The organism is Paraburkholderia guartelaensis (genome assembly GCF_004353905.1).
Lineage (GTDB): Bacteria > Pseudomonadota > Gammaproteobacteria > Burkholderiales > Burkholderiaceae > Paraburkholderia > Paraburkholderia guartelaensis.
This window is the reverse complement of the sequence record NZ_SMOD01000016.1, coordinates 112,744-169,995: the sequence shown is the minus strand read 5'-3', so window position 1 is coordinate 169,995 and position 57,252 is coordinate 112,744. Positions and strand designations below refer to the sequence as shown.

The following is a 57,252-nucleotide window of genomic DNA, read 5'->3' as shown; positions in this document are numbered from 1 at the left end:
TTGAATCCACAGCCGACTAGAGTCCGTCCGCAATTAGTCTGCCCAACGAAGAACCCAAAAAAAAAGCGCCCCCAAGGGGCGCTAAACGCAAACACACGGAAAAGCAGCGAATCACGACCGCTTGCCGCGCTTCTCCACCGGTGTGAAATCGAAGCTGGCGAAACTACCGCCCTGATACCGCTGCGCCGTCGCGTCGAGCGGGTTCTGCTGCGCCAGAATTTCAGCCGCCCAATCTTCCGAGTTCTGTTTCGGCTCATAGCCAAGGCGCTTCGCGTCGTCGTTCGCGCCTTCCTGAATCCAGTAGCTGCGCGTGTTGTTCGACACGCCCCACACCACGGCAAAGCCGATCTCATCCACATTGATCACACGATCGACGAGATGGAACAGGTCCTCGTGCCCGAACCACGTGCTCAATTGACGGAACTCGGTGGGCCTCGGCAGGCAGCTGCCGATGCGCACGTTCACGGTTTCGATGCCGTGCTTGTCCCAGTACAGGCGCGCGAGCGATTCGCCCCATGCCTTCGAAAGACCGTAGAAACCGTCCGGGCGAAACGCGCAGTCGAGCGTGAGCTTCTCTTCCACGGGGTACATGCCGATCGCGTGATTCGAGCTTGCGAACAGCATGCGCTTCGTGCCATGGCGGCGCATGCCTTCGTAGACTTCGACGAGACCGCGCAGATTGTTCTCGATGATCTCGGGCAGGGGACGCTCGACGCTCGTACCGGCCATGTGGATCAGTACGTCCACACCGTCGAGCAGGCGGTCGACCACGGCGGGGTCGCGCAGGTCGCCGTGCATCACGTCTTCGCCCGCGACGAGCGGTTCGAGCGGCTTCGAGCCGGCCGCGGAACGCAGGTTCACGCCGCGTTCGAGCAGGCCCTTGCGCAACACGGTGCCGAGCTGGCCGGCCGCGCCGGTCAATGCAACTTTCTTCACTGTGATTGTCCTCACGTAGAAATGCCGAAAGCCGGCGCCCTCGCGGGCGCCGGCCGGTGAATTTGTCGATCAGGCCTTCACTTTGTGCGAGGGCTGGAGCGCAGGGCTGCCAGCGTTGTCCTTCTGCTCGTTCGAGATCAGTCGCCATGCCACGCAGGCGCCGATGATGTCGAACAGCATGAGGCACACGAACAACGGGTTATAACCGATCGTGCTAGCCACTGCGCCGACGATGAGCGAGAACACCGTCGCGCCGAGGTAGCCGAACATGCCCGAGAGACCCGTGGCCGTTGCGACTTCGTGCTGGCCGAACACGTCCGAAGCCAGCGTGAACAGCGCACCCGAAATCGTCTGGTGTGCGAACGTGCCGACGCAGAAGAGGGCGATGGCGGCGTAGGGGCTCGCGACGAGGCCCACGCAGGCCGGACCGACCATCAGCAGCGCGCCGGTCGTGATGACGAGCTTGCGCGAGGTGATGAGCGAGCAGCCGAACCAGCGGATGAAGAGCGGCGCGAGGTAGCCGCCCACCAGGCAGCCGAGGTCGGCGGCGAGGAACGGCATCCACGCGAACAGCGCGATTTCCTTCAGGTTCATGTGACGCACGGTGACCATGTACAGCGGAATCCACGCGCCGAAGGTTTGCCATGCCGGTTCAGCGAGCATGCGCGGAATGCCGATGCCCCAGAAGCGGCGCGTCTTGAGCACTTCCTTGAACGAGGCGCGGCGGCCTTTGGTCGACTTCTGTGCTTCGGTCTGGCCTTCGCGGATGTAGTCGGCCTCATCCTGCGAGAGGCGCGGGTGTTCCGCGGGCATCTTGAAGAACACGAGCCACAGCGCCACCCAGATCAGCGCGCCGCCGCCGGTGACCACGAACGCGAACTGCCAGTTGAACTTGAGAATGCACCACACGACGAGCGGCGGAGCGAGCATCGCGCCAACCGAGGTGCCGGTGTTGAGCCAGCCGGTCGCGACCGAGCGCTCCTTGGCCGGGAACCATGCGCTGATGGCCTTCATGCCGGCCGGGAAGATCGCGGCTTCGGTCATGCCGAGCATGCCGCGGAACGCCGCGAGCGCGGGCCAGCTGCCGGCGAGGCCGTGCAGCATGTTGGCGATGGCCCAGCCGAACGCGAAGATCGCGAAGCCGATCTTGATGCCCACGGAGTCGAGCACGAAACCGGCGACCGGTTGCGCGAGGGCATAGCAGGCCTGGAAGGCCGTGACCACGTACGAGTACTGCTGCGTGGTCATGTGAAGCGTTTCAGTCAGCGTGGGTGCGGCCACCGCGAGCGAGCTGCGCGCGAGGTAGTTGAAGATGGTGCCGATCATGATGAGGCCGATGATCCACCACCGCACCCCCTTGATTGTCTTGCGTTGCACTGCTCGTCTCCTGCTGTTGGCGGGCTCTGGCACGAAGCTGTGCCGGAAGGTGGGCCCGAATGGCTGTGTTTCTATGCGTGGCGCCCCGTGCTGGCCTGGTTCGCTTCAGGCAGCCGCGTTGCTGGTCTCCCGCTGGCCGGGATGAAGGGCGGTGCCGGTGCGCATCGGGCCCTTCATGTAAGACATCATTCTATTTGCGGCAAAGTTGTAAAGCAAATATTGATGTGCTGGGGATTTCCCTGATGCGGGATCGGGGTCGGACACCCGGCGCGGCTTCTGGACGGGCCTTTGTTGACTTGGGGCATGATTTTACCTGTGGCGCTCGCTGAATCTTTCGATGTATTTCGCGCCAACCGGAAGGCTAGTCGTCATACATCCTGGGGCGGCCCGCAGCGCAATGGCGGGTTGACAATTTCCGTGTTGTATTACAACAATGCGACCCATCCGCTCGACAGTTTTTCGAGCCGCCGCCCGCGCCACGCGCACCACGAAACACGACAACGGACGAGACACGATGACTTCCCCCGCCATCCCCGTGAGCGATGCCGCGCTCGAACAACTGCGCCGCGTTTCCAACGCCACGCTCACCACACAACTTTTCAAGCGCGGCCTGCGCAACGTCTTCCTGCAAGGCGTGAAGCCGCTCGCCGCACCGGCGCCGGGCGCTCCCAACCTGGTCGGTCCGGCCTTCACGATGCGCAACATCCCGGCGCGCGAGGACCTCGACCAGTTGAGCGCGTTCCAGAACCCCGAGCATCCGCAGCGTAAGGGCGTCGAGACCGTGCCCGCGGGCGCGGTGCTCGTGCAGGACTGCCGCGGCGTGACCGACGCCGCCTCGATGGGCTCGATCCTCGCCACGCGCATGAAGGTGCGCGGCGTGGCGGGCATGGTCTCGGACGGCCCGGTGCGCGACAGCGCGACCATCGCGGCGCTCGGTATTCCGGTGTTCTGCGCGGGCGCTTCGGCGCCACTCAATCTCTGCAAGCACCATACGGTCGACCTGAACGTGCCGATCGGCTGCGGCGGCGTAGCCGTGTTTCCGGGCGACATCATCGTCGGCGATGCGGACGGCGTGGTCGTGATTCCGCATCATCTGGCCGAGGAAGTCGCGCGCGACGCCACCGAGCAGGAAACGCTCGAGCGCTTCATCACCGAACGCATCGAGGCGGGCGCGGCGCTGCCGGGCACCTATCCGCCGAACGAGGCGACGCTTGCCGCGTACGACGCATGGAAGAAGGAGCAGCGTTGAGCATGCAGCACGAAATGACGCTCGATGCTGTGTCGACGCCGCCGGTGAGGCCGCTCGAGGCTCATGATGCGCGGCGCTCGTCGGTCGGCGAGTGCCCCGTGTGGCGTGCTGAGGAAAGCGCGCTTTACTGGGTCGATATTCCCGCTCAGACGCTCGTTCGCTATGCGGTCGATACGGCGCGCCGCACCGAGTGGGCGCTGCCGGAGCGCATCGGCTGCTTCGCGTTCGCGCGCGATGGCGGCGTGCTCGCGGCGTTGGAGACGGGACTTTTCGCTGTGACGCTGCACGAACCGGCCGCTAACGTGCGGGCAGGCGAAGTGAGCGTGCGGCCGCTCGCGAGCGTGGCGCACGAGGCCGCGCGCATGCGTTTCAACGACGGCCGCTGCGATCGCCAGGGCCGTTTCTGGTCCGGCACGATGGTGCAGGACGCGGCGGCGCCCGACCCGGCGGGCAAGCTCTATCGCTATACCGCGCAAGACGGCTTGTCGGCGCCCGTGGTCGAGGGGTTGTGCACGCAGAACGGCCTAGCGTGGTCGCCGGACGGCCGCACGATGTATCTCTCCGATTCGCATGCGTCGAGCCGCCTGATCTGGGCCTTCGACTACGACATCGACGATGGCGTGCCCACGAATCGCCGCGTGTTCGCCGATCTGCACGACTACGCGGGGCGCCCCGACGGCGCGGCCATGGACGCCGACGGCTGCTACTGGATCTGCGCGAACGACGCGGGCCGGTTGCTGCGCTTCACGCCCGAAGGGCGGCTCGAGCGCAGCGTGGCGGTGCCGGTGGCGAAGCCTTCGATGTGTGCGTTCGGCGGTGCGAACCTCGACGTGCTTTACGTCACGACGATCTGCCCGCCGCAGACCGGCGAGCTGGACGGCCTCGTGTTCGCCATCGATGCCGGTGTGCGCGGCCTGCTCGAGCCCGCTTTCGCGGGTTCGCTGCGCGCGACCGACTGACCTTTGCCCTTAACGCAATGCCTATATGCCGCAGTTTCAAAACCAGGATGTCATCGAACTCGCGCTCGGCGCGTCACGACTGCTCGTCGCGCCGCAAGCCGGTGGGCGTCTGCTGTCGTGGACGCTCGGTGGCGCACCCATCATCCATTGGCCCGCCGCGCCGGACTGGAGCAAGCCGGGGCTGATCCGCGGCGGCAATCCGCTGCTGTTTCCGTTCATCGCGCGGCAGTGGGTGGATGGCCAGGTGGGGCGGTGGCGCGACGCAGAGGGCGTGGTGCGGGACATTCCGCTGCACGGCTTCGCGCGCGATCTGCCGTTCGCGGCGCAGATCGCGCCGCAAGGCGACGGCGTGCGCATGACGCTCACCGACAGCGCATCGACGCGCGAGTTGTACCCGTTCGGATTTCGCTTCGAAGCGGCCTACCGGCTTGCCGACGAAACGATGCTCGACGTGGAACTGACCACGACGAACACGGGCGACGCGCGCATGCCGTACTACGCGGGCCATCACTTCTATTTCGCGCTGCCGCACGCGCAGCGTGGCGAGGCGACGATCGCGCTGCCGCGCAACGTCCATCGCCGTCAGTTGCCGGACGGCACGACGGCCGGGGCCGCGCCGGGCGAGACGCACTACCGCTTCGACGACGCGCAGATCATCGACCGCTTTCATTGTCTCGACGGCGAGCCCGATGTGCCCGTGCGCATCGAGATGCCGTCGCAGCAGCGCGCGATCGAAATCGATCTGTGCCGGCCCGGTTCGGTGTCGTGGTACGCGGTCACGACCTGGTCGCTCGCGCCCGATTCGGACTTTTACTGCGTCGAGCCGTGGCTCGGGCTGCCCGACGCGATTCACACCGGCCTCGGCCTGCGCTGGCTGGAGCCGGGGGAGAGCGAGAAAGCGGCGTTGCGCATCCGCGTGAGTGCGCTGCCCTCAGGCTAGCCGGGGCAAAAGCGCAAGCAGCTGTAAATTGGCCGCAAATTGGTAAAGCGGTACGGAAAGAGCGGAAACTCCCGCAAAATGGGGCCTGGCCGGGGGCGGGTGGACGCTATCGGCCCGCCATATGACTTACAATTGACGACACTCCTGACAACCCAAAGTGCACCGTCCGATCATGTCTGAGCAGAAAGCGCCGAATATGCCGGCGCGGATTTACAGCGACATCCTCAATCGCATCATCGAGGGCGAATACAAGGAAGGGGAGCGCCTGCCGACCGAGCACATGCTCGCGGAGCGCTTCGCGACCTCGCGCCCCACGGTGCGCGAGGCGCTTGCCCAGCTGCGCGCAGACGGCATCATCGCCACGCGCCACGGCTCGGGCACGACGGTCATGCGGCGTCCCGACCCGGACGTGCGCCGTTTCGCGCCGCTCGAAACGCTGTCGGACATTCGCCGCTGCTACGAATACCGCGTGGTGGTCGAAGCCGGGGCGGCCTCGCTCGCCGCGCAAAAGGCGGAAGACGAAGACATCGCCGCCATCCAGCGCGAGTGGGACAACCTGCAGACCATCATCGAGACTTCGGGTATCGGCGCGAAAGACGATTTCGCGTTCCATATGGCCGTGGCGCGCGCCTCGAAGAACCAGTTCTTCATCACGGCGCTTTCGGGCATCCAGGAACAGATGGTGTTCAGCATGAACCTGTCGCGCAACCTCTCGCTCGTGAAGTCGATCGAGCGGCAGCGCCTCGTGCAGCAGGAGCACCTCGAAGTGCTCGAAGCGATCCAGGCGCGTGACGCCGAACGCGCTTCTACCGCGATGCGCGCGCATCTCGAGCGCGCGGTGAACCGCATGTTCGGCTCCTGAGCACGCCTTCGCGGCGAGTGCCTTCATGGGTTCGAACGTTCGGCGCCGGCTGGCGGTTGTGACTGCGGCGATCGCGCTGATCGTTGCGCCTGCACTCGCACAGGCGCGTCCCTTGCGTCCCGTCAGCGTGATCGCCGACGCGCGCATGTCCGTCGACACCCCGCAAGGCCACGCGCAGTTCCCGCTTTATGTGAGCGCGGACTGGACCGTGCCGCAGCCCGCCGTCCAGCGCGCGGTGGTCATCGTGCACGGACGGCTGCGTAACGCCGATACCTACTTTCGCACCGCGCAGCACGCGCGCGAATTGGCGGGTGTCGATCCTGCTGGCACGCTACTCGTCGCACCGCAGTTTCTCGCCACCGCCGACGTGAGCGCACACCACGCAGCGGGCGATCTTCTGAGCTGGCGCGGCAACGCGTGGATGGCGGGCGCGGATGCCGCGAGCGGCGTGCCGGTGAGTTCATACGCCGTGCTCGACGACATTGCTCGGCATCTCGCCGACCGGCGTCTGTTTCCCAATCTGAAAACGATCGTGTTCGCGGGACATTCGGGCGGCGCCCAGGTGCTGCAGCGCTACGCGATCGCTTCGCATACGGATGCGCTTGCCGCCGAGGGCATCGACGTGCGTTTCGTGGTGGCGAACCCGTCGTCGTACGCATATTTCGACGCGCAGCGGCCCGATGCGAACGGCACGCCAGCGGCATTCGATGCCTCGCGCTGCGCGGGCTTCGACCGCTGGAAATACGGGATGGAGAACCGCCCGGCGGCCATCGCCGACCGCTCGCCCGCGCAGCTCGAAGCGGACTACGTGAAGCGGCGCATCGTCTACCTCGCGGGCGGCAACGACGTCGACCCGGCCTCGGTATCGCTCGACAAGAGTTGTGCCGCGCGGGCGCAGGGCGCGCAACGCATGGCCCGCGCGCAAGGCTTCTACCGTTACCTGCAAACCCGTCACCCGGACGGCCTGAATCAGACGTTTCATGTCGTCCCCGGCGTGGGACACGACGGCGCGCGCATGCTCACGTCGAGTTGCGCGTTGGCGACGATGTTCGATACGGCAGGCTGTGCGCCTTGACGACTAACGCCGCATCGCGCCGGCCCCCCCAATAGCAAACGGGCGTGGAACTCGCATTGCACGAGGTCCACGCCCGTTTTCAGTCCGGCTGGCGGCAGGCGTTGCCCCCGCCAGCGGAAAGTGAAGCGTAACGCTTAGGCAGTCTGCTTGGCGGCGCGTGCCGACGCTTGCGCGACGGCCTTCGTTGCGGCCTTGCCGGCGGCGTCGAAGTTGCTTTCCGCGAATTCAACAGCTTGCTTCGCAGCCTTGTTCACCGACGAGTACGCGCTGTTGGCGGCGGTCAGCGCCGACTTGATCGCGGCGACAGCGGTTTCCGAGCCGGCCGGGGCGTTCTTCGCGGCGTTGTCCACGAACGTTTCGAGCGCGCGCTGCTGCGTTTCGTACTGCGACTGCGCGGCCGTGGCGAATTCGGCTTGCGTGGCCGAAACGATGCCGTAGACGCTGCGGCCATAGGCCATCGCCTTTTCAGCGGCGGGTTGGGCGAAGCCGGCTTGCACGGCGAAGAAGCCTTGCGGGTCCTTGGCCGAGAGCGCGCGCTGAGCTTGTTCCTGACCTTCAGCGAACGCCGCGCGGGCCGTTTCGATGTTGAGTTCGGCGAGCTTGATCGCGCCTTCGAATGCCTTGCTCGTCAGGCCGAAGAGGGCCTCGAGACCGGCTTTCTGGTTGGCGGCGAACTGTTCGGGGGTCGGCAGGTTCATGTCTCTTTCCTTTGGGGGGACGCTACGCGTCGGTTTCGGTTACGAAAACAAACTTTCGGTTCGATCACCGGTTCGCGCAGAGAAGGTTTTGTGCGATGCAGCAATCGAGTTCATAGTAACCGATCCATAAAACGTGTCAAGAACTTTTTGTGCGTCGCAGCAATTATGTAAACGCCTGATTTTTGGTGGAAATTTCCAACATGGCGGCAGGCGCCTAAGCTGGGCTGCGCGCCGCGTGAACCGCTTGAGCGCAGCGCTTTGCGTCTGCGCGCAAAATGGCCGCTCCCTCGGGCAAGCGCTGGTGCTGAAAGTTGGCGCCAGTGCGCAGTCCGGGTTGGTTCCCCAATCTAGCGGTGGCGGCCCCGACTGCGGCTCGAACATGCGGAAGCAGTCGAACGGGCGCGGTGCGCGCAGCCGCCATGCGCGAATCCATCAGGAGAGCGGTAATGGGTGCATCGAACGACAAGTCTCTCGGTCAATCCACGACGAGCACGGGCGCGCCGGCTGTCAGCGACCGTAACTCGCTCACGGTCGGTCCCGACGGCCCGATCGTGCTGCACGACGTGCATTTCCTCGAGCAGATGGCGCATTTCAACCGCGAGAAGGTGCCTGAGCGCCAACCGCACGCGAAGGGCGCCGGCGCGTTCGGCGAATTCAAGACCACCGAGGATGTGTCGCGGTACACGAAGGCCGCCCTGTTCCAGAAGGGCGCGGCCACGGAAATGCTGGCGCGCTTTTCGACCGTCGCGGGCGAAATGGGCAGCCCCGACACCTGGCGCGACGTGCGCGGCTTTTCGCTGAAGTTCTACACGACCGAGGGCAACTATGACCTCGTCGGCAACAACACGCCGATCTTCTTCGTGCGCGACCCGATGAAGTTCCCGCACTTCATCCGCAGCCAGAAGCGTCTGCCCGACTCGGGCCTGCGCGACGCCCAGATGCAATGGGACTTCTGGACCAATAATCCCGAATCGGCGCACCAGGTTTCGTACCTGATGGGCGAGCGCGGCCTGCCGAAAACGTGGCGCCACATGAACGGCTACGGCTCGCATACCTATATGTGGGTGAACGCGAAGGGCGAGAAGTTCTGGGTCAAGTACCACTTCCACACCAACCAGGGCATGCAGTTCTTCACCAACGCCGAAGCCGCGGCGATGGCGGGCGAGGACGCCGACTTCCACCGGCGCGATCTGTTCGATGCGATCAAGCGCGGCGAATTTCCGTCGTGGACGCTCTCCGTGCAGGTCATGCCATACGCGGAGGCGAAGAAGTACCGCTTCAATCCGTTCGATCTCACGAAGACGTGGTCGCACAAGGACTATCCGCTCATCAAGGTCGGCACGATGACGCTCAACCGCAACCCGGAGAACTTCTTCGCGCAGATCGAGCAGGCCGCGTTCTCGCCGGGCAACACGGTGCCGGGCATCGGCCTCTCGCCGGACAAGATGCTGCTGGGCCGCGCGTTCGCCTATAACGACGCGCAGCGCGCGCGTATCGGCACGAACTTCAACCAGCTGCCGGTGAATCGTCCGAAAGTGCCGGTTCAGACCTATATGTTCGACGGCAACATGACCTACGAACACAGCGGCAACGCACCGACTTACGTGCCGAACAGCTTCGGCCGTCCGTGGGCGGATACGACGGGCGCGGCGGACGACGGCTGGGAGGCCGACGGCGACATGGTGCGCAGTGCCTACTCGCTGCATGCGGAAGACGACGATTTCGGCCAGGCGCACGATCTCGTGCGCAACGTCTACAACGACAAGCAGCGCGAGGCGTTGATCCAGCAGGTCGTGGCGAGTCTGAGCGGCGTGGGCAGCCCCGTGCGCGAGCGTGTCTTCGATTACTGGAAGAAGATCGACGCCGAGGTGGGCGGGCAGATCGAAAAGCAGGCGGGCAACGCAAAATAAGCCGCCTAAGCCGCGAAAGAACTGGAACGGGTTGCACAGCCCGTTCCAGTTTTTCTTTTGTACGCGTCAGTTTGCGGGGCGTCGCATGACGGCCGGCCGCCGCCAAACTGGCAGAACCGCCATCTAGCGGATTCTGCAGCGTCAGGGACGAGGGGGCATAATGCGCGAGTCGCCGTGTGGGCAGCATCGCGCAATCCCGCCGGCGGACCGCGCGCGGCGGGAATAAATTTGCCGCGCCGGGCGTTATCCCTACAGATCCGCAACGGCCAAGCCCACGTGAAAACTCCCCTTTCCGCCGAATCCCCGTTTGCCGATGCCGCCGCCGGCGCGCAGAAGTACACGCGTGTTGCCGTGCTATTGCACTGGTTGATCGCGCTACTGATCCTCACGAACGTCGCGCTCGGTCTGACCGCCGCGCTGCTGCCCGACGGCGCGCTTTCGGACACCGCCATCCGCTTAGTGATCGATACGCACAAGTCGATCGGTATTACCGTGCTCGGGTTGGCGATCCTGCGCGTGCTGTGGCGTCTCACGCATCGTCCGCCGGAGTTGCCCGCCGAATTTCCGGGCTGGGAGCGCGCCTCGGCCCACGCCGCGCACGTCGCGCTCTACGTGCTGATCTTCGCGATGCCGCTTTCCGGCTGGCTGCACGACTCCGCCTGGGTCGCTGCAGCCTCGCATCCCATGTATCTCTTCGGCCTCGTGCAATGGCCGCGTATCGGCTTCATCATGAATCTCGATCCGGCCACGAAGGAGCAGTTGCACAACCAGTTCGGCGCACTGCACACGGCGTGCAGCTATGCGCTTTATGGCGTGCTCGCGCTGCATATTGCGGGCGCGCTCAAGCATCAATGGATCGACCGTCATTCGGTGCTGCGCCGGATGATGCCGTGAGCAACACGAGAAGGGTTCGACTTGAAAAACTCGCTTGAAGAGGCGCTCGCCCGCACATCGCCGCGCCTCGTGCCGCCTCCCACGCCGTTCGCGAGCATCGCGATACATCTGGGCGTCATGGCGCTCTGGTTCGTGCTGTTCGCGCGCGCGTTCTTCCTGCAAGGCGTAGTCGCGTGGTCCACGGGCATTGCCTATGTCGTCTACGACACGGTCTTGCTGCTCTTCGTCGCCTGGAAGGCGCGCGTGCTGCTTGCGCCTGCGGCAGCGCCCGAGGCCGCAGGCGCGGCGAAGCTGCCGACGCTCGGCGTTATCGTCGCCGCGCACAACGAAGCGGCCGTGCTGCCGATCACGCTCGACGCGCTGTTCGCGCAAACCCGCGCGCCGCAACAGATCGTGATCGCCGACGACGGCTCGACCGACGGCACGGCCGCCTTGCTCGCCGAACGTTATGGCCTGGCCGACCCGGGCGAAGGCCAGCTGAGCGCGCCTTCGCCGCAGTACCCGAATCTGCGCTGGCTGAAGCTCGCGCATGGCGGCAAGGCGCGCGCGCTCAACGCGGCGCTGCTTGCGATCGCAACGGAAACGGTCATGACCGTGGACGCCGACACGCTGCTCGAACCGGATGCTTGCGCCGCGATGGCGAGCGCGTTCGGCCGCGAGCCGGCGCTGGTCGCGGCGGCGGGCCTGCTCACGCCGGTTTGCGACCATACGTTGAGCGGCCGCTTTTTCCAGTGGTTCCAGACCTACGAGTACATCCGCAATTTCATCTCGCGCTTCGCATGGATGCGCGCCGACAGCCTGTTGCTCATCTCTGGCGCGTTTGCGGGCTTTCGCCGCGACGCCGTGATGGCCGTGGGCGGCTTCGACGCGGATTGCCTCGTCGAGGACTACGAACTGATTCACCGCTTGCGCCGTTATTCGGCGCGCAAGGGCCTGGGCTGGGACGTGCGTGTGCTCGGCACCGCCCGCGCGCGCACCGATGCGCCCGGTACACTGACGACCTTCCTGCGGCAGCGCCGCCGCTGGTTCGCGGGCTTCCTGCAGACGCAGTACTGGTATCGCGACATGACGGGCAACCGCAAGTACGGCAAGCTCGGCCTCATGATGCTGCCCGTGAAGGCATTCGACACCGTGCAGCCCATTTACGGACTGACGGCGTTTGCGCTGTTGATCGGCTTTTTATTCGACGGCCGCTTTACGATCGTGCTGCCGGTGCTGGGCGTGATCGTCGGCAAGATCGCGATCGACCTCGCATTTCATTTGTACTCCGTACATCTTTACCGGCGCTGGAGCGGCGACCGCACTCACTCGAGTTTCGGCATGGCGTTTCTTGCCGCCATTTTCGAGCCCTTCTCGTTCCAGTTGATGCGCCACAGCGGCGCGGCGCTCGGCTGGCTGCATTTCCTGCTCGGGCGGCGCAAGTGGGGCGTGCAAAATCGCACCGGCCTTGCGGCGGCGCGCAGCCGCGAGAGTGCGGCATCTCAATGATCTGATTTCCGTGGCATTCGACTTGCTCCCAGGTTAACAGGGCCGCGCCATGCGCGCGGTGCCGGCCTTTAAACCGGTCAGGGAGAGTCAAATGCATCGAATCAGCGTCCTCGCTTTACTATTGCCGCTCGCACTTTCAGGCTGCCTGTCGTTCAGCAGCAGCGATCCCAACCCGCCGCCGCCGCGGACCGTCGTCGTCCCGCAGCAGCCGCCCACCGAGGCGCCGCCACCACCACCACCGGGTGCGGCTTGTGTTGCGCCTTGCTGATCGATTCACTGACTTGCGGCAGCGCTGCGCGTCGCGCCGTCCGGCGCTTTCGTTTCCAGCGCGTGCCGCACTTCCCGCATCAGGCTGCTCGCGAACAGGACGTCGGGCACATCGTTGAGACCCGCCGAGCGCACCGCTCGCGCGGTCCATGTGTTGCAGGTATGGAGGGCGTCGTAAGTCCCTGACGCCGCGAAATAGACGCTGCCCGTATAGGGGCCATCGGCGAGTCGTTGAGGCGTGCCTGCCGCATTGGTTTCGAGCGAAGCGCGCAGATAGCGCTGGACGCTGGCGAGTCCGGCGTCGTCCACCGGCACCTCCAGGACGTTCTGCGGGCCGAAGGCCGCCTCCGGTGCCGCGCGCAACGCGGTCATCAGCACGGTGGCCTGGCTCGGCATGAGCGCGCCGATCATCGTCAGCGGGTCGTGACGGCGCTCCACCACGAACTGTCTTTCTCCAAAGCCGAAACACAGGACCGTTGCGTCGTCGAAGCCGAGCGCAAGTGCGTCGACCCAGACATCGACGTCGTGTACACGCAGGCAGATATCGGTGTGCCAGTCGCGCTGGACGACGGCGACGGACGTGCGCGTTGGGCCGTCGGCCACCGGTCCGATCGCGGCAGGCAAGGGGCCGTGCATGTTCGCGCATGCGCCCAATGCGGACGCGAGCACGAACGCGCAAAGCGCTTGCCACGCTGTGGTTTTCGTAGGACGCTCGTTCACGCAGGTCGTTTCGGTCATTGGAACTCAAGTCATGCAGTTGCGGGCTCTGCCTGCATATACCGTGCCGCGCGAGCGCATTGCACCAGCTTGAAGCGCAAATGCGTTGCCGCATTGGCGTGCCCTGTTTCGATACTGCCGATCCTGCCGGCGTTGCACCAATCGAGCGCATGAAACGAGGCTCAAGGCCGATGGCATACGCCTTGCTTTTTCGCTTGGACTGCAGCGCGCAACGCATCTCGCCTCATTCATGAGACGAAACGCGGCGGCGCCGCTGACGCAGTTGCACTCACGCGCGAGAACGAACCGATGCAAGTCCATGACGAAATGCGCGACGAGGGCGCGGTGCGCCCGCACTACGAACGCTTCCAGCGGTGGCTGGAGAGGCAGACCGGCGAGACGATGGCGCGCAAGCGCGCCGAGGCGGACCTGTTGTTCAGACGGGTCGGCATCACGTTCGCGGTGAACGGCGACCTTTCCGGCACCGAGCGGCTCATTCCCTTCGACCTCATTCCACGCATCATTCCCGCAGACGAATGGGCGCTGCTCGAGCGCGGACTACGCCAGCGCGTGCAGGCGCTAAATCTGTTCCTGCACGACGTCTATCACGAGCGCAACATCGTGCGCGCCGGCGTGATTCCGGCCGAGCAGGTCTACACCAATGCGCAGTACCGGCCGGAGATGCAGGGCATCGACCTGCCACTGGGCGTGTACGCGCATATCGCGGGTATCGACATCGTGCGCGACGGGCGCGACGGCGCGTTCTACGTGCTCGAAGACAATCTGCGCGTGCCCTCCGGCGTCTCGTACATGCTCGAAAACCGCAAGATGATGATGCGGCTTTTTCCCGAGTTGTTCGTTCAGCACAAGGTGGCGCCGGTCGCGCATTATCCCGATCTGCTGCTCGATACGCTGCGCTCGGTGGCGCCCGAAGGCGTGGACGATCCGACCGTCGTGCTGCTCACGCCCGGCATGTACAACTCCGCGTATTTCGAGCATACGTTCCTCGCGCAGCAAATGGGCGTCGAGCTGGTGGAGGGTAAAGATCTATTCGTAGAGGATAACTACGTATTCATGCGCACGACGCAGGGGCCGCGCCGCGTGGACGTGATCTACCGGCGTGTGGACGACGACTTCCTCGACCCCCTGGCGTTTCGCCCCGACTCCGCGCTCGGCGTGCCGGGGCTGCTCACGGCGTACCGCGCGGGCCGCGTCGTACTTGCGAACGCAATGGGCACGGGCGTGGCCGACGACAAGTCGATCTATCCGTACGTGCCCGACATGATCGAGTTCTATCTCGGCGAAAAGCCGATCCTGAAGAACGTGCCGACGTGGCAATGCCGTCGGCCTGACGATCTCGCCTGGACGCTCGAACATCTGCCGGACCTCGTCGTGAAAGAGGTGCACGGTGCGGGCGGCTACGGCATGCTGGTCGGCCCCGCATCCACTCGCGAGGAAATCGAGGCGTTTCGCACCCGGCTGCTCGCGCGGCCAGGCAATTACATCGCGCAGCCCACGCTGTCGCTCTCGGCTTGCCCAACCTTCGTCGATGCGGGCATCGCGCCGCGCCATATCGATTTGCGGCCCTTCGTGCTCTCCGGCAAGACGATCCAGATGGCGGCTGGCGGTCTCACGCGCGTCGCGCTCAAGGAGGGCTCGCTCGTCGTCAACTCGTCGCAGGGTGGCGGGACCAAGGACACATGGGTGCTCGAATGATTTCACTGGCCATACCACACGCACACGAAGAGGTTCGACCATGCTGAGCCGCACCGCCGATCATCTGTTCTGGATGGCCCGCTACATGGAGCGGGCGGAAAATACCGCGCGCATGCTGGACATCAATCTGAAGGCGCTCCTGCTGCCTGGCAGCGCGGACGCGGAGGCGCGCACGCATCGCGCGATGCTGCGCATCTCCGAACTAGAGCCCGCCTTCGATGCCCGCCACGAGGAAACGACCAGCAGCAACGTACTCAAATTTCTCGTTGCGGACCCGACGAACCCGTCGAGCATCTACTCGTGCCTGCAGGCGACCCGCGAAAATGCGCGCGCGGTGCGCGGCACGCTCACCACGGAATGGTGGGAAACGATCAACGACACGTGGCTGCAATTCGTCGAGCTGTTGCGCGGCAGCGAGCTGGAAGCGCGTCCCGATGCGCTGTTCGAGTGGGTGAAGTTCCGCTCGCATCTGTCGCGCGGCGTGCGTCTTGGCACGGCACTGCAGGACGACGCGCTCTTCTTCACGCAGCTCGGCACATTCCTCGAACGCGCGGACAACACGGCGCGCATTCTCGACGTGCGTTTCGTCGACGTGGAAAACGCCGACTCGCGCTCGGCCGCGCGCCAGCTCGAGGACTTCTATTACTGGACCTCGATTCTCAGCTCCGTTTCCGCGCTCGAAATCTATCGCAAGGTGTACCGCGACGTGGTGACGCCCGCGCGCGTGGTGGAGCTGCTCATTCTCAACCAGCAAATGCCGCGCTCGCTGCTGGCGTCGCTGGACGGCGTCTGCACGAATCTCGCGATGCTGCGCACCGATAGCTCGCGTGAAGTCGAGCGCACTGCGGGCAAGCTGCGCGCCGAGCTGCTTTATGCGGACCTGCGCCAGATCTTCTCGATGGGCGTGCATACGTTTCTCACGCAGTTTCTCGCGCGCGTGTACGAGCTGGGCAATCAGGTTGCGCGCACGTATCTGATGTTGCCGGTTGGTTAGCGCGATCCCGCGCTCATCGATATCCCAATCGTCTCGATGGAGGATTTGCCTCATGCAACTCGCAGTCCGGCACGACACGGTCTACCGCTACGAAGCGCCCGTGCATTATTCGATCCAGCAGTTGCGGCTTTCGCCGCTCACCACACCCACGCAGATCGTCAAGCAATGGCATGTCGAGGCGCCGGGCAAGCTCGACGCGTGCCGCGACGCCTACGGCAACGCGCTCATGACGCTGGTTCTCACGCGTCCGCATCGGGAAATTCGCTTGCGCGTGCGCGGTGAAGTCGAGACGGTCGCGCTGCCCGACGGCCGGTTGTCCGAAGGCGAGGGCATGGTGCCGATGCACCATTTCACTTCGCCAACGCGCCTCACCGAAGCCGACGAGGCGCTCACGGAATTCGCGTTCAGCTTGCCGCCGCTCGACGACACAGCCGCCATACTTCACGCGGCTTCACGCATCACGGAACGCGTGCGCTACGAATCCGGCGTCACGGATGTGACACACACCGCGGCGGACGCGCTGGCGCTAGGCCGTGGCGTGTGTCAGGACCATGCGCATGTGATGCTGGCGGTGTGCCGTGCGCGCGGCACACCGGCGCGTTACGTCAGCGGGTATATCGACCCCGGCGACGTGCCCGAAATGGCGAGCCACGCATGGGTCGACGTGTGGCTCGACAACGGCTGGGTGACGGTGGACGTCACCCACGCGTGTTTCGCGAGCGAAAAATATTGCAGGATCGCGGTGGGGCGCGACTACGACGCGGCCGCGCCAGTTCGCGGCCGCCGCGTGGGCGGGGCAGGAGAAACGCTCGACGTCAGCGTGCACGTGAGCGCGCAGCAGTCGCAGCAATAGGTTTACCGCTATAACAAAAGCAACGACGAAGACAGGGAAGGGTAAGGAGGCGCATGACGTACTGTGTGGCAATGGGCGTTGAAGAGGGGCTCGTGTTTCTTTCGGACACGCGCACGAATGCGGGTGTCGATCACATCAGCACGTCGCGCAAGATGGCCGTGTTCGAAGAGCCCGGCGAGCGCGTGCTCGTGCTGCTCGTCGCGGGCAATCTGGCTATCACGCAGGCCACGCTGCAAGTCCTGACCGAGCCGCAGGACGCGGGGCGCGCCACGCTCTGGAACGCGCCGACCATGGTCGAGGCCGCGCGCGTGGTGGGCGAAGCCGTGCGCGAGGTGCACCGGCGCGACGCGGAAGCGCTCAAGACCTTCAACGTCGACTTCAACTGCAGCTTCATTCTCGGCGGCCAGATCGGCGGCCATGCCATGCGGCTGTTCCAGATCTACGCGGCCGGCAATTTCATCGAGACGTCGAGCGTCAACCCGTATTTCCAGATCGGCGAGTCGAAGTACGGCAAGCCGATCATCGACCGCGTGCTGACGCCGCAGACGCCGCTCGACGAGGCCGCGAAGTGCGCGCTCATCTCCATGGACTCGACGCTGCGCTCGAACCTCTCGGTCGGCCTGCCGCTCGACCTGCTCGTGTACGAGCGCGACGCGCTGCGTGTCACGCGGTACGCGTCGCTCGACCAGTCGAATGCGTATTTCCAGATGATTCATTCGACGTGGGGCGCGCGGCTGCGTCAGGTCTTCGGTGAGATTCCCGATCCGCTCTGGACCGACGAAGGCGATGTGCCGCGCCACGAGCGCGCGACATTGCCCAGCGCCCCGCGCGCCGCGCACGAGGGTCACGCGAGCGAGCCGCGTCCCGCGCAAACTCTTGCGCAAGCCCAGCCACACGGCGCCGCAAGCGCGCCGCGCATGCCGCGCGACGGTTAAAAGGGCGGCTTGCGCACAGCGCGTGCGAGCTTCCTTTTTGCCTCGCCAACTGCGGAACCGGTATCCTGCTGCGTAATATTCGCGGTACGCCGCGCGCAATGCGCGTCCCCTCGACTCGCCCTGACGGGCATGGCACCGGAGGCAGGCTGATGAAGCAGAACGACGAACCAAAGAACGGGCGCCCAGACGAACCTTCCGTTCCCGGCGGTCCGGACGACCCTACGCGCCGCCGTGTGCTCGGCGGGCTGGCGGCGGTTGGCGTGGGCCTCGCGCTCGGCGGCTGCGAGACGCCGGCGCAGAGCGCGGCGAGCGCGCCGCGTAGCGCCGCCGATGCGCGCATCGATGCCGCGTTGCGCGACCAGGTGCGCCAGATCGTGGTGATCTACGCGGAGAATCGCAGCTTCGTCAATCTGTACGGCAACTATCCGGGTGTGCAAACGCCGCTCTCGAGCGTGAGCGCCGAGCGCTACGCGCAGCTCGATCGCGACGGCAAGACGCCGTTGCCGCAATTGCCGAAGATCTGGGGCGGCCTCGTGCCCCAGGCTCAGGAGCTCGACGGCAAGCGCTACATGATTGCGGAGCATCAGATCACGGGGCTTTCCAACCGCCCGTTCCGTATCGTGGATGCGCACGGCAATCCGCTGCCGAACGGCATCATCACGCGGGACTTGATCCATCGCTTCTATCAGAACCAGATGCAGATCAACGCGGGCCGCAACAACCAGTTCGCCGCGTGGGGCGACTCGGGCGGTCTCGTCATGGGCTTTTACGAGAACTCCGCGCAGACGCTGCGGCTCTGGAATATCGCGCAGCAGTACACGCTTTGCGACAACTTCTTCATGGCCGCGTTTGGCGGCTCGTGGCTCAACCACATCTTCCTGATCTCGGCGCAGGTGCCGCAATACGCCGATATCCAGACGAGCGCCGCCAAGCATCTCGCCTCCGTGGTGGAGGGCGACGATCCCACTGGCACGCGCCTGAAGGCCGCGCCGAACTCGCCGGCCTCGGCGCTCGACGGGCCGCCGAAGTTCGTGAACGACGGCCTCTTCACGCCCGACGGCTACGCCGTCAACACGATGGCGCCGCCGTATCAGCCGAGCAACGTGCGCCCGTCGGAAGACGGCAACCCGGCGCTCGCCGATCCGTCCAATCCGCGCGTGCTGCGCCCGCAGACCTACGCGACGATCGGCGACCGGCTCTCGGCGAAGGGTGTCGACTGGGCCTGGTACAGCGGGGCGTGGCAGTTTGCGCTAGACCATCAGGACACGGGCGCGGTGCCCGACTTCCAGTATCACCACCAGCCGTTCAACTACTTTGCTAACTTCGCGCCGGGCACGGCTGCGCGCGCGCGTCACCTGCGCGATGCGGGTCTCGGCGACGATCCGTCGACCAATCGTCTGCTCGCGGACATCGACGCAGGGCGCTTGCCGGCCGTCACGTTCTACAAGCCGCAGGGCAACCTGAACATGCACGCAGGCTACGCGGACGTCGATTCGGGCGACCGCCACATCACGGCCGTGATCGAGCACATCCAGCGCGGCCCGCAATGGGCGAACACGATGATCGTGGTGACGCACGACGAGAACGGCGGCTGGTGGGACCCGGTCGCGCCGCCCGTGGGCGACCGATGGGGTCCGGGCTCGCGCATCCCGGCGCTCGTGATCGCGCCGTTCGCGAAGAAGGGCTACGTCGATCACACGTTCTACGACACGGTTTCGATCCTGCGATTCATCAGCCGCGTGCATGGACTCGCGCCGCTCGACGGCGTGGCGGCACGCGATCAGACGTTCCTCTCGCGGGAGCAGACGCCGCCCGGCGATCTCACGGCAGCACTCGATCTGGCCTGAGCGCTGCGGGGTGCATCGAAGGGTAGAGGGCGGTGGCCGTCGCGAAACGTTTGCGGCTGCCGCCCGGGGTTGCCCATCCGAAACGCAAATTGATGCAAGCGCGACACAAGCGACGAACTCCCTATCCGATCAAGGAGTTGGCGCGCTCGCCAGGCGGTTATCAACAGGTTTGTCACCAAAAACTGTGGACAACTTCGCTGCGCAAAAAACATGCATTTTCTATGTCGTTTGCGAGCTTCCCGTTTTCATTCAAGGACTTGATGCGGATGTCCAGAAGTTGCTAACAGGGCTCTCAACAAAATCTGTGGAAAAGCTCCCGCGCCTTTCCCCGCAAAACGCCGCCGCTGCAACAATCGGCAACTTCGCGCGCAAACCGAATCGCATCAAGCACTTGGTGCTGTCGTCCCGGAGTTACGCACAAGGCTGTCCACCAAAGTTGTGGATAGCGCACCCAGATGTTGATCGCTGCCGGCTCAACCTTGCACAGTGTGGGAGTTCGGCCCGATAATCGGCGTCGATATGGCCGTCGCGTGACCGCGCGTGCACGGGCAACTTTCTTCTCGCCACTACCCGCCGCGCCGTGCTCAAAAACTCGCGCTTTGCCGGTCTTCTGCGTATTCCTGGTTTCCTGCCACTCGCCGGCGCCACCCTGATGCTCGGCGTGGCGATGTCCTTCACCGCGCCTTACCTCTCGCTGTTCGGCGTCGAGCGCGCCGGCATGACGCCGTTCCGGCTCGGCGTGTTCATGACCGCCATCGCCACGAGCGGCGTGATCGCGAGCACCGCGGCGGGCCGCTGGAGCGACGCCACCGGCAAGCACCGAACCCTGCTGCTCGTCTCGCTGTGCGCCGCCACGCTCGGCTATCTCTGCCTGTGCGTCGTCCGCGATTACCGGCTGCTGCTGCTCGTGGGCATTGCGTTCATCGGTGCGGGCGGCTGCGCGCTCTCACTCGTGTTCTCGTTCAGCCGCGCAGCGCTGCCCGCGCGCGACGACGCCGAGCGGACCTTTGCGAGCGCGACGCTGCGCACGATTCTCTCCGCCGCGTGGGTATTCGGGCCCGCGGTCGGCGCGCTCGTGCTGGCCGCCACGAACTTTTACGGGCTCTTCCTGTTCGCGGCGGCGAGCTTCGCGGCTTGCGGCACGATCGTCTGGCGCATGCGCGAGCCGCGCCATGACGAACACGCCACGCAACATCTGATGGCGCGCCCGACCTCTGATGAAGTCGCGCAGGAGATGAGCGCAGAGAACGAGGCACAGTACGAGGGCCAGCCGCTCACGCAAGCCGAAGTGCAGCCAGGCGCGCCACGCGACCCCGCAACGCTTCCCGCGGCGGCAACGGCAAAAGCGAAGAGCAGGGCAGCGCGCGTACCCGCGCCCGCCGCGGAGGGTTCGCAGAAAGACATCATGCGCGCGATCGTTGCGCTCACACTCATCGGTCTCGCCGCCAACGCGACGATGATCGTGTTGCCGCTCTACATCGTGCATGGCCTGCAGGGCACGCGCATCGACGTGTCGATCATGCTCGGCCTCGGCGCGCTCATGGAGATACCGATGATGCTCGCGCTCGGCGCGCGCGCCTCGGTGCTGAACAAGTCCTGGTGGCTGGCCGCCTGCGCCGTGGTGCATGCCGTCTACTTCGTCGCGATGTCGCTGGCGCCGGGCGTACACGCGTTGATCCCGATGCAGATTCTCAACGCCTTCGTGGTTGCCGTGACGTCGTGTCTTGGCATGACCTTCGTGCAGGATCTGATGCCGTCGTCGCCGGGGCGGGCAACGGCGCTGTTCTTCAACGCGTCGCGGCTCGGCTCGATACTGTCGGGCGTGCTTTCCGGCATGCTCGTGCAGGGGTTCGGTTATCGCGGCACGTTTCTTTTTTGCGGCGCGCTCGCGCTGTGTGCGCTCGTGCTGTTCGCCGTGCCCGGCGAGCAATATCCGAAGATGGCGCGTGCTGTGCGGCGTTATCTGCGTGAGCGTTCCGGCAAGCGGGATTGATTCCCGGCATAAGTTTGGATTGCCAGGCAATTTCATTCGAAGGAAAGGGCGGTGCTGCAAGCGCACCGCCCTTCATCGACGTTTTACTGCACCGTTTCGGCGTCCTGCCCGGCGAGCACTCGTGCGGGCGATACGGCGTCGAAGTCTTCCGCATCGACGTCATAGCCCGAAGGCTCCCAGCGAATCGAGAGCAGCGCCGTGAGCCCCACGAGCGGCGCGACCGCGATGATCCAGAACACGCGCGTGCCGAGCGCGGCGGCGAGCACCGGGAACAGGAACAGCGAGACCGTGGAACTGGCGCGCATGAGCGTCTGGTTGAAGCCGACGCCCACGCCGCGCAGCGAGGTCGGGTAGCCGAGCGAGGCGAACGTCATGCTGTGCGAACCGGGGCCGACGCCCTGGCCGAACAGGAATGCGGCGAGCAGGGCGACCGCGCTGACGACTTCGGGCGCCGTCGCCGGCTTGCCGACGATCGCGAGGCCGACGAGTGCCACGAACTGGATCGCATACCCCAACACGGTGAGCTTCCACGCGCCGAAGCGCGGCACGATACGCACGGCGATCAACCCGCCCACGAAGGCGAAGCCGAGATTGAGTATGAGCGAGGCGAGGATCGTCGTGAGCATGGACTGCGCGAGGAAGCTCGAGATGATCACGGGCAGGCCGAACGCGACCGCGTTGTACGCGAACGAAGACGCCACGCCGATGACCGTGGCGAGCACCGTGCGCCGCGTGTAGACGCCGCGCAGCAGCGCGCCGTAGTTCTTCCACGACGCCACGCGCGCCGGCTTGGCCGCGGCGCTCGCGGCGGCTTCGGGCGCGACCTGCGCATCGATGCCGTATGAGCGCTTGAGGATGCGCGCCGCGCCTGCGAGATCGCCCTGATTCGCGGCCCACACGGGCGACTCGCTGATATAGCGGCTGCGAATCGCGATGATGACGAGCGCCGGCACGGCGCCGAAGCCGAGCGTGAGGCGCCAGAGCAGATGCGAGTGCGAGGCGGGCAAGCCTGCGTAGAACGCCAGCACGAGCAGATACGACACGCTGATCGCCGCGTACCAGACGGGGCACCACATCGCCACGCGCGCGGCCTTGTAGCCGCGCCCCTTGAGCCGCGAGAACTCGGCGAGAAAGGCCATGGCCACGGGCAGGTCGATGCCGACGCCGAGCCCCATCACGAAGCGCGCGCCGCCGAGCACCCAGGCGTTGGGCGCGAGCGCGCACGCAAGCGTGGCTACGACGAAGAAGAACATGTCGGCCATGAACACGCGATAGCGCCCGATGCGATCGGTCAGGAAGCCGCCGAGAAACGCGCCGACGATGGCGCCGAACGTGATGGCCGAAGCGACGAAGCCGGTGCCTGCGGGCGAGAGCGAGAACTCGCGCGCCACATCCTTGAGGCCGAAGGCGAGGGCGCCGAGGTCGTAGGCATCGAGGAACACACCGCCCAGCGCGATCGCCACGACGATGCGCGCGTTGCTGCCGGTGGCGGCCCCCGCGTTGACGAGCTGCGAGACGTCGGCGGCGCTGCGGATCACCGGGCGGCCGGAAGGGCTGAACGAAGAGGGGGAAGCTGAGGCGGGCATGCGGGGCGACGCGAGCGGGCGCGCTATTGGCGACAAAGCGCGTGATGCTACCGCCCGCGCGGCGCGCGCCCAAATCGTTTTTGGTTATGAGCTCATGCCGTGCGGACCAGTCAGTGCCTGTGTCAGTGCATGTAGGTGACGCGGCGCGAGCGGTCGCTCAACCGTACTCCCGCGTCGAGCAGCGCGATGGCGAACCAGCGCGCGGTCTTGAGCATGCCGCTTACGCTCGGCATCGGCAGCCAATCGTTAAGGAGCTGCACGGCGGCCTCGCTGCGCGTGGACTGCAGGAGCGCGATCACCTGCAGCAGCGATCCTTCGTCCTTCGCGAGTTCGGAGGCGCAGCGGCAGCGCGTATCGAGCGGGCGGCACGAGGCGCGGCACAGGGTGCCCATCAGCAGATCGAAATAGCCGAAGCCTTCGGCGCCGAGCCCCGCGTCGGCGAGCACGCCGCGCCAGCTTTCGGCCTTGCCGTAGGCGTCGCAATGCGGTCGCAGCCAGGTGCGCACGGCGCGCAGGACGGTCTGTTCGGCGGTGTCGGGGTGATGGACGAAGGTGTCGTCGATCAGCGTGTCATTTCTCGCGAAAGGGGCGGTGTAGTTCATGGAGCCTCCGGTCCCGCACAAATCATTCGGGTGGCGCCGGGTCGTCCGGCATGGGCTCCATTCTGGGACAAATTCCGTCTAAATGCAAATGATTCTCATTTGTGAGGATGCGTTGATGGAAGGTCGATGGCCTCGCGCAACCGGGAAGGGACTGTTCCAGCCAGCGCCCTTAATGACGGGGACACAAGACGCTAAAGTGCCGGCCATGCGTGTTCCAGTGTTCTGGCGCAACGTGAGAGTTGGCCCCGGCCCCATGAAGGCCGGGGCTTTTTTTTTGCACCGCGCAAGGGCGCGCGGGGCGGGCCTGGCACGCGTTTTGGAGGCCGCCGGGGGCCATACCCCGATGCATAAGTCATTGAACCGAAAGAAACAAGTAAGGTATTATTTCGGCCGCGCAGCGTGACAGCCTGCCGCGCGTCATGGCGCCCTGGAGGTCGAAAGCGTTGTTTTGGCGATCAAAAATGAGCTGTAACAGCCTGTTTGTTGTTTTTTCTCTTAGTACGTTATTGAATAAAAACAATGACTTGCGTCAATCTTCGATCCGGCCCGTGTTGTTGCGCTGCAAAACTTCCGTATTCCGTTTACCCTCGTTAACCCTTGAACGTGTGTTGCATTTCGCCTCGTCGCTGACAAATACATTACAGCCAGCCTGGTTCGATTTTCACCCCGCGTCAATCTTTCAAGTTGCTTGCGCACCTGAACGTGCGCCGTGGAAGCTATTTGCTCCGCATTTTTGAGGTCCTGTTGAAATGCAATCCGTTCCATTCCTGAGTCTGGCGATCTGGATTCCCATCCTGTTCGGCGTGGCCGTGCTGCGCCTCGGGTCGGATCGTCATCCGCAGCGTGCCCGTTGGCTGTCGCTCGTTGGCGCCGTCGTCGGTCTGCTGCTGACCCTCCCGCTCATCTCCGGCTTCGACAACCACGCGGCCGGCATGCAGTTCGTCGAATTCCGCGAATGGCTGCCTGAGTTCGGCGTGGCGTGGCGACTCGGGATCGATGGTATTTCGATGTGGCTCGTGGTGCTCACCGCGTTCACGACGCTCGTGATCGTGATCGCCTCGTGGGAATCGATCACGGTGCGCGTCGCCCAGTACTTCGGCGCGTTCCTGATTCTCTCGGGCCTGATGGTCGGCACCTTCGCCGCGACCGACGGCATGCTGTTCTTCGTGTTCTTCGAAGCCACGCTGATCCCGCTGTACCTGCTGATCGGCACGTGGGGCAATGCCCGCCGCACCTACGCCGCGGTCAAGTTCTTCTTCTTCTCGCTCGCCGGCTCGCTGCTGATGCTGGTGTCGATGCTGTACCTCTACAGCCAGTCGCACACCTTCGACATGTCGGTGTGGCACAACCTCACACTCGGCTTCATCCCGCAGATCCTGGTGTTCATCGGCTTCTTCGCGGCCTTCGCGGTGAAGGTCCCGATGTGGCCGTTCCATACGTGGCTGCCCGACGTCCACCTCGAAGCGCCGACTGGCGCGACGGTGATGCTGGCCATGCTCAAGCTCGGCGGCTACGGCTTCCTGCGCTTCACGCTGCCGATCACGCCTGACGCTGCACACTTCTTCGCGCCGGCCATCATCACGCTCTCGCTCGTGGCCGTGGTCTACTCGAGCCTGCTCGCACTCGCGCAGACCGACATGACCAAGCTGCTCGCGTACTCGACGGTCGCTCACATGGGCCTCGTCACGCTGGGCCTGTTCCTCTTCAACCAGATCGGCACCGAAGGCGCGATCGTGCAGATGATCTCGTACGGTTTCGTTTCGGGCGCGATGCTGCTCTCGATCGGCGTGCTGTTCGACCGCACCAAGACGCGCTCGATCTCGGCTTACGGCGGCGTCGTCAACGTGATGCCGCGCTACGCCACCTTCATGATGCTGTTCTGCATGGCCAACCTCGGCCTGCCGGGCACGTCGGGCTTCGTGGGCGAGTTCATGGTCATCATGGGCGCGATCCGCGTGAACTTCTGGGTCGGCGCGATCGCCGCGACGACCGTCATTCTGAGCGCTGCGTACACCCTGTGGATGTACAAGCGCGTGATCTTCGGCGCTGTGGCGAACAAGGGCGTTGCGAAGCTGGCCGACATCGGCCGCCGCGAAACGCTGATCTTCGCTTCGCTCGCAGCGTTCGTGCTCGCAATCGGCCTCTACCCGAAGCCGATGACCGACGCGATCGAGCTCTCGGCGGCGAACCTCGTCACCCAGGCCGGTCGCAGCAAGCAACCCGTCGACGATGGAGCGCCTGCTGACGCGGTGCGCGCTGGCACGGACGTTCGTGCTCAGCACTCGCCGACGTGATCACTGAAGATTGACGGCGCAACCAACGCGCCGCATCGCCTACGGGCGCTGCGGCGCGTTGTTGCGTCCAAGGGTTTTCGAATTTTGAGATTCGAGAAGTAGCCGCGGCGGGCCGCTGTCAAGGGCAGAGCAGGGCGCGAAGTGCGTGTGTTTCCGAGGCGCGACAAACCTCGCGAACACATGCGACAAAGTGTCTCAATCTTCTTTTGACAAAGGTCATTTTCCACATTCATTGATTGCGAAATATCAAAGCGGCTGTATGATGCGGGCGCGCTTCCTTTGTCGGATGTCAGGGGACGCGTCCGGAACTATTCAATGAATGAATTTCAGGCAAACGTGATGAAAAGAACGACCTTTCAAAGGTTACTGCTTCCCATCAGCGCCGGATTGGCCTTGTGTCTTTCCGGATGCAACATGGAGCTCCTTGACCCCAAGGGAAGTGTGGGCGTGGCGGAAAAGCAGCTGATTGCGACCTCCACATGGGCCATGCTGATTGTTGTGATCCCCGTGATCGTCCTGACGCTGTGGTTTGCGTACCGCTACCGCGCGTCGAACCGTAGCGCCACGTACGACCCGAAGTGGTCGCACTCGACGGCGATTGAAGTCGTCGTCTGGACCATTCCGACGCTGATCATTCTCTTCCTCGCCGTGCTCACGTGGAAAACCACGCACGAGCTCGACCCCTACAAGCCGCTCGAATCGAACGTCAAGCCGATCAACGTCGAAGTTGTCGCGCTCGACTGGAAGTGGCTGTTCATCTACCCGGATCTCGGTATCGCGACGGTGAACCAGCTGGCCGTGCCCGTTGGCACGCCGGTGAACTTCAGCATCACGTCGGATTCGGTGATGAACTCGTTCTTCATCCCGCAGCTTGGCACCCAGGTATACGCGATGGCTGGCATGCAGACGCGTCTGCACCTGATCGCCGACCACGCTGGCGACTACGCCGGCCTCTCGGCCAACTTCAGCGGCAAGGGCTTCTCGGACATGAAGTTCCGCACCCTCGCCACGAGCCAGCAAGACTTCGACGCGTGGGTCCAGAAGGTGAAGGCGTCGCAGACGCAACTTTCGATGGATCAATACGCAACGGTCGCACAGCCGAGCGAGAAGGCTCCGGTTGAGTACTTCTCGACGGTCGACCCGAAGCTCTTCAACAACATCATCGCGAAGTACAACAACGGCCACGTCACGAATTTCAGTGACCCGTCGTGCGTGACCAAGGGGTAAACCAGGCATGTTCGGAAAACTTACACTGGACGCCATTCCGTACCACGAGCCGATTATTCTCGGCACGATGATCGGTATGGCAGTCATCGGCGCATTCGTGCTCGGTGGCATCACTTACCTCGGTAAGTGGAAATATCTGTGGACGGAGTGGCTGACGAGCGTCGACCACAAGCGTCTGGGCGTGATGTACATCGTGCTCGCCCTCATCATGCTGCTGCGCGGCTTCGCCGACGCGATCATGATGCGTACCCAGCTCGCGCTCGCGTACAACGCGCCGGGCTACCTCCCGCCGCACCACTACGACCAGATCTTCACGGCTCACGGCGTGATCATGATCTTCTTCATGGCCATGGCTTTCATGGTTGGCCTGATGAACATCATCGTTCCGCTGCAGATCGGCGCACGCGACGTCGCGTTCCCGTTCCTGAACTCGCTGTCGTTCTGGATGACCGCAGTCGGCGCCATCCTGCTGATGATCTCGCTCGTCGTGGGTGAGTTCGCGATGACGGGTTGGCTCGCGTATCCGCCGCTTTCGGAGCTTGCGTACAGTCCAGGGGTAGGGGTGGATTACTACCTGTGGGCGCTGCAGATCTCCGGTGTCGGCACGCTGCTGACCGGCGTGAACTTCTTCGTCACCATCATCAAGATGCGTGCCCCCGGCATGACGATGATGAAGATGCCGGTGTTCACGTGGACGGCACTGTGCACGAACGTGCTGATCATGGCCGCGTTCCCGATCCTGACCGTGACGCTCGCGCTGCTCGGCCTCGACCGCTACATCGGCACGCACTTCTTCACGAATGACGGCGGCGGCAACGCCATGCTGTACCTGAACCTGATCTGGGCCTGGGGTCACCCTGAGGTGTACATCCTGATCCTGCCGGCGTTCGGTATCTTCTCGGAAGTTGTCGCGACGTATGCCAAGAAGCCGCTGTTCGGCTACAAGGCAATGGTCTACGCGACCTGCGCGATCATGGTTCTGGCGTTCGTCGTGTGGCTGCACCACTTCTTCACGATGGGTTCGGGCGCCGATGTGAACGCGTTCTTCGGTATCGCCACGATGATCATTTCGATCCCGACGGGCGTGAAGATCTTCAACTGGCTGTTCACGATCTACCGCGGCCGCCTCGAGTTCAACTCGGCGGTGCTGTGGACGATCGGCTTCATGGTCACCTTCACCATCGGCGGCATGACCGGCGTGATGATGGCGATCCCGGGTGCGGACTTCGTGCTCCACAACTCGCTGTTCCTGATCGCGCACTTCCACAACGTGATCATCGGCGGTGTGGTGTTCGGCTATCTCGCCGGCATGAACTACTGGTTCCCGAAGGCGTTCGGCTTCAAGCTCAACGAAAAGCTCGGCAAGCGCGCGTTCTGGTTCTGGCTCTCGGGCTTCTATGTCGCCTTCACGCCGCTGTACGTGCTGGGCTTCATGGGCGCAACCCGCCGTCTGAACCACTACGACAATCCGGCATGGCATCCGTGGATGATCATCGCGTGGTTTGGCGCCGTGCTCGTGGCAATCGGTATCGCCCATCAACTGGCGCAGCTGTACGTCTCGATCCGCGACCGCAACCTGCCGGAAAACCGCGACCTGACGGGCGATCCGTGGGGTGGCCGTACGCTGGAGTGGGCGATCTCGTCGCCGCCGCCGTCGTATAACTTCGCGATCATTCCGCACGTGAGCGAACTCGACGAGTTCCAGCACCTGAAGGACACCGGCCGCGAAACCGTGGACGTCGCGAACACGAAGTACACCGACATCCACATGCCCTCGAACACGAGCGCGGGTCTGTTCATCGGTCTCTTCAGCCTGGTGCTCGGCTTCGCTGGCATCTGGCACATCTGGTGGCTCATGATCGCTGGCTTCGTCGGCATTCTCGCGACGGCCATCGGCTACAGCTTCCAGAAGAACGAAGGCTATTACATTCCGGCCGCCAAGGTCCGGGCAGACGAAGAAGCGCGCGAGCGCGCACTGGTCAAGGCGTTCGCCGACAAGCAACGCAATGGCAAGGTTGAAGCAGCACTGGAGGCCAACTGATGTCGACGCATACTAGTGCGGCCGCACACGCGGAGCACGATCACCACGATCACCCGCCGTCACACTCGGTGTTCGGCTTCTGGCTGTACCTGATGACGGACTGTATTCTGTTCGGCTCGCTGTTCGCAGTGTTCGCCGTCATGCAGAACCAGTTCGCAGGCGGCCCGACGGGCAAGGACCTGTTCGACATCAATGGCGTCGCGATGGAAACGGCAGTGCTGCTGCTGTCGTCCATCACGTACGGCTTCGCGATGATCGGCGCGCACAAGCAGCGCAAGGGTCAAGTGTTCTTCTGGCTGGCGATCACCTTCCTGCTCGGCGCGACGTTCCTGTATTTCGAACTGCACGAGTTCGCGAACATGATCGCCGAGGGCAACGGCCCGCAACGCAGCGCGTTCCTGTCGTCGTTCTTCACGCTGGTTGCTACCCACGGTATCCACGTGACGATGGGCATGATCTGGATGGTCGTCCTGATGGTTCAGGCCTTGAAGGCGCCGGTTCTGGGCGAGCGTGAAATTCGCCGCCTGACGTGCCTTAGCCTTTTCTGGCACTTTCTGGACATCGTCTGGATCTGCGTGTTCTCCTTTGTTTATCTTGCGAGCGTGATCTAAATGAGTGCTCATCCTATCCATGAAGAAGAAAGCCACGGCAGCGTAGGCAGCTACGTGGTTGGTTTCGTCCTGGCGGTGGTGCTCACGGCCGCTTCGTTCTGGCTCGTGCTGCATGGCGGCTTTCCGCGCGAAACCGCGCTGCTCGGCCTCGCCGTGCTGGCTGTGGTGCAGATCGTCGTCCACCTCGTGTTCTTCCTGCACATGAACACGTCGTCGGGCCAGCGCTGGAACGTGACGGCATTTGGCTTCACGGTGTTGACGGTCCTGATCGTGGTCGTCGGCACGCTGTGGGTCATGCACAACGTCAGCATGAACATGATGTCGCGTTAAGCGCGCATCGTTGCTGGATTTGCGCTTCGCTCGCTGCGGGTGAAGCGCAAAAGAAAAACGCCGCCAGGCCTTCGGGCCGGCGGCGTTTTTCTTTTTGCAGCCCGATGTGCGTTTATGCGCCGAAGCGCTGGCGCACGACTTCCGCGACGGCCTTGCCGAGCCGGTGGTGTTGCGAGGCTTCGTAGTGAATGCCATCGGTGGGGCTGACGGTGGCGAACTCGCCGGCGTCGAGAAACGCCGAGCCGTATTTCACGGCCACGCGCTCGTAGAGCGGCGCAAGCAGGCGCGATTTCGCGGCGCCGCCCGTGAAGATATCGCCGAGAAAGCCAATCTCTTCGATCGGCACCGGCGACATGAGCAGCACATGCGGCGTCGAGCCACCCGGACCCGCGCGGCACGCGACGAGCGTTTCGAGCAGCACATCGACCGAGTTCGCAATGTCGGTGGGCGTGACGGAAAAGCGTGTCTTGAGGTCGTTGGTGCCGAGCATCAGCGCGACCACATCGACGGGCAACTGGCTTTCGAGGCATGGGCGCAGATAGGCGAGGCCGTTCTTGTGCCGACCTTCGATGGGATCGTCGTGAACCGTGGTGCGCGCGGGCAGGCCTTCCTCGATGATCGTCCAGCCCGGCCCGAGCGCCTCGCGCAGTACGCCGGGCCAGCGGTCGGCGGGGCCGAATCGCTCGGACACGCCGGGCACGGTCAGCGGCTTCGTGCCGTGCGTATTGGAATCGCCGTAACAGAGCAGGGTGCGTAACGTCATGGGTTGCCTCTTCCTGGTTGCCTGGTTACCTGGTTGCGGGGTGCGATGCAATGCCATTACTGATCATGGGAGATTACTAGACGACTGGTCTAATCGCTCTGTACCATCTCACCTCATGAATGCAGCGGCAGCCGTTGAAGTGCGGCAACACATCCTCGATACCGCCATGCCCATTCTGCTGGGCAAGGGCTTTTCCGCAGTCGGTCTCAACGAGATCCTCGCGGCCGCCGGTGTGCCTAAAGGGTCGTTCTATCACTATTTCGGCTCGAAGGAAGCGTTCGGCGAAGCCTTGCTCACATCGTATTTCGACGAGTATGCGGAGCGTCTCGACGATCTGCTGGTGCGCGCGCCGGGCACGGCGGCCGACAAGCTGATGCGCTACTGGGACGACTGGCGCCTGATCCAGTGCGCCGACGATCCGGTGGGCAAGTGTCTCGCGGTGAAGCTGGGCGCCGAGGTGAGCGACCTTTCGGAGGCGATGCGCGAGGCGCTGCATCTTGGCACCGACGCGACGATCTCGCGCATTGCCGCGTGTCTCGAGGCAGGGCGCGCGGATGGCTCGCTCGCGGGCGTGAACGACGCCGCGACCATGGCGGTGACGCTGTACGAACTGTGGCTCGGCGCGACGCTGCTCGAGAAGATCCACCGCGACCGCAAGCCGCTCGACGCGGCCATGGCGACCACGCGCATCCTGTTGAACCTGCCTCCGGGCAACTAATCGAACGCGAAGCTGCGGCAGCGCGTGAAGTGCGCGCGATTGTCGCGTTTTGTGCGGAAGTACTAGACGACCGGTCTAATAGAGCATGAAGAGACCGGTTTCCGAAGGGCGTAAGAGCGCCCGAACCTCACCCAAAAAGGAACGCCGATGAAGGTACTGATCGTTTTGACTTCGCACGAGGACCTCGGCAACACTGGCAAGAAGACGGGCTTCTGGCTCGAAGAGTTTGCCGCGCCGTACTACGCGCTGCGCGACGCGGGCGCCGAGCTGACGCTCGCATCGCCCAAGGGCGGCCAGCCGCCGCTCGATCCGAAGAGCAGCGATCCCTCCGCGCAGACCGATGCGACACGGCGTTTCGCTTCCGATACCGCGGCGCAAATGGCGCTTGCCAATACGAAACGTCTCGCCGATATCGACGCGAGTGCGTTCGACGCGGTGTTCTATCCAGGCGGCCACGGCCCGCTTTGGGACCTGGCGGAAGATCCGGTTTCGATCGCGCTGATCGAACAGACGATCGCCGCGGGTAAGCCAGTCGCTGCCGTCTGCCATGCGCCGGGCGTGCTGCGTCGCGTAAAAGGCGCGGACGGCAAGCCGCTCGTGGCCGGCAAGTCGGTCACCGGTTTTTCGAATGACGAAGAAGCCGCCGTGCAGTTGACGGACGTCGTGCCGTTCCTCGTCGAGGACATGCTGAAGGCCAATGGCGGCCAATACTCGAAGGCCGCCGACTGGCAGCCGCACGTCGCAACCGATGGCCTGCTCATCACGGGCCAGAACCCGGCTTCGTCGGAGCCGGTTGCCGAAGCCCTGCTCGCGGCGCTGCGCCGCGCTTGATGTTGCGCGAACGCGCGCGTCTATAGCGAGCGCGTTCGCTTCCCTCGTTTTCCTTGCGGCAACGCTGCGAGGCGCGCTCGCAGCGCGTCTCCGGCTGCGCGTTGCCGCAAGGAAATCCCGTTTTTGCCAACCGGCGCAGGTGCCGCGCGACGCGCGACCTGTGCCAAGAAAGGAGCTGTAGATGTCCGCATTATTCGAACCGTTCAAGCTCAAGGGCGTGTCCCTGCGCAACCGCATCGCCGTGCCGCCGATGTGCCAGTACATGGCTGTCGATGGCGTGATCAACGACTGGCACCACGTCCACTATGCGCAGATCGCGCGCGGCGGCGCGGGCCTCGTGATCGTCGAGGCGACGGCGGTTTCGCCCGAAGGCCGCATCACGCCGGGTTGCACGGGCCTGTGGAACGACGCGCAGATGGAAGCGTTCAAGCCCACCGTCGCGGCGATCAAGGCGGTGGGCGCCGTGCCCGGCATCCAGATTGCACACGCGGGGCGCAAGGCGAGCGCGAACCGCCCGTGGGAAGGCGACGACCACATCGCCGAAGGCGACGCCCGCGGCTGGCAGACCATCGCGCCCTCGGCAACGGCGTTCGGCGCGCATCTGCCGAAGGTGCCGAAGGCGATGACGATCGACGACATTGCACGCGTGCGCGAGGACTTCGTGGCCGCGGCGAAGCGCGCGCTCGAAGCCGGCTTCGAATGGCTCGAACTGCACTTTGCGCACGGCTATCTCGGCCAGAGCTTTTTCTCGACGCATTCGAACCAGCGCGACGATATCTATGGCGGCAGCCTCGAAAACCGCAGCCGTTTCCTGCTGGAAACGCTGGCGGCGGTGCGCAAGGTCTGGCCGGAACATCTGCCGCTGACGGCGCGCTTTGGCGTGATCGAGTACGATGGCCGCGACGAGCAAACGCTGGCGGAATCGATCGAACTGGCCAAGGGCTTCAAGCGCGAGGGCCTCGACATGCTGGGCGTGAGCGTCGGTTTCTCGACGCCCGCCGCGCAAATTCCGTGGGCGCCCGCATTCCTCGCGCCGATCGCACAAAAGGTGCGTCGGGCAACCGGTCTGCCGGTGTCGTCGGCATGGGGTATCGGCACGCCGGAACTGGCCGAGGGCACGGTGGCGAAGGAGCAACTCGACATTGTGATGGTCGGGCGCGCGCATCTCGCGAATCCGCACTGGCCGTATTTCGCGGCTCAGGAACTGGGTGTCGAACGCGCCGCGTGGACCTTGCCTGCGCCGTACGCGCACTGGCTCGAGCGCTACAAGGTCGGCTGAAATTCGCCGACCGGTAAAACCGTTGACGATGAGGGAATTCCAATGACCGTCTATCTATTCGCGAGCATTACGCCCAAGCCCGAGCATGTCGCCGAAGTGGAGGCGCTCATGCGCGACATGGTTGCGCACACGCGCAAGGAGCCGGGCAATCTGCGCTACGACCTGCTGCGCCGTGCCGACGGCGCACCGGGCTTTTATCTTTACGAAACCTATGTCGACGAGGCCGCGGTGCAGGCGCATCGCGATAGCGCGCACTTCGTGGCGTATCGCGCGAAGATCGGTGCGTGGGTGACGGAGCCGCCTGAAGTGAAGCTGCTGAAGGGCGTGGACGTCGCGGACTGAGGCCGCGCTTCTTGCCGCCATCGTTGCGGTGATTCATTGACGCGCCGGGCATCGCTTTGCAGCGGTGTCCGGCGCGTTTTCATTGCGCGGGCTCGCGCCGCTTAGCCGGCCATATCGAGCACGACGCGGCCTTCGATCGCGCCGCGCTCCATGCGCGCGAACACGTCGTTGATGTTTTCCAGCTTGTCGGTGGAGACGGTTGCCTTGACCTTGCCTTCCTCCGCGAACATCAGCGACTCTTCGAGGTCGAGGCGCGTGCCGACAATCGAGCCGCGCACCGTCACGCCGCCCAGCACCATGTCGAAGATCGGCAGCGGGAAGTCGCCAGGCGGCAGGCCGTTCAGCGACACCGTGCCGCCCCGGCGCACCATGCCGAGTGCCTGCGAAAACGCAATCGGCGAGACCGCGGTAACGAGCACGCCGTGCGCGCCGCCGATTTCCTTCTTCAGATACGCCGCGGGATCGGTGGTTTTCGCGTTGACCGTCACGGTCGCGCCGAGGCGTTTCGCCAGTTCGAGTTTCGCATCGTCGACATCGACGGCTGCGACATTGAGCCCCATCGCGCGCGCGTATTGCACGGCCATGTGGCCGAGGCCGCCCACCCCGGAAATCACGACCCAGTTGCCAGGGCGCGTGTCGGTGACTTTCAGGCCCTTGTAGACCGTCACGCCCGCGCAGAGCACGGGTGCGATTTCGATGAAGTCGATATTTTTCGGCAGCAGGCCGACGTAATTCGCGTCGGCTTTCGCGTATTGCGCAAACCCGCCATTGACCGAATAGCCGGTGTTCTGCTGCTGGTCGCAAAGCGTTTCCCAACCGCCGAGGCAATGTTCGCAATGGCCGCATGCCGAGTAGAGCCACGGAATGCCTACGCGATCGCCTTCCTTGACGTGCGTGACGCCCGCACCCACACCCACGACATAGCCCACGCCCTCGTGACCGGGAATGAACGGCGGCTGCGGCTTCACGGGCCAGTCGCCGTGCGCGGCGTGCAGGTCCGTGTGGCATACGCCGCACGCCTCGATTTTCACTAGCAGTTCGCCGGGTCCCGGGGTTGGGACGGCGACTTCCTCCAGCACAAGGGGTTTGCCAAATGCACGGACTACCGCGGCTTGCATCGTCTTGCTCGTCGTTGGGCTCCTGTCGAAGCTGAGTGGCGGCGCGCGGCCGGATGCGTTGCGCATCGCGGTGTCGCCGAACGTCCGCCTGCCTTTCGAGTTTGAAGGAAAGGTTTTTCGCCTGCGATGAACTTGCTCAATAGTTGGTAATAAAACGGGTGAGAAGTTTTTGAAAGAAACTGCCGTTAATATTGAATAAGGTTTGGTAACGACTTCGTTGCACGAATTCAGTGAGCCCGATGCAGAACGACTCCCTTTACGAGCGCGCCAGCGAGAGCCATTTCGCCGGCGACCTGCCGCGTGCGCGTCAGTTGTACATGCAACTGCTCGAAGCCGATGCAACGCACGCGGGTGCGATGTTTCGCCTCGGCGTGATCGGTTTGCAGGAAGGCGCGCCGGGTGATGCGATCGGCTGGTTGCAGCTCGCGCTCGCCGTCGATCCTGGTCAGCGGCGCTATCGCGAAGCGCTGGGACAGGCCTATGCCATGGCCGCACGCCATGCCGAAGCGGCGGATGTCTATCGCGGTTTGCTGGCCGACGACGCGTCATCCGCCGATCTCTGGTGCGGGCTCGGCTCGGCATTGCAGGCGCAGGGTGCGCTGGCGGAAGCGGTGGAGGCGTGGCGCGCGGCGCTGGAGCGCGAGGCGAACCGGACGGACGCCTGGAATAACCTGGGTAATTGCCTGCGTTTGCTGGGCGATTCCGGTGAGGCCCAGGGCGCTTATCGCCGTGCGCTTGCCTTGCAGCCGGGCGATGCCAACGCATTGACGAACCTCGGCACGCTGCTGCAGGAAGCGGGTCGGGACGAGGAAGCGCTCGAAAGCTTGCGCGCCGCGCTCGCGGCCGCACCGGACACGGCAGTCGCGATGATCAACCTCGGTGTGCTGCTGACCCGTCTGGAGCGTCTGGACGAGGCATTGCCCCTGCTCGAACGCGCGGTCGCCATCGAACCTCATATCGCGCACGCGGCCTACAACTACGGCGTCGCGCTTCAGTCGCGCGGCCGTCTGCGCGATGCCGAAGCGCAATATCGCCGCGCGCTCGCGCTCGACCCGGCTCATGCGGAAGCGGCCAACAACCTGGGGAATGTCTGCCGCGATCTCGGCGATTACCCGGCTGCACGCGAAGCGTACGAAACGGCCATCCACGTCCGGCCGGATTTCGTCGACGCATTCAACAACGCCGCCAACCTGATGCGCACGCTCGGCAGCCTCGACGAAGCGCAAGCGCTTTTGCGCCAGGCCCTCGATCTCGATCCATCGCGCTCGGCCACGCTCAATAATCTCGGCAACGTGCTGAAGGACTGCGGGGACCTGGACGAAGGCATCGAGTGCTTTCGCCGGGCCGTGGCGAGCGAGCCCGGCAACCTCATCGCGCACAGCAACCTTCTGTACGCGTTGTCGTTTCAGGCTGAAGATCCGCAGGTGATTCTCGACGAGGCAAGACGCTGGTCTGTGCAGCACGAGGCGCCTTTGAGTACCGAACTGACGCGCGTTGAAGTCGAAGCCGCGACGGGAAGGCGCTTGCGCATCGGCTACGTATCGGGTGATTTTCGTGAGCATTGCCAGGCATTGTTCATGACGCCGCTCTTCGCCCACCACGACCGCACGCGCTTCGAGATTCACGCGTATTCGAGCGTGGTCAGGCCCGATGCGACGACCGCACGTCTCGCCGCACACGTCGACAAGTGGCACGACGTACGCATGTTGAGCGATGCGGCGCTGGCGGACCACATCCGCGCGGACGGCATCGATATCCTCGTCGATCTCACGATGCACATGTCCGATGGCCGGCCTCTGCTGTTCGCGCGCAAGCCGGCGCCAGTGCAGGTCGCGTGGCTCGCTTATCCCGGCACGACCGGCATCGGCGCGATGGACTGGCGGCTGACCGATCCCTGGCTCGATCCGCCTGCGCACGATCGCCACTACAGCGAAAAGTCGTGGCGTTTGCCGCACACGTTCTGGTGTTACGATCCGCTTGCTTCGGAACCCGAAGTGAATGCACTGCCGGCATCGAGCGCGGGACATGTCACGTTCGGCAGCCTGAACAACCCGTGCAAGCTCACCGATACGACGTTGAACCTGTGGCCCCGTGTGTTTGCCCGCTTGCCTGCGGCGCGCCTCGTGCTCATGGCCGCCGAGGGCGAAGCGAGACGCCGCCTCGCGCAGCGGCTCGCGCGGGCCGGCATCGACCCGGCGCGCGTGCGCTTCTTGCCGTTCCGCCCGCGCGCGGATTATCTGCGCAGCTATCACGAAGTCGATCTCGGGCTCGATACGTTGCCGTACAACGGCCATACGACCTCGCTCGACGCGCTGTGGATGGGGGTGCCCGTTGTCACACGCATCGGGCCGACCGTGGCGGGGCGCGCGGGCTTGAGCCAGCTCGCGAACCTCGGCCTCGCGGAGTTGGCCGCCGATTCCGACGACGCCTTCGTGGAGACGGCGGTGAGTCTCGCGAGCGACCTGCCTCGTCTCGCGAATCTGCGCGCGACGCTGCGCGAACGCCTGGCGCACTCGCCGCTCATGGACGGAGAGCGGTTTGCGCGCGGCGTCGAAGCGGCGTACGACGGCATGTGGCGCGCTGCAGCGCAATAGGGCCATCTGGCGCGTAAATACGGGGCAACCGGCGGGCGAGACTCAGCCGAACGGCCATCCAGCGTGCTGTATAAATATACAGTAGAATCCTAGCCTGACAGCCAGGGCCGCGCGCCGAGTTCCCGCGCGCGCCGCGCTGCAAGTTGCCGGGCCGCGCCGCGTATTTGCCCCATTTCGCGCGCCGTCCGGCCCCACGCGTGTGATCCAGCCGGAATGCCAGCGCAAGTGAGCGAAAACCGATCCATCCGAATCCGTGGTGCCCGCCAGCACAACCTCAAGAACCTCGACCTCGACCTGCACACCGGCGAAATGACGGTCGTAACCGGGCCTTCGGGCTCGGGCAAGTCGAGCCTCGTCTTCGACACGCTTTACGCCGAAGGCCAGCGCCGTTACGTCGAAACGTTCAGCGCCTACGCGCGCCAGTTCCTCGACCGCATGGACCGGCCGCAGGTCGATCGTGTGGACGGTGTGCCGCCCGCCATCGCCATCGACCAGACCAACCCCGTGCGCAGTTCGCGCTCCACGGTCGGCACGATGACGGAGCTGAACGACCATCTGAAGCTGCTCTACGCGCGCGCCGCGAATCTGTTCGACCGCGTCACGGCGCAGCCCGTGCGGCACGACACGCCTGAGACGATTTACGCCGAACTGATGGCGCGCACGGCCGCGGGCGACCCGCGTCTCGTGGTCACGTTTCCGGTCGAGTTGCCCGATACGACCACCGAGGAAGAAGTCGCGCAGTGGCTCTCCGCGAGCGGCTATACGCGCGTGCAGGCGCAGCGCGAGGTGAAGACCGCCGAAGGCACGCGCAAGCTGCTCGACGTAGTCGCCGACCGCTTCCGCATGCAGAACGTGGAGAAGAGCCGCGCGATCGAGGCGATCGAGGCCTCGCTCAAGCGCGGCAGCGGGCGCGTCAACATTTACGTGCTGGAGAGCGGCGACGCTGAAGCCGCCGCTGAGCCGCAGATCTGGCGCTTCTCGACGGGGCTGCATTGCCCGGACAGCGATCTGCGCTACGCCGATCCGCAGCCCGCGCTGTTCTCGTTCAACTCGGCCTATGGCGCGTGCGACGCGTGCCGCGGGTTTGGCCGCGTGATCGGCGTGGACTGGGGCCTCGTGATCCCCGACGAGCGCAAGACGCTGCGCGGCGGCGCGATCAAGCCGCTGCAAACGCCGGCATGGAAGGAGTGCCAGGACGACCTGGTGCGCTATGCCGCGAAGGCCGGCATTCCGCGCGATACGGCATGGTCCGAGCTGACGCAGGCGCAGCGCGACTGGGTCATCAACGGCGCACCGGACTGGAAGGGCAGCTGGCAAACGCAGTGGTACGGCGTGAAGCGCTTCTTCCAGTATCTGGAGTCGAAGGCCTACAAGATGCACATCCGCGTGCTGCTGTCGAAGTACCGCAGCTACACGCCGTGCGAAACCTGTGGCGGCGCGCGCCTGAAAACCGAGGCTTTGCAGTGGCGCCTCGGCACGCAGCAGAACGCGGACGACGTGCTCGCGCCTTCGGGGCGCTTCCTGCCGCACGGCGTGGACTGGACGCGCGCGCAGCTCGAAGCGCTGCCGGGCCTCACCGTGCACGACGTGATGCTGCTGCCGATCGAGCGCATTCGCCGCTTCTTTGACAATCTTTCGCTTTCCTCAGCATTGCTCGATGATGCGCTGAAGCTGCTGCTCGAAGAAGTGCGCACGCGCCTGAAGTATCTCTGCGACGTGGGCCTCGGCTATCTGACGCTCGACCGCCAGAGCCGCACGCTCTCGGGCGGCGAAGTGCAGCGTATCAACCTGACCACGGCGCTCGGCACGTCGCTCACGAAAACGCTGTTCGTGCTCGATGAACCGAGTATCGGCCTGCATCCGCGCGACCTCAACCGCATCGTCGAAGCGATGCAACGTCTGCGCGACGCGGGCAACACGCTCGTCGTGGTCGAGCACGATCCGTCCGTGATGCTCGCGGCCGACCGCCTCATCGACATGGGCCCCGGCCCCGGCGAGCGCGGCGGCTCGATCGTCTACGACGGCACGCCGAACGATATCCGCTCCTCGGGCACCCTGACGGGCGAGTACCTGGGCGGCCACCGCGCCGTTGCCGACGCTTCGCACTGGGAGCGACGCCCGGTTGAAGCGTCCACGCCGAACCTTCTGCTCGAAGGCGCGAGCGAGCACAACCTGCGCGACGTGACCGTGCAGATTCCGCTGCAGCGGCTCGTTTGCGTGACGGGCGTCTCGGGCTCGGGCAAATCGACGCTCGTGCAGGACGTGCTTTATCCCGCGCTCGCGCGGCATCTGGGCAAAGCGACGGAAGCGCCGGGCACGTTCCGCAAGCTGAGCGGCGCGGAGCAAATCAGCGACGCCGTGTTCGTCGACCAGTCGCCGATCGGCAAGACGGCGCGCTCGAATCCGGCCAGCTATGTCGGCGCGTTCGACGAGATCCGCAAGCTGTTCGCCAAGGCGACGCTTGCGAAGCAGCGCGGCTACACGGCAGGGATGTTCAGCTTCAACTCGGGCGAAGGACGTTGCCCGACTTGCGGCGGCTCGGGTTTCGAGCACATCGAAATGCAGTTCCTGAGCGATGTGTATCTGCGTTGCCCCGATTGCGACGGCAGCCGCTATCGTCCGGAAGTGCTCGAAGTGAAGATCGAGCGCGCCGGCCGCACGCTTTCGGTCGCGGACGTGCTCGACCTCACGGTGAGCGAAGCGGTGCAATGCTTCGCTGAGGACGCCGAAGTATTGCGCGTGCTTCAGCCGATCGTTGACGTGGGCCTCGAATACGTGAAGCTCGGCCAGCCCGTGCCGACGCTCTCGGGCGGCGAGGCGCAGCGCCTGAAGCTCGCGGGCTATCTCGCGGAAACCGCGCAGTCGCGCGGCAAGGAGGCGGGTGGCCGCCTCTTCATGTTCGACGAACCGACCACGGGCCTGCATTTCGACGACATCGCCAAGCTGATGCGCGCGTTCGGCAAGCTGCTCGCGGGCGGCCATTCGCTGCTCGTGATCGAACACAACCTCGACGTGATCCGCGCCGCCGACTGGCTGATCGACCTCGGCCCCGAAGGCGGCGACGCGGGCGGCGAAGTGGTGTGCGTCGGTACGCCCGAGGATGTGATCGCGTGTCCGCGTTCGCATACGGGTGCGGCGCTCGAGCGCTACGAAGCCGCGCTTGGCAGTAGCGCCGAGCTGCTCGCAGAGGAAGAGGGCGTGGCGCTGCAAACCGCATTGCGTGCCGCGCAGGCGCGCCGCGACGTGCAGGGTGAGGATGTGGTGCGCATCGTGAACGCGCGCGAGCACAACCTCAAGGCGCTCGACGTCGATATTCCGCACGGCCGCTTCAACGTCATCACTGGCGTGTCGGGTTCGGGCAAGTCCACGCTCGCGTTCGACATCCTCTTTCACGAAGGCCAGCGGCGTTACCTCGAATCGCTCAACGCGTATGCGCGCTCGATCGTGCAGCCTGCGGGCCGTCCCGAAGTCGATGCCGTGTACGGCATTCCGCCGACCGTCGCGATCGAGCAGCGCCTCTCGCGCGGCGGCCGCAAGAGTACGGTCGCCACGACCTCCGAGGTGTGGCACTTCCTGCGTCTGCTTTACGTGAAGCTCGGCGTGCAGCACTGCGTGCATGACGGCACGCCCGTTACATCGCAGAGCGTCGATGCGATCGTCGCGCAACTGCTGCGCGAACATCGCGGCCAGCATGTCGGTTTGCTCGCGCCGCTCGTCGTCAATCGCAAGGGCGTCTACACCGATCTCGCGAAGTGGGCGAAGGCGCGCGGCAACACGCATCTGCGCGTGGATGGCGAATTCGTGCCCGTCGCGCCGTGGCCCAAGCTCGACCGATTCCGCGAACATACGATCGAGTTGCCCGTGGGCGATCTCGTGATCGAGCCTGAAAATGAGGCGCAATTGCGGACGATGCTCGGTGCGACGCTCGAAGCGGGCAAGGGCATCGTGCACTTGCTCGCGCCGCTCGACGGTCTCGATCACGTGCTGGGCAACGGCGGTTCGACGGCGAGCATCGGTGAGGTGAAGGTGCTTTCGACGCGGCGCGCCTGCCCCGTGTGCGGCACGAGCTATCCGGAACTCGATCCGCGTATGTTCTCGTACAACAGCAAGCATGGCTGGTGCACGACCTGTGTGGGCACGGGCCTCGCGCTCACGCGCGAGCACCGCGCCGCCTACGACGACACGATCGTCGCCGAAGACGGCCGAGGTCGCGAGCAAACCTTGCCTTCGGAAGAGCAGGAGCCCGAAGGCATGGTCGACGAGCCGTGCCACGATTGCGGCGGCACGCGCCTGAATCCGGTGGCGCGCGCCGTGACGTTCGACGCGCATCCCATCGTCGATGTCGCGCAGTGGACCGTGGCGGATACGCGCCGCTGGATCGATACGCTGAAACTGGGCGGCCGCGATGCGCAGATCGCGCGCGACGTGGTGAGCGAAATCCGCAGCCGGCTGCAGTTCCTGGAAGAAGTGGGGCTCGGCTATCTGAGCCTCGATCGCGCCGCGCCGAGCCTTTCGGGCGGCGAGGCGCAGCGCATTCGTCTCGCCGCGCAACTGGGCAGCAATTTGCAGGGCGTGTGCTACGTGCTCGACGAACCGACCATCGGCCTGCATCCGCGCGACAACCAGATCCTGCTGGACGCGCTGCGCAGCCTCGGCGAGAAGGGCAACACGCTCGTCGTGGTCGAACACGACGAGGACACGATCCGGCGTGCCGATCACATCATCGACATCGGTCCGAGCGCGGGCAAGCGCGGCGGCCGAGTGGTCGCGCAGGGCAGCGTCGCCGATCTCGCGGCGCAGGCCGATTCGCTCACGGGCCGCTATCTTGCGCATCCGATCCAGCACCCGCTGCAGCCGCGCCGCGAAGTGCGTCCGGCGCGCGCGGGACGCGAGGCGGTGCCGGGTCAGTGGCTCACCGTGCACGGAGGCAAGCTGCACAACCTGCGCAACGTCACCGCGCAGATCCCGCTCGGACGTCTCGTGGCGATTACGGGCGTGAGCGGCTCCGGCAAGTCCACGCTCGCGCGCGATGTGCTGCTTTCCAATCTGCTCGACGCCGTGGGGCGTTCGGTCCTGTCTTCGCCTGCCGAGCGCCGCGCGCGCAAGGCGGTGAAGGAGAAAGCGCCGAGCGCGGCGGAACGCCGTTCGAGCGTGCTCGCGCGCACGAGCGCCAAGCCGAAGCTCGAGGTTGCGCATACGTGGCAGGGCTGTGATTCGATCAGCGGATGGGAAAGCATCGACCGCGTGCTCGAAGTCGACCAGACGCCGATCGGCAAAACGCCGCGCTCGTGCCCTGCGACCTATATCGGCGTGTGGGACGCGATCCGCCGCCTTTTCGCCGATACGCTCGAGGCGCGCGCCCGCGGCTATAGCGCGTCCCGTTTCTCGTTCAATACCGGCGACGGGCGCTGTCCCGCGTGCGAAGGCCAGGGCGTGCGCACCATCGGCATGAGCTTCCTGCCCGACGTGAAGGTGCCGTGCGACGTGTGCCACGGCCAGCGCTTCAATCCCGAAACACTGGCCGTGACGTGGCGCGGCCGGAACATCGGCGAAGTGCTGACGATGGAAATCGACGAGGCGGTGGAGTTCTTCGGGTCGATCACGAGTATTTCGCACCCGCTGCAGCTCATGAAGGACGTGGGTCTCGGCTACCTCACGCTCGGCCAGCCTTCGCCCACGCTCTCGGGCGGCGAGGCGCAGCGCATCAAGCTCGTGACCGAGCTCTCGAAGGTGCGCGACGACATCACGCGCCGCGGCCAGAAGGCGCCGCACACGCTCTACGTGCTCGACGAGCCCACCGTGGGCCTGCACATGGCCGACGTGGCGCGCCTCATCAGCGTGCTGCACCGGCTCGCGGACGCGGGGCACAGTGTCGTCGTGATCGAGCACGACCTGGACGTGATCGCCGAAGCCGACTGGATCATCGATCTCGGGCCCGAAGGCGGCGTGGGCGGTGGCACGATCGTCGCCGCGGCCGATCCCGAAGCACTCGCGAAGGTGCGGGCAAGCCATACCGGTGCAGCGCTCGCGCCCGTGCTGGCGCGTGGCCAGGGCAACGCGAGCGTTGCCGAAAGCAAACCGGCACCAGAACGGAGCGCAACGGGCTCGCGCTAAAAGAGCGGAGCGGGCTGCAAAGGCCCGCTCCGCCTTGAAACCGCTTGATCTGTGCCGCGCGCGCAAGGTATCATCGGTTCCGCTTGCAGCAAACGTTCGCTCACCTGTAGCGGCGTCACCTGAGAGCGGAGCAGCGGACTGCAGATCCCCTCCGAACCGGTCGCGGGCTCCACACCCAGGCCACCTCATCAGTGCAGCAAGGCTTCGCAGTCTGCTCGCGAAGCCTTTGTCTTTTCAGGGAAGACGATTCTCTGCCGATCTTTGTATCGGTGCCTTGCCCTTGACGAAGCGAGAGGAATTAATCGATGTTCGACCTCGATGGAGAGGCGCGCGAACGGCTCATCGTGTGGATTCGACGCCGCATGGAAGAGTACGGCATTACGTTCGAAGAGCTTGAAGCGTCTATTGCCGAAAGCGAAAAACTACCCAAGTACCGCGACGCATACGGGAATACCTGGAATGGCGAGGGCGATATGCCGGCGTGGCTGTTGCGCTATAAGCACGCGGGACAGGATATCGAGCATTTTCGTTGCTAGCCATGACGGTGCGTGAATGCGCGCCGGTGTTGCGATTCGACTGCCAGACCGTTCGCGGCCCATGCCGCAAAGCCCGCGCATTGGCGCGGCGCCCAGTATTATTCAGCATAGTTTTAAAATACCTTTCGGCGCGAGCCGGGTTTTAATTGCGCCACCTAATGTGCCGCGCCGGTTTTGACGCGCAATGATTTACGCATTCTCTTTGGTTGGCATTTGCGCGCGTAATTAGTCAGCTTTTTTGAAAACTCCGGTTGGCCTCGCGATCAAGCTGCGCGACAATCTCGCCCATTGCGTTCTTGCTACGGCAGGGAGGTAGTCATGGCGATACTCGTGCTGGGCCTCGTGATTTTCATTGGTGTCCATTCGATCCGCATCGTGGCAGGACCCTGGCGCGCTGCGCAGATCGAGCGTATGGGTCCGCGTGCCTGGCGAGGCGCGTTCGCATTGCTCTCCATTCTGGGTTTCGTGCTGATCGTCTATGGCTACGGCCTGTCACGCCGCTATCCTGTGCCGATCTGGCTGCCGCCGTTCTGGATGGCGCATGTCACGGCACTCCTCACCGCCATTGCCTTCATCATGATCGTCGCGGCGTATGTGCCGGGCAATCACTTCAAGCGCGCGCTCGGCCAGCCGTTCGTGAGCGGCGTCGCGCTTTGGGCGTTCGCGCATCTGCTCGCGAACGGCACGCTCAACGACATCATCCTCTTCGGGGTCTTCCTCATCTGGGCGTTGTTCGAGCTGCGGGGCGAGAACCGGCGCGACCGCGAAGCCGGAGTCGTCTATCCGCCGGGACAGGTTTCGCGCGATGCGATCGTCGTCGTGGTCGGGCTCGTCGTCTGGGCCGTGTTCGCCTTCTGGCTGCATGGCGTGCTGATCGGCGTGCGACCACTCGGCTGAGTGCGCGGCAGGCCGCGAGCGCACTGCAAAAAAAGAAGCCTGCGCATGGCAGGCTTCACAAGGTACAGCTCGGAGTTCCGCGATCAGATCGCAGTGACACGATCATAGGGCCAGTTCATGAAAGCCGCGTGAAAGTCCGCACGATTGGTCTCGCGTATCCGTCGATGCATCAAAGATCGAAGAACACCGTTTCCTGTTCGCCCTGCATGCGGATGTCGAACGTGTAGACGATGCTGCCGGCCTGCTCGCTACGGCGCGCGATAAGTGTGTCGCGCCGCGCGGCGGGCACGGCTGAGAGCACCGGGTCCGCGGCGTTGGTGGCGGCTTCGTCTTCGAAGTAGATGCGCGTGAAGGTGTGCGTGAGCATCCCGCGCATCATCACGATCACGTTCAAATGCGGCGCTTCGCCGGCGTTCTCCACGCCCGGCTTCACGGTGTGCACGATGAAGCGGTGCTGCGCATCCGTGCCCGTGCCCACGCGTGCAAAACCGCGGAAGCCATCCTTGGCGATTTCCTCGCGCGAAGCCGGATAACGGCCGTTTGCGTCCACCTGCGAAATCTCGAGCATTGCGTCGAACACGGCGTTGCCGTCGCCGTCGATCACGCGGCCGATCAGCGTGATGTGCTCGCCCGGCGTTTCAGGCCCGGCCACGTTGGCCGTGAAGAGGCTCTTGAAATCGAAGTCGTATTGCTGCGGACACAGGCCGTAAGCGAAGTACGGCCCGACCGTTTGCGAAGGCGTTTCCTTGAGTGCCATGGTTCAACGCTCCGTGGGGGTTTGGTTCGGGCCGCGCAGCACGATGTCGAATTCGTAGCCGAGTGCGTAGCCTTCTTCGGTGGTGTCGAGCGAGAAGCGCGAAATCATGCGCTCGCGTGCGTCTTCGGGCGTGCCCTGATAGATCGGGTCGAACGCGAGCAGCGGGTCGCCGGGGAAATACATCTGCGTGACGAGACGCGAGCCGAAGTAGTCGCCGAACAGCGAGAAGTGAATGTGATTCGGACGCCACGCGTTCGGGTGATTGCCCCAGGGATACGCGCCCGGCTTGATCGTGAGGAAACGATAGCGGCCGTCGTTATCGGTGATCGCGCGGCCGGCGCCGAGAAAGTTCGGATCGAGCGGCGCGTCGTGCTGGTCCTGCTTGTGGACATAGCGGCCGGCGGCATTGGCCTGCCAGATTTCCACGAGCGTGTTGCGCACCGGCTTGCCGCCTTCGTCGAGCACGCGGCCCGTTACGATGATGCGCTCGCCGAGCGGCGCGCCATTTTTGGCCGCGTTGCGCGTGAGGTCGTGATCGAGCGCGCCGAGGTCGTCGGTGCCGTACACGGGCGCATGCTGGTTGCGCAGCTTTTCTTTCAGGGGAATGAGCGGGAGCGTGGGGCCGCGTTTGACCGACGAACGGTACGGCGGATAAACGTACGCGGGGTGCGAGTCGAAGTCGCGCGGCGACAGGATGGACTCGTCCATGGGGTGTCTCCTGGGTTGGATTATTGGGGGAAGGGCTCGTTGCCTGCAGCGATTTGTCGCGACGAGCCGATGCAGCCACTTTATCCAAAGCGAAAAGTTATGCAAAATGATGTTTTTTCGCACATCGTATAACGAATCGTTATGCAAAACCGGCTCGCGGACGGACGCGTCAAAATCCGCCATCTCCAGTGTTTCCTCGCCGTGGCTCAGATGGGCAGCGTGCAGCAGGCCGCCGAGAGTCTTTCGGTCACGCAGCCCGCGGTGTCGAAGACGATCGCCGAGCTGGAACTGGCGCTGGGCGTGAAGCTGTTCGAGCGGGGGCGGCACGGTGCGGTGCCCACGCGCGAGGGGCAGCTCTTCATGCCGCACGCGAGCGCCTGCATGAGCGCGCTGCGCCAGGGCGTGGCTTTGCTCGCGCGTGACGAAGGCGCGGTGGCCGCGACGCTCGATATCGGCGTGCTGCCGACGGTGGCGACGGTTTTGCTGCCCGGGGCATTGCGCCACTTCGGCGAGGAATGGCCCCGCGTGAGCGTGCGGCTGGTGACGGGGGCCAACACCGAGCTGCTCGAGCGGCTGAAGACAGGGGCGATCAGCTTTGCGGTGGGGCGTCTGGCCGACCCCGAACGCATGGTGGGCCTGAGTTTCGAGCAGCTGTACAACGAGCCGCTCGCCGTGGTGGTGCGCGCGGGGCATCCGCTCGCGCAAGGGGCGGGGCTGCCGGCGCAACTCGCGTCGTTTCCGCTCGTGCTGCCGCCGTTCGGCACGTTGATCCGCCAGGCGGCGGACAGTCTGCTCGCCGCCTGGGGCGCGCCGCCGCTGTCGGCGTTCGTCGAGCTGCTTTCGGTTTCGGTGGGGCGCGCGCTCGCGCTCCAGAATGACGCGGTGTGGTTCGTGCCCGCCGGTGCCGTCGAGTATGACCTTCGGCGAGGGACGCTAGTGCGGTTGCCGTTGCCCTCTGCGGGCGGGGAAGAGCCGGTGGGGGTGATTCAGCGTACCGATACCCAGCCCACGCCTGCCGGTCGCGCGCTGATCGAGGCCGTGCGGCGTGCGGCGCGCGAGCGCGACGTGCGGCCGGATGGCGCCACCGCGCCCCGGACGCGGCGTGCGCGTGCTGCAGACTCTTCCGCCGGCAAGCGTTCTCCCGACGCGAAGGGTTGAGGCTTCACTGTCCCGCGGACCTAAAGCCGCGCTCCAGATTCAGCCGCCGGTAAGCTTCGCCTTGGCGCGCGACTTCGACGTTGCCGGCGCTTCCGGCGCGACGCCGGGCAGCCGCGCGCTCGTGGCCATCCACAGCACTTCGGCGTCTTCCTCGCTCGTCGAAATGGCCGCGTGGCCGGTGCGGCTGTCGAAGTAGAGGCTGTCCCCGGCTTCCAGATAGGTCGGCGCGTAAAGCTCCGAATACAGGCACACGCTGCCGCTGATCACGTAGAGAAACTCTTCCCCTTCGTGGCGGCCCCAGTCGTCGAACGCGTCGAGCGAATGCGCGGTGATGCGGATGCGAAACGGCAGCATGGCCTTGTGCGCGAGATCGGTGGCGAGCAACTCCATTTGATAGCCGCGATAGGCGTGGCGCTGACCCGCGCCGTTGCGCGTGAGTGCGCGGCGGCCGCCGGCATTGAGCTTGGGTGGGGTGCCGAACAGCTCGGCCAGATCGATTCTGAGACCGCCGACGATCTTTTGCAGCACGTCGAAGGTCGGCGACATGAGCCCGTTTTCAACTTTCGATAACGTCGAGCGAGAAACACCGCACAGGCGGCTGGCCGTATCGAGCGTCAGGTCCTGGGCGACGCGCGCGGCGCGCACGCGGCGGCCGAGGTCGGTGGTCGCCGTGCTGGCGGATGGGGTGAGCGTGGATTCCATGGACTACGTTCGGAGACTGACGAAAAGCCCAGCTTGGGCCGCGCGATGTGTTACTGATCATATCAAACGGTTGCCCGCGCGAAAGCCCGGAAAAATGGCCTGTCCTGACTTGGCCGCGACGTCGGCCCGCCGGCGCGGGGTAAGCCATCACGCATTAAAGCCCTGTTTAATTGCGAATTAAAACGATTCGATTTAACGATTTTTAAAAGTTAATCCGTTGTCGATTTGACAAATTTTAAAGATTTCTTGAGTTTGATATTAGAGTGACGCCTCAATATGCGTCCATGCGTCGCGGCTCTCACGGATTTTGATATTTATCATTGTAATCAGATGATGTGGATTAAGTGGAGAGAGCAAAATGCATGACGAACGACTGGAGTTATTGCTGGCAATCTCGCGAAGAACGCTCGGGATCGAGAGCTTCGAGCTGACCGGGAAGCCGACCGCCGACGCGCACCTCGTGAGCGCGGAGGATATTGGCCGCGCGCTGGAGTCGGCCTATGACGCCGGGCTGATCGTCGGCTACCGCATGGGCCGCGCAGAGTGCGAAGAAGACGCCTGAATACCGCGTGACGCGAATCAGGAGCGGCGCCCTTTAAGGGGCGCCGTTTTTATTTTGGCCTTTATTAAAACGATAATAAACATTGCCCTGAACAATGGGCGATGTGGCGCCCGATCAGTCCCGACGATTGTTAATCGACGCTTTGCGCTGATGCGTTCACGCGGGGCTGTATGCCTCCCGGAGTGAATATGCCGATTACCAGGGAAAGCTGATCAATCAGACGAGCCGGCGCAACGGAGCGAGCGACCAGTCGTGCGGTACGCCATGCACGGCGAAAAACCACGCGGCAACCCACGACGCGGCGACGACGATCAGGTCGCAACGTCCGCTGCGCCACCAGTTCAGCGAGTGCCGCTGAACGATCCACGGCACACCGAGCGGATTGGGCCAGTCGGCGAACAAGTGGATCAAGCCGCCGCAAGCGAAGCCAAACGCGGGCGCCGCGAGCGGCACGTGCCCGAGTTTGTGATACGACCACACGAGCAGCGCGATCCAGCCGATGCCCCAGTGCGTGATCGTGCGATGCGTGACCCAGAGGCGCCGCTTCTTGCGCCACCATGCGACCTCCAGCCAGTCGGGCGCCGATCCGCCCGCAACACCCGCCGCGAACGCGAGCGCGGCGTAAAGATGCCAGGCGCTATCGGCGCCCTGATGCGTGACGATTGCGGCGGCGATGACGCCGGCGGCCCAACCCGTCGCGTGATGTGCGGTGCCTGATGCCATGAAGCGGTGTGTTGCGAAGTCGAAGGGGGCGCAATCTTCGCAGATGTGTCGCCGTTATGACAGGGGTGACATGCGGGCGACTTGCGGTACATCGCGTGGCGCGTGCGGTGCCCGCGCCAGCTAGTCGCGCGTCAGGTCGTGCAGCGCGCCACGTCGAAGCGCAGTTCTTCTTCCGGCGGATCGTTCGACGCGGAAGCGCCATGCGTTACGCGAATGACCGAGCCGTGGCCGTTCGGCGTGAGCGTGACGAAGTACGACGCGTCCGAGCGCGAGCCCACGCTCATCTCGGTCGTGTTGCCGTCTCGCGAAGTGTGCACGCGCGGCAGGCGCTCTTCGAGGCAGCTCGCGATCGACGACGCCGAACGCGCCGACGACGCGTAGATCATCGGTTCGCCGTTCGAAGCGGTGCCGGACGGCGGTGTCGATCCACAAGCGGCGATGAGCGCGAGCGGAGTAGCGGCAAGGAGTCGTTGCGTGAGCGATTTCATAGGCGGCGTGACAGTTTCGAAGCAGCGGATTATGCCAATGAGCAATGAGTATACGCACCCTGATCTGGATCAAGGCCCACGCAGACGTAAAAAGATGCAACAGCAATCAAGAAAAGACGCACATGCGCTTGTGGCGCATGTGCGTTTCGCAAAGGACAGGCAGCGTGGCGGGTTGCGCCGGGTTTGCCCAACCCCGAGCGATCAGAAGCGGTGACGCAGACCGACTGTCGCGGCCACCTGGTTGTTCGTCGAAGAAGGCGAGAGCGTATTGATCGCCGCGACGTTCGCGATGCCCGAGCCGTCGGCGTTATAGCCGAGCGATCCCGAAGCGTGCTGGTAGACGCCAGCGAGATAGACGTCCGTGCGCTTGCTCAACGAGTAGTCGGTGCCGAGCACCACGGTGTGCCACTTCGGACTGTTGTTGCTGCCGTTGCCCGTGACCGTGCCGTCGGTGAACGTGTAGGAGCCGACGAACGCGAGAGCCGGCGACAGATGGTACGCGCCGTTGATCTCATAGTTGTCGACATGCAGGTTCAGGCCCGAGAGTCCCGGCAGCGGTGCGCTGCCGCCGCTCGAAAGACCCTGCATGCCGTCGATCTGCGAGTGCGTCCATACGAAGCCAACCTGGGCCGGGCCGTAGGTGTAGTTCACGCCCGCGCCGAACGAACGCTGCAGGCGCGCCGAGATGTTCTGGTCGGCCGAAGCCGCGCTGTTGGCGGCGCCGAGGCCGCCGGAGTTGTTCTGTTGCGAGTAGGCGGCTGCGAAGTTCAGCGGGCCGTTGCCGTACGATGCGCCCACGCTCCACGCGCGGCCATTCGCGAAGCCGTTCGCGTCGTTGCTGAAGCCGTACAGGCCGCCGAACTGGAGGCCCGCGTAGTTCGCGCTGGCGTACTTGACCGAGTTCTTGATCGAATAGCTTTGGGCGAGGTTGTCGTTGTCGAACGGGTGGCCCGCGAGATTGTTGCCGTAGCCCGCGCCGGCTTCCGAGAGCGGCGAGAGGTAGTCGACCATCGAGTCGTACTGCCGGCCGAGCGTGAGCGTGCCGAACTTGTCGCTCTTCAAGCCGACGTAGGCCTGGCGGTTAAAGCCGTTGTCGCCGTTCTTGTAGCCGCCGTTGTTGAGATTGAAGCCGCTTTCGAGGGTGAAGATCGCCTTCAGGCCGCCGCCCAGGTCTTCGGCGCCGCGAAAGCCGAAGTAGTTGTTCGAGAGCGCGCCGCTGCCCTGAGCCCACAGGCTGTGGCCGCCGACGTTGTTCGCGTAGACGATGCCGGCGTCGAGCGAGCCGTAAAGGGTGACGCTGCTTTGCGCATGGGCGCTGATGGCAAATACACTGAGGACGCCTGCAGCAATGAGTGCTTTTTTCATGTTTTTCTCCGGTCAGAACTTGGGGAAATCTCAGGTCGAATATTTTGAAAATCGATTTCGTACCCGGTTGATTCGCAACGAAGTGTAAGCCCGTGATTCGGCGTATTTGCGCAAATCGACGCAACAATGCATTCATCTCATTTCGCGATTGACATTAATATCCGTAAGTGACTGCATATAAAGAGTTTTTCTATTGGATTATCTGGTGCGACAAAATGATCCGTCTGGATAATCTGTTGTGCACTCGCGACGATGCGGCAAACCCGCGCAGTGGCTGGCCTAGCGCGAATTCAACGGTTTTTCAAGCGTGATTCTTGTCATTTGTTGAAAGGTACTGTTCCAGATCATGGAGTGAACATACGCACTGAGCGGCGGTACAATTTCTTCAGCCCTCGACCAAGGGTGGTCTTTTTTCATCTGTTTTTACGCGGCTCTCGGGCCGCGTTTTTTTTTGCCCTTGGAAAATCATTTTTAATTAATGCGCACGGCGGAATGGTGCATTGCGGAAAGCGCAATGGTTAAATCTCTGTCAGATATTCCGGTTTGATGGCGGGATAATCCGAACCGGGCAGATAGAAAGACGCGGCGCCCGACGCGCGACGCGATCCGGGTAGAATCTTGCCCTTGCCCCGCGACGGCAAGTCCCGCGCAGAACCCGACGAAATCCCCCGCCATGACCGATTCCTCACCCGCAACCGATCCCGATTTCCCCGCCGATGACCCCGCAGCTGAAGCCGAGGTGATCCAGGAAGCGCGCCTGTGGCGCAAGGACGGCTGGACCGCGCGCGTGATCAAGAATGAGGACGACGACGGCTGGGCCGTCGAAATGATCAAGGACGGCGAGCCTGAGCCTGCGCTGGTCGGCCCGTGGACGATGGGCCGCGACAAGAAGAATCCCAAGCCTCTCGATACGTCGGCGTTCAACACGCTCGTGAAGACTGCTTCGGAGGTGCTGCGCCGGCACGAGCAGCAATTGCGCGCTCTGCTGCACAAGCGCGTGAGCGTGCAGACCGCCGAGGGCGACGTGGAAGTGACGCTCGACATCGTTCCCGACGAGTACGAGCCCTACGCGCTCGTCAGCGCAATCGACGCGTTTGGCGAGCAACTCGCTCAGGCGCGCGTCGCGCCGACCTTCAAGCTCACGAAAGCGCGCGCCGAGGCCTGGGCCGAAGGCGGTTTCGGGCGTATCGAGTAACGCTCAAAGCCTGCCCGCTTACTCCTGCTTGCAGAAGATCGCAGTCAACAGCGGTCCGGCATGGTGGACGATGGCGTTATTGCCTGCCGCCGTGAGGGCCGCCTGCACCCTGGCCTGGGTGCCGACCACGACGGCCCCGTAGGCGGAAGGGGCGATGGGTGTGCCGTCGCCGGTCTTGAAGAGCGGGTCGTCCTTCTGGAAACCCACGATGGCGAACACGCTGAAGCCATAGGCGGTCATGCGCTGGCCGTGCGCGGGCCAGAATGCGTTGATCGAATTGCTTTCGACCTTCATCGGCTTCGGATCGATCAGGTTTTGCGTGATCAGCCCCGAGATGAAGTCGTGTGCGGACTCGCTGCAGGTCAGCGAATCGTCGATGGCGGCGGCGCGGGCGTTACCGGCGAGAAGCGTCAGGACAGCGAGAAAAAGGGCGGCAAAGGTAAAGCGTTTCATTACGTGAATGGCGAAAGTGCGTGCGCCGGGGCCGGGTTGCGATGGGGCGCGCAACGCCCGGGCTGGCGCGAAGGGTTGCACTCTACGCGTGTTCGGCCGATTTCGCTTGCGACGCTGCGGGAGCCGATCTGACGCTTTGTCTTACAGAACCACAAGTAAAAAGTGAGACGAACGTCGGAATACCTGCAAGATTTCTGGAAGGCGTATATATTGCGCGGTTATGACCGAAAAAGATAAACCTGTAAAAATGGCTCCGAAAGCGGTGCCGCCGCCGCGCACGTGGGACGCTCGCGCGGCGCGATGGCTCGTCACTCCGCTAGTATCCACGCGCGTTACCCCGAATCATCTGACCACGCTGCGACTCCTGATTGGCGTTGCCGGCGGCATTTTTCTGGCGCGCGGAGACTTTCTGCACGTCAATATTGGCGCGTTTCTGATCGTACTGTCGAATTTTGTTGATCATACCGACGGCGAACTGGCGCGTATCAGCGGCAAAACCAGCCGAATCGGGCATTTCTACGATCTCGCGGCGGATGCTCTCGTCACCGTGCTGCTGTTCCTGGGCATGGGCTACGGCCTCGGCGTTCTGGCCGTCCACTCCGGCGCCGACTGGCGCGTGCCGCCGGCCGTGCTGGGCGGCATCGCGGGCGTCGCGGTCGCCGTGATCTTTTTCCTGCGTATGCGCATCGAGGAAATGGCCGGCAAGGCGGGCACCCAACAGGCGTTCGCCGGCGGCTTCGAGACTGAGGACGTGCTGTATCTGCTACCCCTTGTCACGCTGACGGGCGTCGTGTCGCCGTTCATCATCGCGGCTTCGATCGGGGCGCCGTTGTTCGCCGTCTGGGTGGTGCTCGACTATGTACGCGTGACGCGCCGCCTGCGCCCCGCCAAGGAAAGCACTCAGGTGTGGAGCAGCAGATGAGCTTGCAAGCAGAACAAGAAGAAGTCGTAGTGCCACACGTTCCCGCGCCGGCCCGCGCCGCACGCGCGGCGGCCGGCGAGCCGGAAGGCGCGATCGGCCGCGCGCTGCAACCGCTGAACACCGCGCGCCTACGCGATGACTACCAGAGCCAGGGCTCGTTCCTGTATCTCTCCGATTTTCTGCCTGCCGACGCCACGCAGCAGTTGATCGACGCGGCCAACGCGCTGCTTCCCGAAGTCAACCGCAACTATCTGCCGGGCCACAAGGCGGGCGGCAGCGTGAGCCGTCACACCATCGACCGCCTCGCGCCGTACATCGCCGAGCTTTACCGCTCGCCGCAGCTCATCGCGTGGCTCGAAAAGATCACGGGCGATAGCCTGCAGTTGTCGCCCGAAGACGACCCGCACGCTTACGCGCTCTATTACTACACGCGCGCCGGCGATCATATCGGCTGGCATTACGACACGTCCTATTACGATGGCCGCCGTTATACGGTGCTGCTCGGCGTGATCGACGAGTCGTCGTGCAAGCTCGACTACGAACTGCATACGAAAGACCCGAACAAGGCGGATGAGCCGGGCTCGGTGCAGTACCCGCCGGGCGCGCTCATCGTGTTCGACGGCGACAAGCTTCGTCATCGCGTCACGCCGAGCCTCGAAGGCGAAGTGCGCGTGTCGCTCACGCTCGAATACGTGACGAACCCGAACATGCGTCCGTGGCGGCGTTTCATTTCGAACATGAAGGACGCGATTGCGTACTTCGGTTTCCGCCAGGTGTTCCGCAAGGCATTGGGGGGCAAGGCGTGAGCCGCGCAGCCATCCTGCTGCTGTCGATCGGCACGGCGCTCTTCATCGCGCTGCTCGCCTGGCAGGGACTCGGGTCGGTAACGGGTGCACTCGCGGCCGCCGGCTGGGGGCTTGTCCTCGTCGCGGCGTTCCACGTCGTGCCGCTCGCACTCGACGCGGGTGCGATTGCTGTGCTCTTCGGCAAGGACGAGCGCGTCGATCAGCGCGATGCACTGCTCGCGCGGTGGACCGGAGAATCGGTCAACAGCTTGTTGCCCGCAGGCCAGATCGGTGGCCCCGTGGCGATGGTGCGTCAGCTCGGGCAACGCGGTATGTCGATGCGCAATGCGGCTGCCGCCATCACCGTGAGCACGACGCTGCAAGCCGTCGCGCAGATCGTCTTCGCCGTATTCGGCATCGTGCTTTTTTCGGCCTACGCTTCGAATGGCGCGCCGCGCGACCTCGGCGTCGCCGCGCTGATCGCGACCGCCGTGCTCGGCGGCCTGATCGCGCTGTTCTATGTCGCGCAGCGCCGCGGTCTGTTCGGCCGTCTGCTGCGTCTCGCATCGAAAGTGTTCGGCAAGCGCGACTGGTCGGCGCTCGCCACGCGCGCCGACGCCATCGACGAAGCCGTGAAGTCGCTTTACGCCCGGCGCGGCCGCGTGGCGGCCAGCTTCGCGCTGAGCCTCGCGGGCTGGCTCGTGGGCACCGTGGAAGTGTGGCTCGCGCTGCGCTTTCTCGGCCATCCCGTAGGCTGGATCGATGCGCTGCTGCTCGAGAGCATCGGCCAGGCGATTCGCGGTGCGGCCTTCGCTATTCCTGGCTCGCTGGGCGTGCAAGAGGGCGGTTATCTGCTGCTCGCGCCGCTCGTCGGCCTGCCGCCCGAGGCGGCACTTGCGCTCTCGCTTGCCAAGCGTGCGCGAGAAATCCTGCTCGGCTTGCCGGGCCTTCTGTATCTGCATTTCAGCGAACGTAGCTGGCAGCGCCGGCGCGCCTTGCGCGTCTCCGCTGTCGAAGTCGCCGATTGACCTTTTTTCTCCCAAGGAACGTTTGCGCATGCGCGCCATCATTCTCGCGGCAGGCCTTGGCCTGCGCCTTCAGCAACCCGCTGGAGAACAGTTTCCGAAATGTCTGCTGCAGTTCGAGGGCGTGACGCTGCTCGAACGCCATTTGCAATTCCTGGAAGAGGCGGGTGTCACGGAAGTCGTGCTTGCGCTCGGTTTCCAGCCTGAGCTGGTCGAGGCCGAACTCAAGCGCATCGGCTGGCCGCACAAGGTCGAGGTCGTGATGAATCCGCGCTTCGACCTAGGCAGCGTGCTCACAGTGCATCGCACGGCAGAGGCGCTCACGCGCGGCGGCGATGTGCTGCTCATGGACGCCGACGTGCTCTACGACGAGCGCGTGTTCGCGCCGCTCGTGGCGGGCGAGGCGCCGGCCAACCGTCTGCTCATCGACCGCGACTTCGAAGCGGGCGACGAGCCCGTGAAGCTGTGTCTGCGCGACGGCGTGCCCGTCGAACTGCGCAAGCAGCTGGCGGTCGGTCTGAAATACGACACGATCGGCGAGTCGGTGGGCTTCTTCCGCCTGAATGAAGCAACGGCGCGCCGCTTTGCGCAGATCGTCGAAGGCTACGTCGATACGGGCCGCGCGAACCTGCCGCACGAAGAAGCGCTGCGCGACCTGCTGCTCGAACGCGGCAGCGAATTCGAAACCGCTGACGTGACCGGCGCGCCGTGGATCGAGATCGACTTCCCCAATGACGTGACGCGCGCCGCGGAGCAGGTGCTGCCGCAACTGCGTCCCGTGGTGAGCCGCGTGAAGCAGGCCGCTATCTAAAGCGC

At 64.5% G+C, this 57,252-nt stretch carries 49 protein-coding genes; 34 read left to right on the top strand and 15 right to left on the bottom strand.

The features are described 5' to 3' along the window. Window positions 1-111: 111 nt before the first annotated feature. Window positions 112-936: an NAD-dependent epimerase/dehydratase family protein gene (locus E1N52_RS22015; protein ID WP_133184837.1), complete on the bottom strand. Its 825-nt coding sequence runs from the start codon at window positions 934-936 to the stop codon at window positions 112-114. Window positions 937-1,005: 69 nt separating this feature from the next. Further along, a complete protein-coding gene (locus tag E1N52_RS22010; RefSeq protein ID WP_425468110.1) occupies window positions 1,006-2,313 on the bottom strand; it encodes an MFS transporter in 1,308 nt (435 codons plus the stop codon). A gap of 514 nt (window positions 2,314-2,827) precedes the next feature. On the opposite strand from E1N52_RS22010, the gene E1N52_RS22005 reads away from it, so the two are divergent. The 5 genes from E1N52_RS22005 to E1N52_RS21985 all read left to right on the top strand — a co-directional run bounded on the left by E1N52_RS22005 (window position 2,828) and on the right by E1N52_RS21985 (window position 7,398). Next, a complete protein-coding gene (locus tag E1N52_RS22005; protein WP_133184836.1) occupies window positions 2,828-3,562 on the top strand; it encodes a ribonuclease activity regulator RraA in 735 nt (244 codons plus the stop codon). A 2-nt stretch (window positions 3,563-3,564) separates the two neighbouring features. Continuing rightward, the gene (locus E1N52_RS22000; RefSeq protein WP_246089162.1) at window positions 3,565-4,521 is read left to right on the top strand and encodes an SMP-30/gluconolactonase/LRE family protein; all 957 of its coding nucleotides are present in this window, start codon (window positions 3,565-3,567) and stop codon (window positions 4,519-4,521) included. A gap of 25 nt (window positions 4,522-4,546) precedes the next feature. After that, window positions 4,547-5,461 (top strand): aldose epimerase family protein, encoded by a 915-nt coding sequence (locus tag E1N52_RS21995; protein ID WP_133184834.1) that lies wholly within the window; start codon window positions 4,547-4,549, stop codon window positions 5,459-5,461. 172 nt (window positions 5,462-5,633) lie between these two features. Next, window positions 5,634-6,323, top strand: coding sequence for a FadR/GntR family transcriptional regulator (locus E1N52_RS21990; protein WP_028208912.1), 690 nt, complete (start codon window positions 5,634-5,636; stop codon window positions 6,321-6,323). A 25-nt stretch (window positions 6,324-6,348) separates the two neighbouring features. After that, entirely contained in the window at window positions 6,349-7,398 is a 1,050-nt protein-coding gene (locus E1N52_RS21985) for an alpha/beta hydrolase (RefSeq protein ID WP_133184833.1), read from the top strand. Between the two features lie 134 nt (window positions 7,399-7,532). Here the strand turns inward: E1N52_RS21985 and phaP are convergent, their stop codons facing one another. Further along, complete coding sequence (gene phaP / locus E1N52_RS21980; protein ID WP_133184832.1) at window positions 7,533-8,096, bottom strand: TIGR01841 family phasin; 564 nt, start codon at window positions 8,094-8,096, stop codon at window positions 7,533-7,535. A gap of 446 nt (window positions 8,097-8,542) precedes the next feature. Between phaP and E1N52_RS21975 the strand changes: the two genes are divergently transcribed. The 3 genes from E1N52_RS21975 (at window position 8,543) to E1N52_RS21965 (ending at window position 12,388) form a co-directional block, all read left to right on the top strand. Beyond that, window positions 8,543-10,006 (top strand): catalase, encoded by a 1,464-nt coding sequence (locus E1N52_RS21975; RefSeq protein WP_133184831.1) that lies wholly within the window; start codon window positions 8,543-8,545, stop codon window positions 10,004-10,006. A gap of 276 nt (window positions 10,007-10,282) precedes the next feature. Then, window positions 10,283-10,900 carry a cytochrome b gene (locus E1N52_RS21970; protein ID WP_133184830.1) on the top strand — a complete coding sequence of 206 codons (618 nt, stop codon included), beginning with the start codon at window positions 10,283-10,285 and terminating at the stop codon, window positions 10,898-10,900. 21 nt (window positions 10,901-10,921) lie between these two features. Beyond that, window positions 10,922-12,388, top strand: a complete 1,467-nt coding sequence (locus E1N52_RS21965; RefSeq protein WP_133184829.1) for a glycosyltransferase family 2 protein — start codon at window positions 10,922-10,924, stop codon at window positions 12,386-12,388. A gap of 273 nt (window positions 12,389-12,661) precedes the next feature. Here E1N52_RS21965 and E1N52_RS21960 read toward each other — a convergent pair whose 3' ends face one another. Beyond that, the gene (locus E1N52_RS21960) at window positions 12,662-13,393 is read right to left on the bottom strand and encodes a DUF2459 domain-containing protein (protein WP_133184828.1); all 732 of its coding nucleotides are present in this window, start codon (window positions 13,391-13,393) and stop codon (window positions 12,662-12,664) included. Window positions 13,394-13,681: 288 nt separating this feature from the next. On the opposite strand from E1N52_RS21960, the gene E1N52_RS21955 reads away from it, so the two are divergent. From E1N52_RS21955 to E1N52_RS21930, 6 genes are all read left to right on the top strand, one after another. Continuing rightward, a complete protein-coding gene (locus E1N52_RS21955) occupies window positions 13,682-15,088 on the top strand; it encodes a circularly permuted type 2 ATP-grasp protein (protein WP_133184827.1) in 1,407 nt (468 codons plus the stop codon). A gap of 40 nt (window positions 15,089-15,128) precedes the next feature. Beyond that, window positions 15,129-16,082: an alpha-E domain-containing protein gene (locus E1N52_RS21950; protein WP_133184826.1), complete on the top strand. Its 954-nt coding sequence runs from the start codon at window positions 15,129-15,131 to the stop codon at window positions 16,080-16,082. A gap of 52 nt (window positions 16,083-16,134) precedes the next feature. Continuing rightward, window positions 16,135-16,935, top strand: coding sequence for a transglutaminase family protein (locus E1N52_RS21945; protein WP_133184825.1), 801 nt, complete (start codon window positions 16,135-16,137; stop codon window positions 16,933-16,935). Window positions 16,936-16,988: 53 nt separating this feature from the next. Next, a complete protein-coding gene (locus E1N52_RS21940; protein WP_133184824.1) occupies window positions 16,989-17,870 on the top strand; it encodes a proteasome-type protease in 882 nt (293 codons plus the stop codon). Window positions 17,871-18,019: 149 nt separating this feature from the next. After that, window positions 18,020-19,717 (top strand): acid phosphatase, encoded by a 1,698-nt coding sequence (locus tag E1N52_RS21935; RefSeq protein WP_133184823.1) that lies wholly within the window; start codon window positions 18,020-18,022, stop codon window positions 19,715-19,717. A gap of 580 nt (window positions 19,718-20,297) precedes the next feature. Continuing rightward, window positions 20,298-21,710 carry a sugar efflux transporter gene (locus E1N52_RS21930; protein ID WP_133184822.1) on the top strand — a complete coding sequence of 471 codons (1,413 nt, stop codon included), beginning with the start codon at window positions 20,298-20,300 and terminating at the stop codon, window positions 21,708-21,710. Between the two features lie 83 nt (window positions 21,711-21,793). Here E1N52_RS21930 and E1N52_RS21925 read toward each other — a convergent pair whose 3' ends face one another. Both E1N52_RS21925 and E1N52_RS21920 read right to left on the bottom strand, forming a co-directional pair. Continuing rightward, window positions 21,794-23,296 carry an MFS transporter gene (locus tag E1N52_RS21925; RefSeq protein ID WP_133184821.1) on the bottom strand — a complete coding sequence of 501 codons (1,503 nt, stop codon included), beginning with the start codon at window positions 23,294-23,296 and terminating at the stop codon, window positions 21,794-21,796. 122 nt (window positions 23,297-23,418) lie between these two features. Continuing rightward, window positions 23,419-23,898 (bottom strand): hypothetical protein, encoded by a 480-nt coding sequence (locus tag E1N52_RS21920; protein WP_133184820.1) that lies wholly within the window; start codon window positions 23,896-23,898, stop codon window positions 23,419-23,421. A 749-nt stretch (window positions 23,899-24,647) separates the two neighbouring features. Between E1N52_RS21920 and E1N52_RS21915 the strand changes: the two genes are divergently transcribed. The 5 genes from E1N52_RS21915 (at window position 24,648) to cyoD (ending at window position 30,401) form a co-directional block, all read left to right on the top strand. Then, complete coding sequence (locus E1N52_RS21915) at window positions 24,648-26,192, top strand: NADH-quinone oxidoreductase subunit M (protein ID WP_133184819.1); 1,545 nt, start codon at window positions 24,648-24,650, stop codon at window positions 26,190-26,192. Between the two features lie 339 nt (window positions 26,193-26,531). Further along, window positions 26,532-27,419: a ubiquinol oxidase subunit II gene (gene cyoA / locus E1N52_RS21910; RefSeq protein ID WP_069267482.1), complete on the top strand. Its 888-nt coding sequence runs from the start codon at window positions 26,532-26,534 to the stop codon at window positions 27,417-27,419. Between the two features lie 7 nt (window positions 27,420-27,426). Further along, a complete protein-coding gene (gene cyoB, locus E1N52_RS21905) occupies window positions 27,427-29,460 on the top strand; it encodes a cytochrome o ubiquinol oxidase subunit I (RefSeq protein WP_133184818.1) in 2,034 nt (677 codons plus the stop codon). Continuing rightward, the gene (gene cyoC / locus E1N52_RS21900; protein ID WP_133184817.1) at window positions 29,460-30,071 is read left to right on the top strand and encodes a cytochrome o ubiquinol oxidase subunit III; all 612 of its coding nucleotides are present in this window, start codon (window positions 29,460-29,462) and stop codon (window positions 30,069-30,071) included. The genes cyoB and cyoC overlap by 1 nt, the downstream gene beginning before the upstream one ends. Beyond that, window positions 30,072-30,401: a cytochrome o ubiquinol oxidase subunit IV gene (gene cyoD / locus E1N52_RS21895; protein WP_133184816.1), complete on the top strand. Its 330-nt coding sequence runs from the start codon at window positions 30,072-30,074 to the stop codon at window positions 30,399-30,401. 112 nt (window positions 30,402-30,513) lie between these two features. On the opposite strand, the gene E1N52_RS21890 is transcribed toward cyoD, so the two are convergent. Beyond that, a complete protein-coding gene (locus E1N52_RS21890; protein ID WP_133184815.1) occupies window positions 30,514-31,164 on the bottom strand; it encodes an SGNH/GDSL hydrolase family protein in 651 nt (216 codons plus the stop codon). Between the two features lie 115 nt (window positions 31,165-31,279). Here E1N52_RS21890 and E1N52_RS21885 point away from each other — a divergent pair, with 115 nt between their 5' ends. The 4 genes from E1N52_RS21885 to E1N52_RS21870 all read left to right on the top strand — a co-directional run bounded on the left by E1N52_RS21885 (window position 31,280) and on the right by E1N52_RS21870 (window position 34,334). Further along, window positions 31,280-31,882: a TetR/AcrR family transcriptional regulator gene (locus tag E1N52_RS21885; RefSeq protein ID WP_133184814.1), complete on the top strand. Its 603-nt coding sequence runs from the start codon at window positions 31,280-31,282 to the stop codon at window positions 31,880-31,882. Window positions 31,883-32,029: 147 nt separating this feature from the next. Beyond that, window positions 32,030-32,713 (top strand): type 1 glutamine amidotransferase domain-containing protein, encoded by a 684-nt coding sequence (locus tag E1N52_RS21880; RefSeq protein WP_133184813.1) that lies wholly within the window; start codon window positions 32,030-32,032, stop codon window positions 32,711-32,713. Window positions 32,714-32,894: 181 nt separating this feature from the next. Further along, the gene (locus E1N52_RS21875; RefSeq protein ID WP_133184812.1) at window positions 32,895-33,992 is read left to right on the top strand and encodes an NADH:flavin oxidoreductase/NADH oxidase; all 1,098 of its coding nucleotides are present in this window, start codon (window positions 32,895-32,897) and stop codon (window positions 33,990-33,992) included. Window positions 33,993-34,034: 42 nt separating this feature from the next. Next, complete coding sequence (locus tag E1N52_RS21870) at window positions 34,035-34,334, top strand: putative quinol monooxygenase (RefSeq protein ID WP_133184811.1); 300 nt, start codon at window positions 34,035-34,037, stop codon at window positions 34,332-34,334. A 101-nt stretch (window positions 34,335-34,435) separates the two neighbouring features. On the opposite strand, the gene adhP is transcribed toward E1N52_RS21870, so the two are convergent. Then, window positions 34,436-35,452, bottom strand: coding sequence for an alcohol dehydrogenase AdhP (gene adhP / locus E1N52_RS21865; RefSeq protein ID WP_246089161.1), 1,017 nt, complete (start codon window positions 35,450-35,452; stop codon window positions 34,436-34,438). Between the two features lie 239 nt (window positions 35,453-35,691). Here adhP and E1N52_RS21860 point away from each other — a divergent pair, with 239 nt between their 5' ends. The 4 genes from E1N52_RS21860 to E1N52_RS21845 all read left to right on the top strand — a co-directional run bounded on the left by E1N52_RS21860 (window position 35,692) and on the right by E1N52_RS21845 (window position 45,593). Beyond that, a complete protein-coding gene (locus tag E1N52_RS21860) occupies window positions 35,692-38,046 on the top strand; it encodes a tetratricopeptide repeat protein (protein WP_133184809.1) in 2,355 nt (784 codons plus the stop codon). A gap of 225 nt (window positions 38,047-38,271) precedes the next feature. After that, window positions 38,272-44,160, top strand: a complete 5,889-nt coding sequence (gene uvrA / locus E1N52_RS21855; protein WP_133184808.1) for an excinuclease ABC subunit UvrA — start codon at window positions 38,272-38,274, stop codon at window positions 44,158-44,160. Between the two features lie 305 nt (window positions 44,161-44,465). Then, on the top strand, window positions 44,466-44,696 hold the full coding sequence (locus tag E1N52_RS21850; protein WP_069267441.1) for an H-NS histone family protein: 231 nt from the start codon (window positions 44,466-44,468) through the stop codon (window positions 44,694-44,696). Between the two features lie 318 nt (window positions 44,697-45,014). Beyond that, on the top strand, window positions 45,015-45,593 hold the full coding sequence (locus tag E1N52_RS21845) for an NnrU family protein (RefSeq protein ID WP_133184807.1): 579 nt from the start codon (window positions 45,015-45,017) through the stop codon (window positions 45,591-45,593). 169 nt (window positions 45,594-45,762) lie between these two features. Here E1N52_RS21845 and pcaG read toward each other — a convergent pair whose 3' ends face one another. Next, entirely contained in the window at window positions 45,763-46,350 is a 588-nt protein-coding gene (pcaG, locus tag E1N52_RS21840) for a protocatechuate 3,4-dioxygenase subunit alpha (RefSeq protein ID WP_133184806.1), read from the bottom strand. A 3-nt stretch (window positions 46,351-46,353) separates the two neighbouring features. Continuing rightward, window positions 46,354-47,058 carry a protocatechuate 3,4-dioxygenase subunit beta gene (pcaH, locus tag E1N52_RS21835; protein ID WP_133184805.1) on the bottom strand — a complete coding sequence of 235 codons (705 nt, stop codon included), beginning with the start codon at window positions 47,056-47,058 and terminating at the stop codon, window positions 46,354-46,356. Window positions 47,059-47,199: 141 nt separating this feature from the next. Here pcaH and pcaQ point away from each other — a divergent pair, with 141 nt between their 5' ends. Further along, window positions 47,200-48,216 (top strand): pca operon transcription factor PcaQ, encoded by a 1,017-nt coding sequence (gene pcaQ, locus E1N52_RS21830; protein ID WP_133184804.1) that lies wholly within the window; start codon window positions 47,200-47,202, stop codon window positions 48,214-48,216. Between the two features lie 39 nt (window positions 48,217-48,255). Here the strand turns inward: pcaQ and E1N52_RS21825 are convergent, their stop codons facing one another. Beyond that, complete coding sequence (locus tag E1N52_RS21825; RefSeq protein WP_133184803.1) at window positions 48,256-48,918, bottom strand: helix-turn-helix domain-containing protein; 663 nt, start codon at window positions 48,916-48,918, stop codon at window positions 48,256-48,258. 358 nt (window positions 48,919-49,276) lie between these two features. On the opposite strand from E1N52_RS21825, the gene E1N52_RS21820 reads away from it, so the two are divergent. After that, a complete protein-coding gene (locus E1N52_RS21820) occupies window positions 49,277-49,480 on the top strand; it encodes a DUF6900 domain-containing protein (protein WP_133184802.1) in 204 nt (67 codons plus the stop codon). Window positions 49,481-49,696: 216 nt separating this feature from the next. Here the strand turns inward: E1N52_RS21820 and E1N52_RS21815 are convergent, their stop codons facing one another. The 3 genes from E1N52_RS21815 to E1N52_RS21805 all read right to left on the bottom strand — a co-directional run bounded on the left by E1N52_RS21815 (window position 49,697) and on the right by E1N52_RS21805 (window position 52,056). Further along, window positions 49,697-50,203, bottom strand: coding sequence for a metal-dependent hydrolase (locus E1N52_RS21815; protein WP_133184801.1), 507 nt, complete (start codon window positions 50,201-50,203; stop codon window positions 49,697-49,699). Between the two features lie 131 nt (window positions 50,204-50,334). Then, complete coding sequence (locus E1N52_RS21810) at window positions 50,335-50,691, bottom strand: sugar ABC transporter ATPase (RefSeq protein WP_133184800.1); 357 nt, start codon at window positions 50,689-50,691, stop codon at window positions 50,335-50,337. Window positions 50,692-50,892: 201 nt separating this feature from the next. After that, window positions 50,893-52,056: a porin gene (locus tag E1N52_RS21805; RefSeq protein WP_133184799.1), complete on the bottom strand. Its 1,164-nt coding sequence runs from the start codon at window positions 52,054-52,056 to the stop codon at window positions 50,893-50,895. A gap of 673 nt (window positions 52,057-52,729) precedes the next feature. On the opposite strand from E1N52_RS21805, the gene E1N52_RS21800 reads away from it, so the two are divergent. Further along, on the top strand, window positions 52,730-53,251 hold the full coding sequence (locus E1N52_RS21800; RefSeq protein ID WP_133184798.1) for a hypothetical protein: 522 nt from the start codon (window positions 52,730-52,732) through the stop codon (window positions 53,249-53,251). An 18-nt stretch (window positions 53,252-53,269) separates the two neighbouring features. On the opposite strand, the gene E1N52_RS21795 is transcribed toward E1N52_RS21800, so the two are convergent. Further along, entirely contained in the window at window positions 53,270-53,704 is a 435-nt protein-coding gene (locus E1N52_RS21795; RefSeq protein WP_133184849.1) for a hypothetical protein, read from the bottom strand. 220 nt (window positions 53,705-53,924) lie between these two features. On the opposite strand from E1N52_RS21795, the gene E1N52_RS21790 reads away from it, so the two are divergent. From E1N52_RS21790 to E1N52_RS21775, 4 genes are read left to right on the top strand one after another with little or no spacing between them, the layout of a single operon-like run. Further along, window positions 53,925-54,626 carry a CDP-alcohol phosphatidyltransferase family protein gene (locus E1N52_RS21790; RefSeq protein WP_133184797.1) on the top strand — a complete coding sequence of 234 codons (702 nt, stop codon included), beginning with the start codon at window positions 53,925-53,927 and terminating at the stop codon, window positions 54,624-54,626. Beyond that, window positions 54,623-55,432 (top strand): 2OG-Fe(II) oxygenase, encoded by an 810-nt coding sequence (locus tag E1N52_RS21785; protein ID WP_133184796.1) that lies wholly within the window; start codon window positions 54,623-54,625, stop codon window positions 55,430-55,432. The genes E1N52_RS21790 and E1N52_RS21785 overlap by 4 nt, the downstream gene beginning before the upstream one ends. Beyond that, window positions 55,429-56,439, top strand: a complete 1,011-nt coding sequence (locus tag E1N52_RS21780) for a flippase-like domain-containing protein (RefSeq protein WP_133184795.1) — start codon at window positions 55,429-55,431, stop codon at window positions 56,437-56,439. The genes E1N52_RS21785 and E1N52_RS21780 overlap by 4 nt, the downstream gene beginning before the upstream one ends. Window positions 56,440-56,467: 28 nt before the next feature. After that, a complete protein-coding gene (locus tag E1N52_RS21775) occupies window positions 56,468-57,247 on the top strand; it encodes a phosphocholine cytidylyltransferase family protein (RefSeq protein WP_133184794.1) in 780 nt (259 codons plus the stop codon). Window positions 57,248-57,252: the final 5 nt, after the last annotated feature.

Bases quoted from the DNA above. Each gene is read 5' to 3' on its own strand.
- E1N52_RS21955 (WP_133184827.1), top strand. From the start codon at position 13,682: ATGCAAGTCCATGACGAAATGCGCGACGAGGGCGCGGTGCGCCCGCAC.
- E1N52_RS21870 (WP_133184811.1), top strand. From the start codon at position 34,035: ATGACCGTCTATCTATTCGCGAGCATTACGCCCAAGCCCGAGCATGTC.
- E1N52_RS21885 (WP_133184814.1), top strand. From the start codon at position 31,280: ATGAATGCAGCGGCAGCCGTTGAAGTGCGGCAACACATCCTCGATACC.
- cyoC (WP_133184817.1), top strand. From the start codon at position 29,460: ATGTCGACGCATACTAGTGCGGCCGCACACGCGGAGCACGATCACCAC.
- E1N52_RS21890 (WP_133184815.1), bottom strand. From the start codon at position 31,164: ATGACGTTACGCACCCTGCTCTGTTACGGCGATTCCAATACGCACGGC.
- adhP (WP_246089161.1), bottom strand. From the start codon at position 35,452: ATGCAAGCCGCGGTAGTCCGTGCATTTGGCAAACCCCTTGTGCTGGAG.
- E1N52_RS21950 (WP_133184826.1), top strand. From the start codon at position 15,129: ATGCTGAGCCGCACCGCCGATCATCTGTTCTGGATGGCCCGCTACATG.
- E1N52_RS22000 (WP_246089162.1), top strand. From the start codon at position 3,565: ATGCAGCACGAAATGACGCTCGATGCTGTGTCGACGCCGCCGGTGAGG.
- E1N52_RS22005 (WP_133184836.1), top strand. From the start codon at position 2,828: ATGACTTCCCCCGCCATCCCCGTGAGCGATGCCGCGCTCGAACAACTG.
- pcaQ (WP_133184804.1), top strand. From the start codon at position 47,200: ATGCAAAACCGGCTCGCGGACGGACGCGTCAAAATCCGCCATCTCCAG.
- E1N52_RS21845 (WP_133184807.1), top strand. From the start codon at position 45,015: ATGGCGATACTCGTGCTGGGCCTCGTGATTTTCATTGGTGTCCATTCG.
- E1N52_RS21785 (WP_133184796.1), top strand. From the start codon at position 54,623: ATGAGCTTGCAAGCAGAACAAGAAGAAGTCGTAGTGCCACACGTTCCC.
- E1N52_RS21805 (WP_133184799.1), bottom strand. From the start codon at position 52,056: ATGAAAAAAGCACTCATTGCTGCAGGCGTCCTCAGTGTATTTGCCATC.
- E1N52_RS21925 (WP_133184821.1), bottom strand. From the start codon at position 23,296: ATGCCCGCCTCAGCTTCCCCCTCTTCGTTCAGCCCTTCCGGCCGCCCG.
- pcaH (WP_133184805.1), bottom strand. From the start codon at position 47,058: ATGGACGAGTCCATCCTGTCGCCGCGCGACTTCGACTCGCACCCCGCG.
- phaP (WP_133184832.1), bottom strand. From the start codon at position 8,096: ATGAACCTGCCGACCCCCGAACAGTTCGCCGCCAACCAGAAAGCCGGT.
- E1N52_RS21825 (WP_133184803.1), bottom strand. From the start codon at position 48,918: ATGGAATCCACGCTCACCCCATCCGCCAGCACGGCGACCACCGACCTC.
- E1N52_RS21920 (WP_133184820.1), bottom strand. From the start codon at position 23,898: ATGAACTACACCGCCCCTTTCGCGAGAAATGACACGCTGATCGACGAC.
- E1N52_RS21975 (WP_133184831.1), top strand. From the start codon at position 8,543: ATGGGTGCATCGAACGACAAGTCTCTCGGTCAATCCACGACGAGCACG.
- E1N52_RS21850 (WP_069267441.1), top strand. From the start codon at position 44,466: ATGTTCGACCTCGATGGAGAGGCGCGCGAACGGCTCATCGTGTGGATT.
- cyoA (WP_069267482.1), top strand. From the start codon at position 26,532: ATGAAAAGAACGACCTTTCAAAGGTTACTGCTTCCCATCAGCGCCGGA.
- E1N52_RS21815 (WP_133184801.1), bottom strand. From the start codon at position 50,203: ATGGCATCAGGCACCGCACATCACGCGACGGGTTGGGCCGCCGGCGTC.
- E1N52_RS21995 (WP_133184834.1), top strand. From the start codon at position 4,547: ATGCCGCAGTTTCAAAACCAGGATGTCATCGAACTCGCGCTCGGCGCG.
- E1N52_RS21810 (WP_133184800.1), bottom strand. From the start codon at position 50,691: ATGAAATCGCTCACGCAACGACTCCTTGCCGCTACTCCGCTCGCGCTC.
- E1N52_RS21985 (WP_133184833.1), top strand. From the start codon at position 6,349: ATGGGTTCGAACGTTCGGCGCCGGCTGGCGGTTGTGACTGCGGCGATC.
- E1N52_RS21945 (WP_133184825.1), top strand. From the start codon at position 16,135: ATGCAACTCGCAGTCCGGCACGACACGGTCTACCGCTACGAAGCGCCC.
- E1N52_RS21795 (WP_133184849.1), bottom strand. From the start codon at position 53,704: ATGAAACGCTTTACCTTTGCCGCCCTTTTTCTCGCTGTCCTGACGCTT.
- E1N52_RS21875 (WP_133184812.1), top strand. From the start codon at position 32,895: ATGTCCGCATTATTCGAACCGTTCAAGCTCAAGGGCGTGTCCCTGCGC.
- E1N52_RS21935 (WP_133184823.1), top strand. From the start codon at position 18,020: ATGAAGCAGAACGACGAACCAAAGAACGGGCGCCCAGACGAACCTTCC.
- E1N52_RS21940 (WP_133184824.1), top strand. From the start codon at position 16,989: ATGACGTACTGTGTGGCAATGGGCGTTGAAGAGGGGCTCGTGTTTCTT.
- E1N52_RS21915 (WP_133184819.1), top strand. From the start codon at position 24,648: ATGCAATCCGTTCCATTCCTGAGTCTGGCGATCTGGATTCCCATCCTG.
- E1N52_RS21820 (WP_133184802.1), top strand. From the start codon at position 49,277: ATGCATGACGAACGACTGGAGTTATTGCTGGCAATCTCGCGAAGAACG.
- E1N52_RS21880 (WP_133184813.1), top strand. From the start codon at position 32,030: ATGAAGGTACTGATCGTTTTGACTTCGCACGAGGACCTCGGCAACACT.
- E1N52_RS21990 (WP_028208912.1), top strand. From the start codon at position 5,634: ATGTCTGAGCAGAAAGCGCCGAATATGCCGGCGCGGATTTACAGCGAC.
- E1N52_RS21800 (WP_133184798.1), top strand. From the start codon at position 52,730: ATGACCGATTCCTCACCCGCAACCGATCCCGATTTCCCCGCCGATGAC.
- pcaG (WP_133184806.1), bottom strand. From the start codon at position 46,350: ATGGCACTCAAGGAAACGCCTTCGCAAACGGTCGGGCCGTACTTCGCT.
- E1N52_RS21790 (WP_133184797.1), top strand. From the start codon at position 53,925: ATGACCGAAAAAGATAAACCTGTAAAAATGGCTCCGAAAGCGGTGCCG.
- E1N52_RS21860 (WP_133184809.1), top strand. From the start codon at position 35,692: ATGCAGAACGACTCCCTTTACGAGCGCGCCAGCGAGAGCCATTTCGCC.
- cyoD (WP_133184816.1), top strand. From the start codon at position 30,072: ATGAGTGCTCATCCTATCCATGAAGAAGAAAGCCACGGCAGCGTAGGC.
- E1N52_RS21960 (WP_133184828.1), bottom strand. From the start codon at position 13,393: ATGACCGAAACGACCTGCGTGAACGAGCGTCCTACGAAAACCACAGCG.
- E1N52_RS21775 (WP_133184794.1), top strand. From the start codon at position 56,468: ATGCGCGCCATCATTCTCGCGGCAGGCCTTGGCCTGCGCCTTCAGCAA.
- cyoB (WP_133184818.1), top strand. From the start codon at position 27,427: ATGTTCGGAAAACTTACACTGGACGCCATTCCGTACCACGAGCCGATT.